Origin of the sequence: Paraburkholderia sp. UCT2 (assembly GCF_014397665.1) — a bacterium.
In the GTDB taxonomy this organism is placed as follows: Bacteria; Pseudomonadota; Gammaproteobacteria; order Burkholderiales; family Burkholderiaceae; genus Paraburkholderia; species Paraburkholderia tuberum.
The window spans coordinates 1-56,153 of the sequence record NZ_VZQO01000053.1 but is presented as its reverse complement, the minus strand read 5'-3'; the positions used below and the strand labels follow the sequence as shown (position 1 = coordinate 56,153).

Sequence of the window (56,153 nt, the reverse complement as noted above, 5' to 3'; positions counted from 1 at the left end):
CTACGCGCAGGCGTGCAATGACCACGTCCGGGCGACGGCCAAGCAGGCCGAGTCCAAGGTTGGCGGGCATGCCGGCAGGCTGGGTCAGATCGACGGCCGGCCGTGCGATGCGCAAGCCGCGGTCGGGCCCCGCGCCCATCAGCGCGGCGATCTGGTTGCGCTCCAGTGCAATCGATTCATCCAGCTCGAGCAGGTCGGCCTGCGCGCTTTGCTGCTTCGATTCAGCCTGCTTGACGCCGGACTGCGTTTCCAGCCCGTTTGCGAAACGCTCCCTGAACAGCTGTGCGGATTGCGTGCGCACCTGCAGTGCCGCCTGCGCACTGTCGCGCTCGGCGAACAGACGCGCGAGGTCGGCATACGCTGCGGCGATCGACGCGGAGAGAACCATGCGGGCCTGCGCCGCATCGGCGCGCGCCGCTTCGAGTTCCGACGTGGCGGCGGCTAGCGAAGCGCGATTCTTGCCCCAGAAGTCGATTTCGTAGCTGAAGTCGAGCTCGGCGCTGCCGTAGGGGCGCCATCCGTGGGGAACGAAATCCGAGGGAATACCGTTGTTGTAGCTCTGCTTCTTCTTTTCGACCGAGCCCTGCGCGCTGACTTCGGGCAGCAGCGCCGCGCCTGCCACCTGCGCCGACGCCTCGGCGTTATGCAGCCGCGCCTGGGCGGCCGCCAGCGTCGGCTCATCCTTGAGCGCCTCTGAAATCAGGCCGTTCAGTTGCGGGTCGCGATAGCCGAGCCACCACTGGTCGGTGGGCCAGGCGGACGCGGTGCCGGCCTGCTTGCCGGAGCCCGCACTGAGACTTTCTGCCGTCTCGTACCTGCTGATGTCCTTCGTTACCGGCTTTTGCGGCATGTCAGGTAGTTGCGCGCAGGCGCCCGCCACGATGGCGAATGCGAACGCGACGGCCAGCCTCACTGGTTTGTGCTGCATCCCAACCTCGGTGCTCTCTTGCATGATCCCCTGCTCCCTCGCTCCGTTTTACAATACTGCACAGTCTAGTTATCGAAATCGGAGATGTCAACAACAAATAAACTGTACGGTTCAGGTATGGTAAAATTGCAACGTTGCAGTCGAAGGCCGGCCACGGGCGTGCCGCCGGCCATGTCATTGATCGGTCGTGCAGACCGGAGGAGCGCATCAAAGATGAGGGTGAAGACAGAAGCAAAGCGGCAGGTGATCGTTGACGCCGCGTTTGAGGTGTTCAGTGAATTGGGGTTCGAGCTTGCGTCGATGTCGGAGATTGCGGCGCGGGCAGGCGTGTCAAAGGCCACGCTCTACAACTACTTCAAGTCGAAGGACGAGATGTTCACCGAGTTCATGGGCGTCGCCGCGCTACAGGGAACAGAAGCTGCACGCGCGCAACTGAAGACCACCGTGCCGGTTCGCGACGCACTGGTGAGCTTCGGCAAGCACTGTCTGATTGCGCTGCTGACACCGCAACTGCTCGCGGTGCGCCGTCTCGCGCATCTCGAAGGTGGCCGGTCGAACGTCGGCGCTATGTTCTATGAGCGCGGGCCGAAGCCCGGCTGGCAAACGGTGACTGACTTCCTGCAGCAATTGATTGACGCCGGGAAGCTGCGCCGCTGTAACGCAGCCATCGCCACAGCGCATCTGCGCGGGCTGTATGAAGCGGAGTTGCTGGAACTCTGCCTGCTGGGGGTGCCGGCGGATACCAGTTCCCGCAACATCGCCAAAGTCGTTCAAAGAGCGGTCGACGTGTTTCTGGCCGCATATGGGCCGACGGACGGGACTGATGCCGCATAGGCAGGTGCCTGAACGGTCGCGGACCGTGGGAGACAGCAGGCGAACCGCCACCGTGTCGCCAGGTGGACGGTTCACCCTGCCTAGCGTCGGCAAAATCCGCCGTTTGCAACGCGTGACATGGGTAATCAGCCCGTTGCGGAGCCAATCGTCACGATGAATGGGCCGTGGACGGCTAGTCCGGGATCATGCCCGGATGGCGGGGTACGCCGATCGCGGTCCATGCGATCGCCGAAACCCGCAGGCACCCGGCGAAGACGCAGCGCCTCATCGAATTGCTGAGGAATTGCTGAGGAAGGTTGAGAGCAGTCTATTGCCCAACCAGCCAGGATCTCGCGGCCAGCGATTTGCCGACGTCATGAACGAATCGCCGCAAACGCCGTCGTGCATCGCATGCGCCTACGGCGATGAACAGAATCCGGATAACCGCGACGATGGCCGGGCTCCCAGGTATGGCTGCGCGGGCTGTGCAGCCACAGGGGGGTCATTTCGGAAGCTGGGTCGGGACTTGCGCCGAGGCTTGTGTCGGAGGTTGCGGAAGCTGCGGCCCACCCGGTGAAAACTGCTTCGTGGAGGGTTGTCCTGCGGACGCTGGCTGCTGCGAGGGCAATCGCTGAGGCAGATTGCTTTGCGCAAGAACGGATGTGCTGGTAAGGAATGCGAATAGTACGAAAAAAACGTCCTTTTAATTTCAATTCTCTACAGTTGGTTGTGTTGATTTTGATGCGATTAGCAGCCGCAGGCCGTATCAACGCACGGCCAGGGTCGCCTTGTAACGCCAGGATGCTGTTGCGGTACTGAAGTCGATGGGGCTACCCGACGCGACGTTGTCTGACCGGAGGGGAGCGGACGAACTATTCGCTCCGCCGTAGTTGTTGAACGCCTGTCGTTGGACTTCCACGCGGGCTAACACCGCCTGAAAGTCCATTGCATGTTGTGTAGTGGCGCTCGTGCGGTCATGGTAGCCGACCGTTTGACGCTGAACCGGTTGCGCAGCCGCTTGCTCATACGCTTGCGGACCATTGTTGTTAGCGAATGCGACGGTCGAGAACGACAGGATCGACGCGACAACAGGGACGGGGATGAAGCTCTTCGACTTTGGCATGATCAGACTCCATATCGAGCGTCGGATGCAGAGACGCGGTGTTTGGGGAACAACGGTCTGGCGAGGCATGAGTGCTGTTTGCCAGTTCGTTGGTGCCAGTTTAGTCACTTACCGTCGGCTTACAAGCATCTCCGGGGAAACGGATAGTTGCCGTCGCTGTGAGGTTGTAGCCGATTGCCCTGGAGCGGTGCGCAGTTCTTTAGTGTGTCCGGAGGCAGGGGTCGTGCGGACCATCTGAATGACGACGTGGCACATTTGCTTCGACGGTATCCAGCCGGGGCGTTACGCTAGTGGAATCAGCCGTCGAGCGTAACGCTTCAATCGAAGTTCGTTGCCAGACGCTACGTGAATATCGCAATACCTTCCGCTTGTTGTTCTGATGCCAGCGAATCGCGGTTCACACAGACCCGTTTGTCGGAGATCTCGCAACTCATAGTTGCGAGCGTCAAATGAGGGGCGCGGTTTGCTTATACTGCATCTATCTGACACACACTTCGCCATTTACGAAGGAATACTTATGGCACATCAACTTACGTTCCACGCCGGATCATCGAACACAGACGTCATTCACGACATCGTTCAGCAGGCGTTGCGCAGCGCTGCTACGGCCTCCACCACGAATGGAGCTATCGATGTGTTGGGTCAGGCGCTACTCGAGGTCGAGCGCCTCGCCGCACATCCGAGCGTCCTGACGCACTGAGCCCTCTTGCGCAATGACGAAGGCCACTCGATCACTCGTCAACTGGGGCGCTTATGACGGTTCTGTTGGCGGGTAGAGATGCCGCCATTCCCCCTTGACGCGGATCAAGCAACCGACGCGGCCCATGCTGGGGTTCAACACTCGGTGTGCCGGACCCTTGACGGACATCGGGTTGGCAACTTTTTTGCACGATCCATTGCCGGTTTCGCCTTCGTGACCATTTGCCCGCGCTTCTATAACGGCACGCTTCGGAGATCGTGACGTTCGCTTTCGCAGGGGGCAGATTTGACCTGACGTTCTTACAGGCTGGCTGGACACGTAGCGCGCCGTCCACCCAAGCTCCGTTCGACACCCTCAAGCTACAAACTAAACGCTTCGAGTCGTTCGCGCAAGATTCGCAATCGTCCCTTGCATACCTGTTAAGCGACATTCGCACGCATCGGCGACGTCCGGGAAGTATCAACAGCGAAAAACGACCGCGAAAACTAACAAGTTGGATCGGTAAATGCGAGTTCGACTAACGTTGCGAGCATTATGGCAGCCGCGTTTGCGGGAGGCGGCTCGACCTTTGCGGGGCGGTAGATTACATCGCCTGCGGCGATGCCTTGTCCGCTCAAAGCGCATATACCCGATCGTTTCGCTGTAGCAAGGCGCCAAAGCTGTTCGCCGTACTTGCAATATCGAGGGTCGCTCCACGATACCGTGGCCGTTCGTGGACTGGGTCGATCGAGCAGCGCGATCGCAACGTCGCCATTCTTGACCGGCAAACGGCTCGATCCACCCGAATCGACTATATTCCTGACCCGAGCCGTCAATTGTTGCGCGCATCCCAAATCGAGTTGGCCGACTGTGCGCTGCCATGCAGTGTCGGCCGTCACGCATTGATCCATGGCAGTACTCCCGTCAAAAGCGAGGTGGCGCTCAGCTCAGCCGTATCTTCGGCTGCACGAAGACGTTAATCCGCTCGGCAGTCCACAGCATCATGGCCTTGCCGAAACCGTGCAAAGCCTGCTGATGTTGTCGATAGAGCATGGCGTGACTGAGCTGCGCGAATCGGCCCTTGATAAACCCGCCGCGGAAGAATCCGAACTGCCCGAGCGTCCCAAAAGCGCTGTAGTCGCTCAGCGACACGAGCGCGCCGAAGTCGTGAAATGCAAAGTCGGGCAATGATCCCCCGCCGAGCCAGTCCGGCAAGTGCTTCGCGAGGTGTTGTGCCTGTTGCGTGGCGACTTGCGCCGTGGGTGCGAGAGGGCGTTCATTGCCGGCGAGCGTCAACGTCGAGCAGTCGCCGAGGGCGAATAGTGTGTCGTCGTCCTGCGCCTGCAGGGTTGGCCTGACGGTGATCTGATTGGAACGATTGCTCTCGATCCCATCCAGTTTGCCTAGAAAATCAGAGGCCTTGACGCCCGCCGCCCATACCATCAAATCCGCCGGTTGCTTGCTGCCGTCGCCCAACCGGAGTCCATCGGATTCGGCGGCGGTCACTCGCGTGCCCGTTCGTACCGAGAAGCCGATATGCCGTAACTGTGCCTCGCTGGACTCCGACACCGCCGGCGGAAATGCCGCCAGTACGCGCGGTGCGCTTTCATAAAGGGTGAGCTGCAGACGTGAGCGGATGCCGGGGTCGCCGTAACTCGACGCCACTTCGAGCAAGCGACTCAACTCCGCAGCCAGTTCGACGCCGGTCGCTCCGGCGCCGACGATAGACACGCGCAACGGGCTATTCGTCACAACGCTCCGGAATATACGGATTCGCAATGCTTCGTTGAAGACTTCAGCCTGTGCCTGGCTGTCAATGAAATGGCAATGATCAAGTACGCCTGGTGTGCCGAAGTCGTTGGCGCGACTCCCTAACGCAAGAATCAGCACATCGTATTCGACCGCGCGCGGCCCGATTACGACCTCCCCCGACGGCGAACGCAGCGCAGCCAGCTTCACGACGCGCGCATTGCGGTCCAGACCTTCCATTTCGCCTGGCTGATAGTTGAAGCCGTGGTCGCGGGCGTGGGCGAGATAGATGACCTGCTGTTGCTGGACATCGCGAGTGCCTGCCGCGATGGTGTGCAGCATGGGCTTCCAGATATGCGTTGCACTTTTGTCGATTAACGTAACCTGACCGCGGCCGCTGCGGCCAAGCGTGTTGCCCAGCCTGGTCGCGAGCAGAAGTCCAGCGATGCCGCCGCCGACGATGACGATCCGGGTCATTTGGCGCATCGTCAAATGTCTCTCTTGCATGATCTCCTACTCCCTTTCGCGTTTTACAATACTGGACAGTATAGTTATCAAGATCACCGCCCACGTCAACGAAAAGAAACTGTACGGTTCAGGTATGATAAGATCACGACATTAAAAATCGTAGGCCAGTCACGGGGCGTCGCCGCGCTGGCCACGTTGCGCGTACACCGAGATATCGGGAAACTCGACTTCGATCGGATAGGCGTCCATGCTCGTGTCTGCGCTCATTCGAGATTGCCGTGGCAGAGGTATTTGATCGACAGGTAGTCGTCCAGGCCGTACTTCGAGCCTTCGCGTCCGTAGCCCGATTCCTTGACGCCGCCGAATGGTGCCGCCTCGCTCGAGACCGCGCCTTCGTTGATGCCGACGATCCCGGCTTCGAGCGCGCGCGACACGCGGTCGATGCGCTTGACGTTCTCGCTGTAGAAATACGCGGCGAGCCCAAACGGCGTGTCGTTCGCAGCGGCAACGGCTTCGGCTTCGTTGTCGAAACGGAACAGCGGCACGATCGGACCGAAGGTTTCCTCGCTGTTCAGCTGCATTTCGGCGGTGGCGTCGGCGAGCACGGTCGGCGCATAGTAGTGCGGGCCAAGTTCCTTGAGATGCTTGCCGCCGGTCAGCACGCGCGCGCCGTGCAAGATGGCGTCGTCCACGTGGCGGGCGATCTTGTCGAGCGCGCGGTTGTTGATCATCGGGCCGATCTGCGCGGCGGGGTCCGTGGCGGGCGCCACTTTCAATGCGCCGACCCGCTCGGCCAGCATGGCGCCGAAGCGCTCATACACGCCTGTCTGTACATAGACGCGATTCGGGCACACGCAGGTCTGGCCTCCGTTGCGGAATTTCGCGGCCAGCAAGCCGGTGACGGCGGCGTCGAGGTCGGCGTCGTCGAACACGAGGAAGGGCGCGTTGCCCCCCAGTTCCAGCGAGAGTTTCTTCAGTGTCTCAGCGGATTCCCGCGCGAGATACTTGCCGACCGGCGTCGAGCCGGTGAAGGTAATCTTGCGCACGCGCGCATCGTGCAGCCAGTCGGCGACGGTGGCGACCGCGTGATCACGCGAGGCCGTGATCAGGTTCAGCACGCCCGCTGGTACACCGGCTTCATGCGCGAGCAGCACGAGCGCCGAGGCGGTGAGCGGCGTGTCTTCAGCGGGTTTGGCGACCACCGTGCAGCCGGCAGCGAGCGCCGGCGCGATCTTGCGCGCGATCATAGCCAGCGGAAAATTCCACGGCGTGATCGCCGCGACGATGCCGATCGGTTCCTTCAACGCTGTCATGCGTTTGCCGCGCTGCTGCTGCGGAATCAGATCGCCGTAGATGCGCGTGGCTTCTTCCGCGAACCATGCGACATACGAAGCGCCGTACGCCACTTCGCCTTTGCCTTCCGCGAGTGGCTTGCCCTGTTCGAGCGAAATCAGCGTGCCGAGCGCGTCCTGATTCGCGACGATCAGCGCATGCCAGCGGTGCAGTACGGCGGCCCGTTCCTTTGGCAGTCGCGCCCGCCATGAGGGCAGGGTACGCGCGGCTGCATCGGTGGCGGCGCGGGCGTCGGCGGGACTGCTGTCGGCGACTTCGGCGATGACCTCGCCGGTGGCCGGGTCGGTCACGGCAAAGCGCGCGTCGTCTTGCGCGGGCGTCCAGTCGCCGTCGATGAAGTTGTCGGAGCGAATGAGTTCGCTCAGTTCGAATGTGCGTGCCATATGGCCTCCTGTTGCCTGAACGCAATTAAACGAGTGAAGCGAATCTCGCGGCGATCGACTGACCGACTTCGGTAGTGGTCGCTTTGCCACCGAGGTCGCCGGTATGCGGGCCCTCGACCAGCGTTGCTTCGATCGCGGCGAGAATCGCGTCGTGCGCCTCGCGTTCCGTGCCCTCGTGATTGCCGAGGAAGTCGAGCATCATCGCGGCCGACCAGATCATCGCGATCGGATTGGCGATGTTCTTGCCCGCGATGTCCGGTGCCGAGCCGTGCACCGGCTCGAACAGCGAAGGAAACTTGCGGTCTGGGTTCAGATTGCCCGACGGCGCGAGACCGATCGTGCCGGTGCAGGCGGGGCCGAGATCGGACAGGATGTCGCCGAACAGATTAGTGGCCACCACCACGTCGAAGCGATCCGGGTTCAGCACGAAGCGCGCGCAGAGAATGTCGATGTGCTGCTTGTCCCACGTCACGTCGGGATAATGCGCCGCGATGCCGGCCGCGCATTTGTCCCACCACGGCATGCTGATCGCGATGCCGTTGCTCTTCGTGGCCACGGTGATCTTCTTGCGCTCGCGCCGTTGCGCGAGGTCGAACGCGAACTTCAGCACGCGCTCGCTGCCCTGCCGCGTGAACACGGATTCCTGCAGCACGAATTCGCGCTCCGTGCCTTCGAACATCACGCCGCCCACCGACGAATATTCGCCCTCGGTGTTTTCTCGCACGATCCAGAAATCGATGTCGCCCGCCTTGCGTCCCGCGAGCGGCGACGGCACGCCGGCGAAAAGCCGGGCCGGGCGCAGGTTGATGTACTGATCGAATTCGCGCCGGAACTTCAGCAGCGAGCCCCACAGCGAGATATGGTCAGGCACTGTGTCCGGCCAGCCCACCGCGCCGAACAGAATCGCGTCCGCGGACTGCAATTGGGCTTTCCAGTCGTCCGGCATCATCTTGCCGTGCTTTGCGTAGTACTCGCAGCTCGCCCATTCAATGTGCTGATATTCCAGTTCGATGCCGAAGCGTTTCTTCACCGTGTCCAGCACGCGAATGGCTTCCGGCATCACCTCGATACCGATGCCGTCGCCGGGTATGACTGCAATGCGATATTTCTTCGACATGTTGTGCTCCTCCGTTGGGCTTCTGGACGATTCGATAACGGCTATTTTATTCCTGCTGTTTGAGACTAAAATGATCGCTTTAGTTAAGCCACTGTGCACGATTCGTGTACAGTCGTGTTGGCGACCAGGCGACCAATGAATATCAACCCGTCACCCGATCTCGGCGATTTGCGTGTGTTTTGCGAAGTGGCGCGCAAATCGAGCTTCAGCGCAGCGGCAGAGGCTTTGTCGGTGTCCGCGGCGTACGTCAGTAAACGGATCAACGTGCTCGAGACTACGCTCGGTACGCGCCTGTTGCACCGTTCCACTCGCCGCGTCGCGATTACGGAAGCGGGCGAGCGTGTCTACACGTGGGCCGAAAAGATTCTCGACAATGTCGATCAACTGGTGGAAGACGTCTCTACCACGCGCCGCATTCCCGGCGGCAAGCTGCGCATTTCCAGCAGCTTCGGCTTTGGCCGCCGTTTTGTCGCGCCCGCGCTGGCGCGCTTCTCCGAGCACTATCCGCAATTGAGCGTGCGGCTCGATCTGTTCGACCGTCTCGTCGATGTGGGCGGCGAGGGCTTCGACCTCGATATTCGCATCGGCGACGAGATCGCCCCGCATCTGATTGCGAAGCGGCTCGCGTCAAATCATCGTGTACTGTGCGCTTCGCCGGAATACCTCGCGCGGCACGGCGCGCCGCGGCAACTCGCCGATCTGTCCTCGCACGCATGTCTCGCAATCAAGGAGCGCGATCATCCATTCGGTCTATGGCGCTTGACGGTGCGCGGCGAAACGGCGTCGATCAAGGTCATGGGACCATTGTCGACCAATCACGGCGAGGTGGCGGTGCAATGGGCATTGGCCGGGCGTGGCATCGTGTTGCGTTCGATGTGGGACGTGCGGCCCTTGCTCGACAGCGGCCAGTTGCAGCAGGTTCTTCCCGAAGTCGCGCAACCCGCGAACCTGTGGGCGGTGTACCCGGCGCGGCTCGCTCAGTCGGCAAAAGTGCGGGTATGCGTCGACTTTCTAAGCGAGGAATTCGCGCAATGGAGACCTCCGGCTGACGATGCGGCCGGCGTGAACATGGCCGGAGCTGCCGCGCGTTAAGCGGCAAGCTCCAGGAGATCACGGGTAAAGCACCGCCTAGTGATGGTTCTGCGAGAACAGTGCTTCGAGCGGGTAGTGACTCTTCACGAATGGCGACTTGATAATCACGTAGCTGAAGTATTTGTCGATGCCGACATCGCGCTCCAGCAGACCTTCGACGATGCTTTGATAATGGCTCACGCTGCGCGTGACGAACTTCAGCAAATAGTCATAACCGCCGCTCGCCAGATGACACTCGACGATCTCGTCGACGTCTTTGATCGCGTTCACGAACTTGATGAAGTCTTCCCGCCGATGATCGGCGAGCGTGACCTCGGTAAACACAAGCTGCACGTCGCCGAGTTTTTCGAGCTGGATCTGCGCACCGTACCCGATGATGTAGCCGGCGTTCTCCAGACGCTTGACCCGGATCAGGCACGGACTGGGCGAAAGGCCGACCGCGTCGGCAAGCTCGACGTTGGTTATGCGGCCTTCCTTCTGCAACTGGGAAAGTATGCGCAGGTCAATCCGGTCCAGCTTGCAGTCGCTACTCATCGTAACGTTGTCGCTCCGGCGAAAGGTGAAAGGGACTCGAAGGGCCCTCTACTCTAGCACGCAGTGGCATGAGTTTTGACCTTCAGCGCGGCCCGTACATCGGCTTGTCCGAGAACGTCGTCGAGGGTTTTTTCGAGGCGCTCGAACATCAGATCGAACTCCGCTTCCGTGTACGACAGCGCCGGCGCAAAGCCGAGAATGTTGTCGCCGAACGCGCGGAAAATCAGGCGGTTTTCATACGCCGCGGCGGCGATCCGTTCTGACAGTTTCAGCGACGGGTCGAATCCGGCCTTGCTGTCTTTGTCCGACACCAGCTCGAGTGCACCGAGCAGGCCGCGATGGCGCGAGTCGCCCACCAGCGGATGCGCGAGCAACGCGTCGAGGCCGCGTGCGAAGCGCGGGCCGCGGGCGACGCCGTTCGCGAGCAGGCCGCCTTCGTGATAGAGGCGCATTACCTCGAGACCGATCGCCGCGCTCACCGGATGCGCCGAGTACGTATGGCCGTGGCCGACAACCGCTTCGGCGTCGCCGTCGGCAATGCCTTGATAGATTTCGTCTGACATCAGCACGGCGCCCATCGGCGCATAGCCGGCGGTCAAGCCTTTTGCCACGGTCATCAGATCCGGCTCGACGTTCTCACCCTGGCAGGCGAATAGCGGACCGGTACGGCCGAAACCGGTGATGACTTCATCGGCGACGAACAGAATACCGAGCTGACGGCAACTGTCGCGCATCGCTTTTAGCCAGCCGACCGGCGGCACGATCACGCCGCCCGAACCCTGGATCGGTTCGCAGAAGAAGGCCGCGACGTTGTCCACGCCCAGTTCGGCCACTTTCGCTTCGAGTGCAGCCACCGAAGCGGCGATCAACGCGGCGTCGTCGGCGAAATCGTTACGGTACGCATACGGCGACGGCAGATGATGCTGGTTCGGCAACGGCAGATCAAAGTTGCGGTGAAACGCGGGCAACGCGGTGAGCCCCGCGCCCATCGTCGACGAACCGTGGTAGCCACGTTGCAGCGCGATGATGTGTTTCTTCGCCGGCCGCCCGGTTGCGTTGAAGTAGTGCGTGATGAAACGGATGGCCGAATCGACTGCATCGGACCCGCCGAGTGTGAAATACACATGTTGCAGCGAAACGGGCGACACTTCCACCAGCTTTTGTGCGAGTTCGATTGCCGGGGCCGAGCCGAAATGGAAATAGCCGGTCGCGTAGGGCAGTTTCTTCATCTGCTCGGTGGCCACATCGACAATGCTTTGCTGGCCGTAACCCACGTTCACGCACCACAGACCTGAGAAGGCGTCGAGCAGCTCGTTGCCGGCCGCGTCGCGCAGGAACGCGCCGTGGGCGGACTCGAGGACGGTGACGCCGCGCGCCTCGTGCGCGCGGTAGCTGATAACCGGGTGAATCAGATGTTTGCGGTCGGCTTCAATGAGCGAATGAATCGGCATGATGGTTTCTCGTCGCGGAAAGGGGCTGTTGACCGCTCCATACTACTGACCTACGACGATCACGTGCTCACCTAAACAACCGTCCGAAAAGCGCGTCCGACGCGTTTTGATACCTGGTCTCGGCATTTTCTGCTGCGGACGCAGAAAAGCCGCGACGGGCGGGCGTTTCAGGCAGCGGCGCGTTCAATATCCCTGTGTCCGATCAATCTGACCGACCATCGGCCGGCCTTCGCGATGGCGGCGCAGATTCTCGAGCACCACGTTGACGGCGCTCTCCGGCCGTGTCGCACTGGCAATATGGGGTGTGATACGCACACGCGGATGCGTCCACAACGGATGGCCGGAGGGCAGCGGCTCGGGATCGGTGACGTCGAGAATGGCACTGTGCAACTGGCCGCTGTCCAGCGCCATCAGCAGATCGTCCTGATTCAGATGCGGACCGCGCCCGGTTTCAATCAGCGATGCGCCGCGCGGCAGCTTCGCGAACAGTTCGGCATCGAGCAGGCCGCGTGTCGCCGGTGTGAGCGGCAACAGGCAGATCAGGATGTCGGTGCGAGCGAGAAACTTATCAAGCGCGGCTTCGCCCGCACAGCATTCGACGCCTTCGATCTCGCGCGGCGATCGGCTCCAACCTGCGCAGGCGAAACCGAATAGCCGCAACTTGTCCAGCACCGCCGTGCCCAGCACGCCGAGCCCCAGCACGCCAACGCGGCGCTCGCCGGCCGGCTTGAGCGGCAGCTCACGCCAGATCTGTTGTTGCTGAAGACCGTAGTCGAACAGATCGCGATGAATCGTCAGCACCGCTTGTGTGACGTATTCGACCATTCCTTCGATAATCCCCGGCTCGATCATCCGCACCACCGGTATATGCGCCGGCACGCCCGACAGGTCGAACTGATCGATGCCCGCGCCGACCGAGAAAACGATTTCCAGGTTCGGGAAGGTGCGGGTGGGATCTTGCGGCGGTTGCCAGGCGGCGAGGTAGCGGATCGCGGCCGGGTCGCCGAGATCGGGCCAGACGTGAAACGGCAGGTCCGGTGCTTTCTGCGCGAAGAGTCTGGCCCATTGCGCGCCACGCGCCGGGTCGGCCTTATAAAGGAAGGTCATGGTGGATCAGCAGATCGCCTGGTTGATGATGCCGTATTGCAGATAGGGGCCGCTTTTGCCCGCACCTGCAAGATCAGCCGGCGTGGCGGGTCGAACCATTTTGACGACCGTATCAACGCGCGGAACTCCCAACTGTGTCAGCCATTCGGTCAGCCCGCTCTCGCCTGGCGTATCGATGCGTACGAACACGCCTTCGTTGAGCGCCAGCCAGTGGCTGATCAACGCCTTGGCGCGGCTCGAATCCTCCGACGCGGGCGCGACCACGGGCCCGATCGCAAAGCCTGTCCCGAAGCGGCGAAACAGCGCGAAGCCGACCAGTTCGCCGTCGCGATCGAGGGCGATGCCGTCGGCGGTATTCAGCAGCGCGGGCAGGACTTCGCCCCTGTCGAGGCCGCTTGCCTGCGATGCCAGTTCGACGATCCGCGCAGTATCGCTCGACCCGAGCGGACGCAGCCGCTCCCCGGGCGGCAAGGAAACGAGCGGCGGCTGGAATGCCGCGCCTTGATGCTGGTCGAGCATGCCGACCGCGCGAAAACCGAGCTTCTCGTACAAAGGTTGCCCCGCCGGTGTGGCATGCAGAAACGTGATCCGGCTGCCGAGTTCCTCCAGCACCAGATCCATCAGCTTGCTGCCGATGCCGCGCCCTTGCTGTTCCGAGGACACGATCACCATGCCGAGCGATGCCCGGTCGGCACCGTATTTCCAGCACAACGCCGTGCCGATCACGCCGCTCGCGTCTTCCGCGACGAAACCCGCACCCAGTTGCGCGACGAAACGCCAGTCGTCCGCGCGATGCGGCCATTTGAACTCAACACTCAGCGCATGCGCGGCGGCGATATCGTCGTGGGTGAAAGGTCGATAGGTAATCGAACCGGTATTCGAATCGGACACGCCGTACTCCCTGAATGGCTGAAAGCTTACGTCGTCACTCTGTCATCCGGTGCGCGGTGTGACTAGGACGATCGTTCTATCTTTGGCACTCGAAATGGCCGAATCTCGAATCAATACAAAACGCCGCGTTTGATGGCTCATTACAGGCGCGTTCTGCTGCGCGAGGATTTTTATCGGCGACATATGCCGCGCCTACGGCTCTATGATTTTGTCATAGCGGCGGCATCTAAAGACGCGCCGAGAGAGACCGACAGCCAGTCACACAGGAAACCTTCTCATGGACAGCTTCAATCCGGACGACGTCGCGATTCGCAGCGGACATTACATCGGCGGTGAGTATGTGGATGGTGACCTGCGCAGTGGCGGGCGCTGCATCGAGGTGGCGCGGCCCTCTGACGGCGCGATCTATGCCTGCGTGCCGCTTGCGGACGCCGGGGTGGTGGATCGCGCGGTGGAGAACGCGTGGCAGGCTTTCAGAACCAGCGGTTGGGCGCGCATGGCGCCGCGTGAGCGCGCAAAGATCTTGCGTCGTTTCGCTGAACTGATCGAAGCCGATGCGTCTTATTTAGGCCGTCTGGAGGCGCTCGGCTCGACCCGCCCGATTGTTCAAGCAATGGGCTGGGACGTGCCTTTCACCGCTGAAGGCATCCGCTTCTACGCCGAATTCGCCGACAAGCTAGGCGGCGACGTGGCGGCGACCGACCATGACCACCTCGGTATGACGATCGCCGAGCCGTACGGCGTGATCGGCGCGATTGCGCCATGGAATTTCCCACTGGTGATGGCTTCGTGGAAGATCGCGCCCGCTCTCGCCGCGGGGAACGCGGTGGTGCTGAAGCCTTCGGAGATGACACCGTTCTCGGCGTTGCGGCTTGCCGAACTGGCTGTGCAAGCGGGCGTGCCGGCGGGCATCCTGAACGTGGTGCAAGGCGACGGCCGCGTCACCGGCGACGAACTGGTGCGCCATCCGAAGATCAGCAAAGTCACCTTCACGGGCTCCACGCGCACCGGCGCCGCGATCATGGCGGCGTGCGCAAACAGCGGTACGAAGCCGGTCACGTTGGAGCTGGGCGGCAAGAGTCCGCAGATCGTGTTCGCCGACGCGTCGCGTCTCGACGACGTCGCACGGCGGATCGCAGGCGCCATCACTGGTAACGCCGGTCAGGTGTGTGTGGCGGGCTCGCGGCTGCTGGTCGAGCGAACCCTTGTCGAACCGCTGGCAGAGCGCATCGGCAAGGTCTTCGCCGAGTTGAAACCGGGCGCGACCTGGACCGCAAGCACCACGTTGTCGCCAATCATCTCCGCGCCCCAGGCAGCGCGCATTGAAGCGATCGTCGGCCGCACGCTGGATGCGGGCGCGACGCTGCGCTATGGCGGCGTCAGGACCGACGGTGGCGCTCACGGCGCGTTCTACACCCCCACCTTGCTCGCGGACGTCACGGCTGATTCCGAAGCAGTACGCGAAGAGGTTTTCGGCCCGGTTCTGACGCTGCAGCCCTTCGATACCGAAGAAGAAGCGCTCGCGCTTGCGCAGCATCCCGAGTACGGGCTCGCTGCTGGCGTGCACACCGCCGACCTTGGCCGGGCGCTGCGCTTCGTGCGCGGGCTCGAGGCGGGCACGGTCTGGGTCAACCGCTACGGCCGCACCTCCGACTTCATGATCCCGACAGGAGGCTTCAAGCGCTCCGGCATCGGCAAGGACCTCGGGCGCCAGGCCTATGAGGCGAATCTGCGTTTCAAGAGCGTGCTGATCGACCTACTGGCCTGAACACCTGCCATGCGGATGGCGTGCGGCCGCAAACCGAGCAGGGAAAAGGCTTTCAGCCCGAGCGCCGCATTGTGTGCTGTCAGTGACCTCAAAACGCATGGTTTGTATCACCGGCAGTGCGCGAATCAGGAACATCTATGTTTTTGCGCTGGTTAAATCTTTTACAGGAATGAGATTTCCCTGTCGCTGGCGTTTGCGCTTTGACGCGTTACTCCGGCCCCTTGAAGTTAGTTGCTGTTTTCGCCAATGAACTCCAATGCGGGTTCCCCATCACGATAGGACTGCACCATGATCGACTTCGAACCGAAATACATCACCTTCGACTGCTACGGCACGCTCACCAAATTCCGCATGGCCGACATGACGCGCGAAATGTTTGGCCATCTGCTGAACGCCGAAGACCTCGAAAAGCTCGTCGCGTTCTATTCGGGCTATCGCCGCGACGAAGTGCTCGGTGCATGGAAGCCATATCGCGATGTGGTGGTCAACGCATTGCGCCGTGCCTGCAAGCGCATGAACGTCGAGTTCAATGAAGTGGAAGCAGAAAAGATTTATACGGCCGTGCCGACCTGGGGTCCGCATCCGGACGTGCCGGAAGGTCTCTCGCGTCTGGCGAAGAAATACAAGCTGGTGATTCTGTCGAACGCGTCGAACAACCAGATCCAGAGCAACGTCGACAAACTCGGCGCGCCGTTCCACGCGGTCTTCACGGCCGAGCAGGCGCAGTCGTACAAGCCGCGTATGCAGGGCTTCGAATACATGTTCGACCAACTGAACTGCAATCCGGAAGACGTGCTGCACGTGTCGTCGAGCCTGCGCTACGACCTGATGACTGTGCATGACATGGGAGTCAAGCACAAGGCATTCGTCAATCGCGGGCACGAGCCTTCAACGCCGTACTACCAGTACTACGAAGTCAGCGACATTCCGCATCTGGCTTCGGAACTTGGTCTGTAGGCGCCGCTTGCATACGCTGAAAACAGCCAATCCCCTCGCTCATTGCTGCGCTCAAGGACAGACCCGATGAAGCTCGATTCCTACTGGCTCGACACGGCACCGCCCTTGCTCTCGGCGTGCGAGGGTCCGCTCGAAGGTCAGACCGATGTGGTGGTAATCGGCGGCGGCTTTACCGGGCTGTCGGCGGCGCAGGCGTTGGGCAAGCGCGGCGCGTCGGTGACGGTGGTCGACGCCGGCCGCATCGGCGGTGGCGCGTCCGGGCGCAACGGAGGACAGGTCAACACTGGTGTCGCGCAGGATTTCGTCGCACTGGTCGCGCAACTCGGTCTGGAGCGGGCGAGCGCCTGCTACCGCGCGTTTTCCGATGCGGTCGACACAGTCGAGCGTCTGATCCGCGAGGAAAACATCGACTGCAACTACATCGCGACCGGCAAGCTGAAACTGGCGTCCAAGCCGCACCACCTCGCACGTCTCGAGAAAACGGCAGAGGCGATCAGGCGTGAAGTCGATACGAACATCGAACTGATCGATCGCAGCGGTATCCGCAGTGAAATCCAGTCGGACAGTTTTCACGGTGGATTGCTGCACCGGCACGGCGGCCAGATGCATATGGGCAAGTTCGTCGTCGGTCTCGCGGAGGCCGCGGTGCGCCGCGGCGCCAGGCTGTATGAAAATGCGGCGGTCACCGCGATCGTGAGAGACGGTGGCGGCTTTCGCATCACCACGGCGCGCGGCGACGTGCGCGCGAAGCAGGTGCTGATCGCAACGGGTCCGTCGCGGCATGGACCGTTCGGCTGGTACCGGCGGCGTCTCGCGCCGGTCGGTTCATTCATCGTCGTGACGGAGCCCGTGTCACCGCAGTTGCTGGCACAAGTATTCCCGAACCAGCGCGCGTACACCACCACGCGGCTGATGCACAACTACTTTCGTGTGACACCCGATTCGCGTTTGCTGTTCGGCGGCCGGGCGCGTTTCACCGCGTCCGAACGGCCGTCCGATGCGAAGAGCGGACGCATCCTGCAGGAGGGTCTCGCCGGGATGTTCCCGGCGCTGGCCAACGCCCGCATCGACTATTGCTGGGGCGGTCTGGTGGACATGAGCGCTGACCGTCTGCCGCATGCCGGGCAGCACGATGGCATCTATTTTTCGATGGGATACAGCGGCCACGGCACGCAGATGTCGACGCATATGGGTCAGGTGATGGCCGACGTAATGGATGGTCACGACGACAGAAACCCGTGGGGCGACTCCGCATGGTCTGCTATTCCGGGCCACACCGGGAAGCCCTGGTTCCTTCCGCTCGTAGGGACGTATTACCGTATCAAAGACATTTTTTATTGATTCTTCGTTGTTCCTTTTGCCATTAAAAACCACGCAGCTAGCCCTATCACCCCCGCGGAGAAGCTCGATGAATAAGGAAACCTCGCAACATGGCGCTCTTGAACTCGGCACCGGGTTGGAGCGATTGACGGCCAAGGGCGCGTCGCGGCGCGACGTGCTGCGCGCGATGGCGGCGGCCGGGATGATGTCGGTGACGGGTGCAGGCCTCCTGAGCGCGAGCGGCGCGGCGTTCGCGCAGGCGAAGCCGAAGCAGGGCGGCAAGATCCGGGTGGCGACGCAGTCCGCTTCTGCCGCCGACACGCTCGACCCGGCCAAAGGCGCGCTTGCCACTGACTATGTCCGCGGCTTCATGTTCTACAACTGTCTGACCGAACTCGATTCGCATCTCGGCGCGAAGATGGCGCTCGCCACCTCGCTGGATACGAAAGACGCGACCGTGTGGGTCGTCAAGCTGCGTTCCGGCGTGCAGTTCCACGACGGCAAGGCGCTCGCGCCGGCCGACGTGGTGTATTCGATCATGCGTCACAAGGATCCGGCGACCGCATCGAAAGCGAAGACGCTAGCCGACCAGATCAAGGAAGTGAAGGCGACCGGTCCGAACGAAGTGACGATTACCCTGGACGGCCCGAATGCCGATCTGCCGGTGATTCTCGCCACCTCGCATTTCCAGATCATCAAGGACGGCACCAAAGATTTCAAAACCGCGGTCGGCACCGGCCCATTCAAGCTCAAGGAATTCTCGCCAGGCGTGCGTACGGTCGGCGTGAGGAACGAGAAGTACTGGAAGCCGGGCCTGCCGCATCTGGACGAAATCGAACTAGTCGGCATTGGCGACGAATCGGCGCGTGTGAACGCGCTGCTCTCGGGCGACGTGCAGCTGATCAACGCGGTGCATCCACGGTCGACCACGCAGATCAAGGGCGCCGGCGGTTTTTCCGTGCTGGAGACGAAGACCGGCCAGTACACCGACCTGATTGTTCGCGACGAAGCCGGCATCACCGGCAACGACGATTTCCGGCGTGGCATGATGTACCTGCAGGATCGCGAGCAGATGCGCCGGGCGATCTTCCAGGGCTACGGCGCGATCGGCAACGATCAGCCGATCGACCCGACGAATAAATACTATCTGGCGGGCCTGCCGCAGCGACCCTTCGATCCTGACAAGGCGAAGTTTTATTTCCAGAAGGCAAAGCTCGGCAGCGCGCCGCTGCAGATCTTCGCGTCGCCGGCCGCAGACGGGTCGGTAGAAATGGCGATGCTGCTTCAGCAGGTTGCGCCGCAGGCGGGCCTCAACCTGCAGGTAAGCCGCGTCCCGGCCGACGGCTACTGGTCGAATCACTGGATGAAGCATCCGTTGGGCTTCGGCAATGTCAACGCGCGTCCCAGCGCTGACGTGATCTTCACCCAGTTTTTCAAGTCCGACGCACCATGGAACGAAGCGAACTGGAAGAGTCCCAAGTTCGACCAGATGCTGCTTGCGGCGCGTGGTGAGCCGGACGACGCGAAGCGCAAGAAGATCTACGGCGATATGCAGGTGCTGGTGCATGAAACCGGCGGCATCGGCATTCCGATGTTCCAGAGTTCGCTCGACGCCCATACCGACAAGCTCAAGGGGCTCGGCTCGATTCCGCTGGCCGGCCTGATGGGCTTCATGTTCTCGGAAAATGTCTGGCTGGAAACGTAACCTGAAAAGCTTTCGAGCCCGACCGGCTGGAAAGCCAAACGGAGCGAATCGGTCAACATCCGCGATATCAGGTACGCCGCTTCGAAGCGGCGCCCGGGTTCATAATAGGAGGAGACATTTCGATGAAAACACCTGTGCAACGACTCGTCGTCGCCCGCCTCGGCCTCGCGCTGCTCACGCTGCTGCTGGTGTCGGCGGTCGTGTTCGGCATCACGGGGTTGCTTCCGGGCGACGCGGCCCAACAGGCGCTCGGCCAGGCGGCAACCCCCGAAGCCGTCGCCGCCCTGCGGCATCAGTTCGGTCTCGACCAGCCCGCGCTGCAACGCTACTTCGAGTGGCTCCTTCATGTGGTCAGCGGCAACTTCGGCACGTCGTTGTCGAACAATCTGCCCGTCAGCCAGCTGATCGCGACGCGTCTGCCGAACTCGCTGGTACTGGCGGGTCTGACGGCGCTGGTCTCGGTGCCGATAGCGCTGTTGATCGGTATTTCATCGGCGATGTTCCGCGGCTCTCTACTCGATCGCACGCTCAACGTGCTGACGCTCTCCACGGTCGCCGTGCCCGAGTTTCTGATCGCCACCATCGCCGTGCTGATCTTCGCCGTCAAGCTGCGCTGGCTGCCCGCGTTGTCGTATCTCTCGGAGGTCCATTCGTTCGGTGCGCTGCTGCGCATCTACGCAATGCCGGTGATGACGCTGTGCTGCGTGCTCGTCGCGCAGATGGCGCGCATGACGCGCGCCGCGGTGCTCGATCAGCTCAGTTCGTCGTACGTGGAAATGGCGGTGCTCAAGGGCGCCTCACCGGCGCGTGTGGTGCTACGGCATGTGTTGCCCAACACCATCGGACCGATTGCCAATGCGGTGGCATTGAGCCTGTCGTATCTGTTTGGCGGCGTGGTGATCGTCGAGTCGATTTTCAATTATCCCGGGCTCGCGAGCCTGATGGTGGACGCGGTGACCAACCGCGACATGCCGCTCGTGCAGGGGTGCGTGATGGTGTTCTGCGCGGCGTATCTCGCCCTCGTGCTGATCGCCGATCTCTGTCAAATCGTCTCCAACCCGAGGCTACGTCGATGATGAGCCAACCTACCAATCCCCCCCCCATTCCGCACGCGGACACGGAACTGTACGACGTGCAGCGCGACGAACTGGTCGTCGAGCCCGCACCCGTCGAAGCGGTCGCGTTGAAGCAGGGCATGTTCAAACGTCTGGTGCAGCGCTTCTCCGTACTCGGACTGATCGGTCTGACGGTGGTCGCATTCTGGCTGCTGGTCGCGTTTGTCGGACCGCTGGTCGCGCCGTATAAAGGCGGTGCGCTGACGTCCACGGAAATTTTCGGCCGCTACAGCGCAGCGTATCCGCTCGGCACTGACTATCTGGGTCGCGACATGCTGAGCCGGATCCTCTACGGCGCGCGCTACACGGTCGGCCTCGCGCTCGCCGCGGCGGTGCTCGCCAGCGTAATCGGCACGTTCTTCGGACTGCTCGCGGCGGTGTCGGGCCGCTGGGTCGACGAAATCCTGAGCCGTCTGTTCGACGCGCTCATTTCGATTCCGAGCAAGGTGCTCGCGCTCGTCGTGATCGCCGCGTTCGGTTCGTCGATTCCGATGCTCACGACCGTGGCTGCCCTGGCTTATATCCCCGGCGCGTTCCGCATTTCGCGCTCGCTCGCGGTGAACCTGATGGGCCTCGAATATGTGCAGGTCGCGAGAGCGCGCGGCGAACGCATCTTCTATATTGCGCGGGTCGAGGTGCTGCCCAACATGATTCATCCGATGCTCGCCGATTTCGGCCTGCGCTTCGTGTTCATCGTACTGCTGCTGAGCGGGCTGAGTTTTCTTGGTCTCGGCGTGCAGCCGCCGAATGCCGACTGGGGTTCGCTCGTGCGCGAGAACATTGGCGGCCTGTCGGAAGGCGCGCCTGCCGTGCTGATGCCGGCTGTCGCGATCGCGACGCTGACCATCGGCATGAATCTGCTGATCGACAACATGCGGCGGCGCCGCCATAGCCACGGAGGTGCATGATGGCTGATCGTGCTGAGCGGGACATGATTGAGGTGAAGGGACTGCGGGTTACCGCGGGTGTGGCACCGTGGCCGGTAAGCGAGATCGTCAAGGGCGTCGATTTTTCGGTGAAGAAGGGTGAGGTGCTGGCGCTGATCGGCGAATCGGGTTCGGGCAAGACGACCATCGCATTGTCGCTGCTCGGCTATGCGCGGGCGGGCTGTTCGATCAGCAGCGGCTCGGTGCGGATCGGCGAGGTCGACGTGTTGTCGCTCGATGCCAAAGGACGCCGCGCTTTGCGCGCGCGTACTGTCGCATATGTCGCGCAGAGCGCCGCGGCGGGTTTCAATCCGGCGCGCACGATCATGGATCAGGTGACGGAGCCGGCGCTGCTGCATCAATTGATGACGAAGGAGGCCGCGCGGAACAAAGCGGTTGGCCTCTTTCGCGCGCTTGCGCTGCCTGCACCCGATACGATTGGCGACCGTTATCCGCATCAGGTATCCGGCGGGCAGTTGCAGCGCCTGATGGCCGCAATGGCGTTGATCACCGATCCAGCTGTCGTCGTGTTCGACGAACCGACTACCGCGCTCGACGTGACCACGCAGATCGAAGTGCTCGCGGCCTTCAAGAAAGTGATCTGCGAACTCGGCACGACCGCCGTGTACGTGTCGCACGATCTGGCTGTGGTCGCGCAGATGGCGGACCGCATTGTGGTGCTGAACGGCGGTGCCGTCAAGGAGAACGGCGTGGTCGCGCAGGTGCTCGACGCACCTGTCGATGCCTACACACGTCAGTTGCTGGCCGCGAGGCGCCACCCGGAGTCGTCGTCAGAAATGCCACAGCAGGCCGGCAAGCCCGTTCCGCCGGTGCTCGAAATTCGGGGACTGGCCGCAGGCTATGGCCGCATCGACCGATCAGGCGTACCCGCCGTGTGTGTGCTCCACGACGTAGGCCTCTCCATTCCTCGCGGTAGCGCGCTCGGGGTGATCGGCGAATCGGGTTCTGGGAAGACCACGCTCGCGCGCGTAGTGGCGGGCCTCGTCGACCGTACACGCGGCGAAGTACTTTTCAACGGTGAGCCATTGCCCGCACAGATGTCGCGCCGCACGCCCGAGCAGTACCGGCAGATCCAGATCGTGTTCCAGAACGCGGACACGGCGCTAAACCCGAGCCATTCGATCGCCGACATCCTGGGTCGTCCACTCGCGTTCTATCATCATCTGCGCGGCGCTGCCGCGAATAAGCGCATGCTTGCGTTGCTCGATCTGGTGAAACTGCCCGCCTCGATCGCCACGCGCACACCTGCCGGTTTGTCCGGCGGCCAGAAGCAGCGCGTGAATCTCGCGCGCGCGCTCGCCGCCGATCCCTCGCTGATTCTCTGCGACGAGGTGACGTCCGCGCTCGATACGGTGGTCGGCGCGGCGATCCTCGACCTGCTCGCGGAATTGCGGCGCGAGCTGGCCGTGTCATACATGTTCATCAGCCACGACATTTCAACCGTACGCGCCATCTGCGACGAAGTAATCGTGCTGTACGCGGGACAGCGAGTGGAAGCGGGACAGCGCGACGTGCTCGCCGCGCCACCCTATCATCCGTACACGGGTTTGCTGGTCGATTCGGTGCCTGAGTTGAAACCGGGCTGGCTCGACGCGCGTCGCCATGTCGCTGCCTGCGCACTACCGGCGATGGGCGAAAGCGCCGCTGTCTCCGCGCTGTGCTCATTTCGCGCGCGCTGCCCGGTGCGCATCGACGGTATGTGCAATACGACGCCGCCGCCGGTCAGAAAGTTACCTTCCGGTGCTGAGATTCTTTGCCACCATTCGGCCGCCGAGCTCAGCCGTTTGCAGGCGCTGGAGACGATCCCGGCATGAACCAGCGATTTGTACGGCTCGCGGAAACGGACCGCAAGACCTTCCCTATCATCGTGGACGGCGTCGTGCGCGAGGCCGCCGAAGGCGACACGCTGATGGTCGCGTTGCTCACCAGCGCGAGCGCGTTGCGCGATTCCGAATTCGGCGATGGCCGCCGCGCCGGTTTCTGTCTGATGGGCGCCTGCCAGGATTGCTGGGTGTGGTCCGCGCAAGGCGAGCGCGTGCGTGCGTGCAGTACGCCCGCGACGCCCGGCATGTCGATTGTCACGAAGCTGGCTGAAGCCGGGGAGGGCGTATGGCCCCGCGTGTAGTCATCATCGGGGCCGGGCCGGCGGGCGTGCGCGCCGCGCAGGCGCTGGTCGAGGCGGGGCTGCGGCCCACCGTCATCGACGAAGGGCGCCGTGACGGCGGGCAGATTTATCGGCGTCAGCCGGAAGGGTTTTCTCGCAGCTACGCGACGCTCTATGGCACCGAGGCCGAGCGCGCCGCGTCGCTGCATCAGAGCTTCGATGCGTTGAAGAGCCGGATCGACTATCTGCCGGACACACTCGTCTGGAACATCTCGCCGAACACCGTGCATCTGGTGAGCGGCACGCGTTACCGGACGCTCGCGTTCGATTCGCTGATCGTCTGCAGCGGCGCGACGGACCGGCTGATGCCAGTCAAGGGCTGGCACCGGGCCGGCACTTACAGCCTTGGCGGCGCGCAGGTCGCGCTGAAGTCACAAGGCTGCGCGATCGGTTCGCGCGTCGTTATGATGGGCAGCGGTCCGCTTCTGTATCTGGTGGCCGCGCAGTACGTGAAAGCGGGCGCGCGGGTTGCCGCGGTGCTCGACACCTCGACGTTCATGCAGCGCGTGGCCGCGTTGCCGCGCCTGCTCGCGATTCCCGCCGCGCTCAGAAAAGGCATCGCGTTGACCCGCGTGCTGGCCGGCGCGCGCGTGCCGGTTCATCGTGGCGTGCAGCCGCTCGAAATCAAAGGCTCGCCGCAGGACGGCGTGAACGCGGTCGAGGTCGTGCTGTCCGGTGGCAAGTGCCTCGAATTGGCATGCGATGCCGTCGCGCTCGGTTATCACCTGCGGCCCGAGACGCAACTCGCGGACCTTGCCGGCTGTCGTTTTTCGTTCGACGGGAACACGCAACAGTGGCTGCCGCAAATCGACGCCGACGGTCGTAGCAGCATCAAGGGCATCTATCTGGCGGGCGACGGCGCGCGCGTGCGCGGCGCCGACGCGGCGGAACGCTCCGGCCGTCTGGCGGCGCTGGCCGCTTTGCAGGATCACGGCATGCCGGTCGACGGCGTGGAGCGCTTGCGTGCCGAACTCGTGCGCTTCACGCGTTTTGCCGCGGGCTTGCGTGAGGCATTTCCGTGGCCGTCGAAATTCGCAGCGTCGCTGCCGGACGAAACGATTGTCTGCCGTTGCGAAGCGATCACGGCGGGCGAACTGCGTCGCGTGGTGCGCGCGACCGGCGCGAAGGAAGCCAATCGCGCCAAGGCGTTTTCCCGCGTCGGCATGGGCCGCTGCCAGGGGCGCTATTGCGGGCATGCGGGTGCCGAAATCATTGCCGCAGCAGCTTCTGTGCCGCTGTCGTCCGTGGGACGGCTGCGCGGCCAGGCACCCGTCAAACCGCTGCCAGTCGCACTGACCGAGGAGGCTGGCGAATGAGCACGACAAGCAAAAACGAAGCCGATGTGATCGTGATCGGCGGCGGCATCGTGGGGACGACGACGACCTTCTTCCTGCGCCAGCGCAATCGCTCGGTCATCCTGCTCGAACGCGGCTTGACGGGCCAGCAGGCGAGCGGCGTGAACTACGGCGGCATTCGGCGGCAAGGCCGCGCATTGCCGCAACTGGCAATGGCGAACCGCGCGCTGCGTACGTGGCAACGCTCGGCGGAACTGCTCGGCGAGGACATCGAGTTTATGGCGTCGGGCCATACGCGCGTGTGCTATCACCAGAAGGACGTCGAGAATTTCGATCAGTACGCAATCGACGCGCGCGCCTGTGGTCTCGAGCTCGAAGTGCTGCACGGCGAAGCGACGTTCAGGCGTTTTCCGTTTCTCGGCCGCGAGGTGCTGGCGGCCTCGATCTCGCCGCTCGACGGCCATGCCAATCCACGCCTTGCCGCGCCCGCGTTCGGCCGCGCGGCAGCGCGGCTAGGCGCACATGTGATCGAGGACACGGAAATCGTGCGCGTGGAAAAAGATGGCGGGCGGTTTCGCGTGGAAAGTGCGCGCGGCGATGTTTACTGGGCGGCGCAGCTCGTGATCTGCGCTGGCGTGTGGGCAACGCGTCTTACCGAACAGTTTTGCGAAACGGCGCCCATCACCGCGCGGGGTCCTCAAATGTGCGTGACTGAGCCGGTGCCGTACGTATTCAGGTCGTCAATGGGTGTGTTCACGTCGATCAAGGAAGAGAGCATTTACTTCCGCCAGATTCCGCGCGGCAACATCATTGTCGGCGGCGGTCCTGCCGGTCCGGCCGATGCCGTGACGAGCCGCGCCTCCGTGTTGCCAATCAACACGGTGCGGCAACTGGCGCAGATGCGCCGGCTTGTGCCCGCGTTGGCACCGCTGAACGTGATTCGGGTGTGGAGTGGCGTGGAAGGCTACCTACCCGACGGAGAGCCGGTGATCGGTCCGAGCAGTCAGGTCGGCGGTCTGTTCTACGCGTTCGGCTTCAGTGGGGCCGGTTTTCAGATCGGTCCGGGCGTCGGCGAAACGCTGGCGGAACTCGTCGATACGGGCAGCACGGCCATTCCCCTCGACGCGTTTTCCATCCGGCGTTTCGAGAACCAACCGGCGGCCCGCTCGACCATCGTGACGTCATGAAACAGTCCATCAGCCTCACTGCCGCCCGCGCTTTCATCGAAGCCCATTTCGACGAACCGGTGACGCTCGCTCAACTCGCCGCGTTGTCCGCACTCAGCGTGTCACGCTTCGCCACGTTGTTCAGGCAGCAATACGGATCGTCGCCGTATCGCTATCTCTGCGGCCTGCGGATTCAGCGCGCGCAGACGCTCTTGCTCGAAGGCGTGCCGGGATCGATTGTCGCGACGGAGGTCGGCTTCTTCGATCAGAGCCATTTCGGCCGCCATTTCAAGCGATGCTGCGGCATGACGCCCAGCATGTTCGCTCGGCGCACCGCGACTCACGGCCGCCGCCTTGTCGGAAGGTGAGCTTAAGCAGATGGGCGCAAAGCCTGCCGCGGCCGAAGCCCGGCGATTCAACGAGGTCGCCTCTCACTGGGACCGGATATTTTTACGGGCATGGATCGTTGGAGATCGAGAACGAATGCTTTATCAGGAAGGCCAGGTTCGGCCATGCTCTACCCTGCCAGCACTGCAGGACGCTTTGGCTGAATGCGAAGAAACGTTCCGCGGCGGCACAGTGGCGTAAAGCGGCACCTTCGATGAGATCGGCGGCCGGCGTCAATGCCGCTATGCCTGCGCTTGTCATATGAGCCAACGTTGGAACCACACAGTGATGTTCGATCGCAGCATTACTGTCGCGCAATGCGGTGCACGCGCCGACCGAAAGGCTGGAGAGGGATGGGTTCATTCGCGGACATGCGAGCAAAAAGGGTACACCCGCCTGCCGATTCGAGTGCGTGCCACGAGCGGCATTTTCTTCTGTTCGGGATGCGATAAACAGTTACACAAGCTGACGAACAGCGACTACGATCTGGCGGCTGAATGCAGAGGCGTGCGCCAACAAAGCGTTAGAACTGAAAGCCGAATCACGTCACACCCAATTTCCGCCACAGTAGTTCCAGTTGCGGCCCAACACAACCTGCATCTGGCAAAAAGAATCTGAACGACTGGAACACAACATGTCCAAATTGCAGCAAGCAGTATCGGAGCATTGCAGCTCCCGATCGTTTGTCGATCTCCGGAAGTTCGCGTCGGATAAAAGCCAGGGGATTGAGGCGACTGGTTCGGCCGACGAGAGCCGCTTCCTTTCTAGTCGCCGCGTGCTAGATGGGCCGCCGGGCCCCGTGAGCGTGGGCGTGATAGCGCTCGACGCCGGACGCGGTAAGGTGCCGCCCCAGCCGGTAGATGAATTCATCATCGTTGCGGAAGGCGAGATCACGTTGACGCAGGCAGAGCATGCGCTAACGCTGGGGCCAGGCGACAGCGCGGTGTTGGGTCATGGCGCAGAGTTTTCCTGGTCGGCGCGAGGGCCCGTATCGATCATCTTCATGCGTTACCACGGCAGTCAGTATGCTGACGGGAAGATTGTCCCGATCGAGCACGCGCCGCAGCTGGAGCCGTCCGGAACGCCGCCTGCGGAATTGCTACTCACGCCCGCGCCGGTCTGCCGCAACTTCACGGACTACCGCTCTGCGGATGGAGAATTTGTCTGCGGCACCTGGGATTCAACACCCTATCACCGGAGTGCAATGTTTTATCGCCATTGCGAGCTGATGTATCTCCTGGAAGGCAGTGTCACATTCGTGGACGAATCCGGCAGGACGGGGACCTTCGAGCGCGGTGACATTTTCCTCGTCGAGCAAGGCGCGCAGTGCAGTTGGGATAGTCGTGAGCACGTCGCAAAGGTATACGCGATTTATCGTCCGGCATAACGACGCCAATCGTCCGCGGATCACGCCCCTGATGTAGCTTCGCCCGCAGGCAGTCCATGTCTGCGGGCTTTTTTTGACGCGCCAGCGTGGGTGCACTCGCGCAAATGCAAGTTCAGTCATAAGAGGAGCAGACCCTACGATGCTTTCCCTGCGGTGACGGCACGTGCACCACGTGCCTGCGGTCGCGCTCGCCGCGCAGCCACGCGCGCAGGCTGATCACCAGCCTGATTGCATCAAGCCGGTCAGTCTTGGCACGCCGCTTGTGGCGCTCGACCGGAATGCTCGCTGCATCGACCACATGACACTCGATACCGCGTGCCCGTAGCGCCCGATAGATCCAGAACGCGTCCTGGCCGGCTTCATAACTCACGACAAGGTGCACGCCCGCGGGCAGCGACCACTTCAGCTTCTGTTGTTCGATCACTTCCAGCACGGCCTGTAGGCGCGCGGGGGCTTGCGGTTGAGCTACGGTGTACACCGCCGGCTGCTCCCGCTGCCCGTCGTGCAACGCTACCTTCCACTTCGCCGCGGCGAGTTCGAGCGACACCGCCAGCGCCGGTTCCTCAGTACGCGTGTACCCCTGATCTGTACGCATCGATGCCATGGTAGAGCGATTTCGTCTTCTTCATCACGTCATCTTTGCTGACCAGCGCGCGAACGTGACAACGCCGTATCACTGATTGACGCGATCCTCGGTGGTCTGAAGCATCTCAAATGAACGACCCGGCATTCAGTATGTCGATGGCTAAGACGCATAACACCGCAATCGCAGTGATGGTAAGGCGCGCGCCAAGCCGATATGAGCGGATCTTCTCAGCCCGACAAGGATGGCCAGGCGGTTCGGATCTTCTGCGACGGAGCAACCATCGTGCAGAACGCTGCTTCGACATGCGAAGCAATTGAGCAGACATAAATGACCTTGCACGGGAAAATAGCTCAATGAGGCGACTCGATAAAGTCGACGTGAGGGAATCACCGACTTGTCCTGGGTATAAACGCCATTGCACGTGTCGCGAAGTTCGATGCGAGACGTCGATCGATGAGTGGCCCGCAGACAGGACAAGAGTACGGTCCGCCGGTCACGCCGCCACCCGGTAAGGACGCATTGACGGAGTAACCCCCATAGGAGGGAAGACGTTCCAGGAACCGTCATCGTGTCGAAAGAAAACGATAGTTAGCGATCCCTCCGGCCGTGCCACGCCGACGCGCACGAAGCGCCTTCGGTCGGAAGCAGTGCGACTGAACTCCACCACGCGTACAGGCGTTGCGATAGCAGGTCCGAACCACTTGCCGACGAGCAGACGCAACGACTTCTCACCGAAACTCATATGAATCTCCTATCAGCGGGCTACGTCGTTTTCATGCCATTCAAGGGTGCCTAGACGCTTCTGTTCAGGCGCTCAGCCATCCCTTCCATTATAGGTTAAGCAACCTATTGAGCGAAAGTGTTTACCCATTTTCAGGGTAAACACTGCGCTTCTTGGTCGTTCGGATGGCGCAGAATTACCAGTGTATTCAATAGATTACCTATCCAACGACGCATATGGGCCTATACTACGTCTGGGTTATTTAACCTAGACAGTCGTTGACCAGACACTGGCGCACGCTGAACTACCAGGCTATGAGGTATGGCCGCCTGAAGCGTTCGTTGTCTCGACTCGCGTCAATGGCCCCACGAGCGAAAAGTCGCGCCGGTAGCGAGGCGACGTGCAAGATGGAGTAGTGGTGAAGAAATTGACACTCAGTTCGGCAGTGATGCTTGAACGACGGGGTACTGACCCCATCAAGCGGCGGGGTAGCCGTCAGAGCCGAATTCCCGAAATCATCGATGTATCGATCAATGTGCTCGTCGCGGCGGGCTACGCTGGGTACACAATCAACCGCGTTGCCAATGACGCAGGCATTCGCTTGAGCACGTTACAACACTATTTTTCGACCCGAGAAACGCTGCTGCGCGCTACGATCGAAGAGATCGCCAGGCGGTATCTCCAGCGATTCCGACACTTTACGGACAACAAAAGCCACTCCCCGCAGGCACGGCTTGAGGCAATCGTCGACGATGCCTTTGTCCAGCTAACCAAACCGGGTCCCCCCGCGGCCATATTAGAGAGTTGGGGCTTGGCGTTGCATGAACCGTTCGCACGGGACGTCGTCCTGGAGATGCAAAAGCAGTTCACGCAGCTTTTCGCGGACCTCGTGGGGGAGATCAATCCTGGCTTATCAAGTGCCGAATGCGAGTTGCGCGGCGCACTGATCGTGTCAAGCTTGGAAGGTTTGGTCGTCTTCCTTCAGTGGAGCAAGGACACCGCTTTAAAACTGGAGGTTTACCGTAATGCTGTAAAAGTCGTATGGAGTGGACTGAGCAGGGCTGGTGACTGACGCATCAGCCAATCGCCCGGCCTGAGTTGTGTCTGTGCGCTTAAGTTTGATTCCATGTGTCCTGTTGGCTTTAGCGACGCCGACGTGGCGCTGTTCGAAGCCGTGCGATGCGAGTGCGTCCATCAACTGAAGACCGCCCATGCTCGCATTGGCGCTCGGCGGTGATCCGACCGCGTTGCCATCAGCGCTCGGACTTCACCGTTCAGCACACATGGGCGCATAATTGAGCGCCGCTCTGTCGGCGATAGCTCTACGCCGCAAACTGGCGGTGTCGGAGCGGCTAAAAGCCCGCCTTACGTGCGCCCACAGATGCGTCGCTATGATCGAGATACGATCCCTGTATGCGGGTCGCCGGCAGTCTTCACAAGGCAGTCGAAGCGTTTAGCGGCAAGAATTCGGCATAAAAGGCGGCAAATGCGGCGTGCAGGTGCGCGCGGCGTCCACCCCGGAACCCGTGTGCGTGGACGTCTCTCGGAAAAAAGCCTCATTTGCCTTTCTGCCGGCAATTATGAAGGGTCGGATAGTTTTGGGTATCCGACCTTCGTTCGCGGAAATCGGGGTGAAGGGTGACCGGCTGAACCGCGCGCCCGACAGCGCTGTCTCGCCTGCCTGCTGATCGATAGGGAAGTGACGGGCGTCCAGCCAATCCAAGCGGCGAGTGCCGAACCGCGACCGCGAGATAGGGACAATCTGCGATTGAACCAACGCCCCGGAGCCGGCCAGTATGACTGAGCGCATGCAATTTGACATCAAAGAAATGAGCAAAATTTTGACATGACATGCTTGGATAATTCGCAATCCTATTCGGTTAGACGTGCCCGGCTTCAGAGTTTCGGACGTGTGGTACCTATAGCTGGTCTGCTTGGATGTCAGTGCGAACGTCACTGACCTCGGTGGTCAAGCAATAGTTAATTGCCACTGCGTCGGCCTAAGGCACGGGTTCTTCTGTTGCACCAGCCCCAGAATGTTTCGTTTCCGCGTGCGCGAGTCATGCGTTGCTGACCTCACCGAAACGCGCCGATCGTTGTTGGCCTGCCTCCATCTCGGTAGCCCGGCCGAAGGCACTTCACGCCGGACTGCTGCGCTCGACGGTTTATTCAGGCGGCAGTAGGCGTAGGCGCGTTTCAAAAATTTGCTGGGCGAAGGCGTTTTCGAACGCGGGTATTCGTTTGAAGAATCCTGCCCTTATCTCGGAAAACCCGGCTCAGCGTTTTGATACGGGCGCGGGCTGCCTGCGCGGCCGTGCGCCGGACTCGGGGGCATATGGCTCCCGAGTGTTCCGATAAATCACAAGGATTTCAGCGGATTTCGCCCGAGTGGACCGAAGTGTTACCGTCCGCTCGAAGCGGCGTCCGTCATGAGAAGTCCCCTTGGGGAGGCAGCGCACTGTCTCTACTTCTCACTGGCGATGGCCAGCAAGCGGCTGCGCAGCAAAGCGGTCGTCCGTTCGACCTCTTTGGGCGTCAACCGTTCCATGTAAGCCGCCGTCAGAAGGGTTAGCGGATGGACGCCCAGCACGTCTGCAAGTTGCTCGATCTTCCCCAATGTTGGAGATTTCAGGCCGCGCTCGACCGTACTGATGTAAGTGCGGCTGGATACCAGTCCGAAATCTTCCTGTGTCACTTCGGCGATCTGCCTGAGTTGTTTCAGTGCTTTGCCGAAAGCGGCGTTGGAACGCATGCAAGTCCTCCTGATAAAGGACCTGATGAACTCATTGAGAGCGCTAAAGGGCTACAATCTATAGTGTTCATTTGCTATTATTCGGGCCACCCTGGCCGGGCAGGTCAGGGGTACCGCCTTGCGGTGCCTGACTCTGCGAGATATCTTTGGTCGATCTCTGTTTGAAGCGGTCGGCCAGATCCGGATCGGGGAGACCGAGGCCAACACACATGCAGGGCGAGGAATCTGCGTGCCGTTTGCACGGGCCGACAACGCATTGGAGGCAGATAGATGCACCGGAGGCGGCCTGCGCAGCGATGTCGGGCCGACATCCAAATGCAATCGTGGTTCGGCGGGTTTTGGAAGCAGCGAGATGTTCCCTGAGAATGTTGGATTGTCTTCAGGGTGCCGACATGGTCATCGAGCAGTTAGTTAAGACAGAAAGCGTTTGAGGTAGCGGCTGTATGTTTATGACAAGTGAAATTAACCGTGTGCCTGCGTTGAACGTGCCTTTCGGCGGGTTGCCCGGCAGGGGCGTATGGTCAGCGGTTCAGCAACTGTTACCGCGGGACGTCCTGATTCTCAGGGTGTCGCGGGCGCGCTCGCGGGCCGTCCCGACGATCGTGATGCTGGACCTGCCCGCAACCGCTGCGACGCTCGAGCAGTTCGTCGGAGGGGATGTCGTTCTGCGCGACGCGGCCGTACTGAGTACGAGGCTGGCACGGGAGGTCGGCCAGTGGACGCTCGAACCGCTTCGCGAGATCCGGGTGGGCGCAACCGAGTACGAACATCGCGGCCAGGGCAAGCAACTGCTCACGGTGACCCGGTTCACGACCGCTGCGGGGCGGACGTTGTCGGTGCCGTATGCGCTTGCGACACAGCCCGCGCGCGGCAGGCGGCTCTGGCGCGCGAAGGCGCCAGCCGCACCGGCTAGTGCCTAATCCTGGCTCGCGGTGGATGTGCATCCGGACGTGGGGCCGGGCATGGCCATTGGGGAGCCGGACAGGCTGCCGCGCGGGCGGGGAGGCGTCGTGCTGTATCCCGATTTCGATGGAGGGTGCTTCACCCGGAGGACGTGTGGCGCCGTCCGGGCACCGGGCGGTATGTCGCGAGCCCGCCGGGCCACGCGCTGTTTGAACACGCGGCGCTGCTGGCGAACTGCCTTGAGCCGCACCCCACGCTGAGCATCGTGCTGTCCACGAGCTGGGTGCGGGTGTTCCGCAGCGTGCGCAAGGTGGCCCGCCGTCCGCCGCCGGAGTTGCGTCGGCGCGTGGTCGGCGCGACCTTCCACAGCCGGATGGATCGGGTGTGGTTCCGGTCCGTGCCGCGGGGTGTGCAGGTCTGGGCGACGTGTGCCGGCGGCGCACAGACGCATGGCTCGCATTCGACGACGATGAGGCAGGCTGGCCAGCGGTGTGCCGGAGCCATCTGGTGCGTACCGATCCCGTGCTGGGCCCCAGCGCGCCGGCCGTGTTTAGGGAACTGCAGACGCGGCTTGGCGCGATGCACGGTGAGGACAAAGGCTGGTGATGATAATCCGCCTATTATCGCGGCCAGCGCATCACCGCCGCATCCGCTGCCGCTTCAAGAAGGGATTGACATGAGCAGACGCAAGCGGGCGATGGAGCTTCCCGACGAAACCTCCGAAGCGCTGCGCGCGCGGCTGCGGCGCTTCGTGCGTGCGACCCGCGACGAGGCGACTGGGGCGACCGCGGCCGTCCCGATCCCGTTTCCCACACACGTGACGGTGCTCGCCGGGCCGCTGCGGCGGATCCGCGGCGCGCGCGAACACCGGATGGTGTCGGTGCCGGAGGTGCGGGCTGGGTTAGACGCGCGCAGGGAAGACGGCGACAAACCCTGATCAGCCCCGGGCGGGTTCGCGCTGGGTGACACGGGACGAGCCGACGGCAACATGACGAAGTAACGGACATGACGGATACACACTTTCACGGCGCAATGCGGTGGCCACTGCCGGCTGAACCCGAGCCGCAGGCCGGCTGGAACAACCGGTATTTCCTCGACACGGAATTCACCGACTTCCGGCAGTGCCAGCTGCTCAGTCTCGCCCTCGTGGGCGAGAACGGGTACGAGTTCTACGGCGAGCGGACCGATTTCGATCCGGCGCTGTGCAGCGACTTTGTCCGCGCCGTGGTACTGCCGCAGCTCGGCCAGTCCGAGGGGCGCGCGATGCCGTTTGCAGCGCTTTGCGAGGCACTGCGCGCATGGCTCATGGCGGTGCCGGGCGACTCCGGGCCGGTGCTGTGCTACGACTACGAGACGGACCTGGCCCTGTTGCGGTTCCTGCTGGGCGGCCCGCTGCCGCGTGGCTGGCGGCTCGAGAACATCGCCGGCACGCGCAACCCGGAGCGACGCGCCGCCTACTACGCGCGCCATGGCGGCGAGCACCATGCGCTGCATGACGCGCGCGCCAATGCCTATGCGTGCACCGGTTGAAGCCGGGCGGCTGCCGGCCGGGCCGTCGTCCGGTTTCCGGACGTGCGGACGCATTTCTTCGCTCAAACAGAAACAGCCTCATGAAGGGGATCAGGATGGCCGGGATGCGTGTGTGGATTCCACGATCCGACGTACCGCGGATTGCACAGCGCCTGCGGGACCGACGCAAGGCGTCAGCGATGACACAGGACGATCTCGCGGTCAGGGCGGGGGTGGCGAAACCGGCCCTGGTGCACCGGGAGAAGGGAAGGTGGCCCCACACCGTCGCAGCCGCCACCGTGAACGCGCTGGAGGCGGCCCTGCAGGTGCCGCCGGGTTGGCTGCTCCGTCCTGAAACGCAACCGTTGCCGGACCCCGTGGTCAATGCAGCGGATGCCGTCGCCCGCGAAGGAGAGGGTGCTTGCGAGACGCGCATTCCCCCGTCCCGGTGCCGCGAGATCGGCCCTCACGCGCGGCGGCTGCGCAGTGAACTGGGCCTGTGCGTTGCGGAGGTGGCGCGCGCCTGCCATGTGTCCCGTCCCACGCTGTTGCAGTGGGAACAGGGGACGTTTCCGAAGGCGCTCACCGTGGCGCGCCTTCGCACCTGGGAGCGCGCCCTGCTGCTCGCGCCCGGGCAACTGCTGGCGCCGCCGGCGTCGCATCCCGGGGTAGGCGATGGCCGCTGGCGCGTGACGATCGACACTGAAACGCTCGAGGCCGCGATCCATCGCGTCGCGGCGTGCCTCGCCACCCGCGGACGCAACCTGCTCCAACCGGAGCAGCCGCTCGATGCAAAGGCCGCGCGCGATGCCGACCTGCTGGCCCACCGCTATGGGGTGGGCGCGCATCGCTGGCCACTGGTCGACGTGGCCGTCTCATACGGGATCGATCCGTCGCACGCACGCCAGACCGTGGCGCGCCTGGTTGCGCGCGCAGCCGGGTTCGCCTTCAGGATTCCGGTGCTGGATGCCATGCTGGCGGTGGGCGCGGCGGGCTTTTCGTTCACGACCGCCGTTTCTGATGGCCGCATGCGTGACCTGCTGGGGCCGTCGCTGTCCATGGAGCACGCTGCGGCATTCGCCGGCGAAATACTGTCCCGGCGGGTCACCGGTGCTGATCCTGGCGAGGCGGTGGCCGGCACCCGCAGGCCGGCGAAAGCGGCGAACGCTTCGCTGGCCGCGGACGTCGTCTGCGAAGGCACGCGACCTGCCTGCAACAGGTCGCAAGTGGCGCAAGGGGCGTAGCCAGCCTCGCGCCGGCCCGGCAGGGCGGGGTATGGGGAAGGAGAGCGCGAAAGCCATCGAAAGCGAGAACGCCTGCGTGGCGCAGCAGGGGCTTCCACTCGACGGGTACAGGAAGTTCTGACGGAGCGTTCTGCTGTCCGGGCGGAGCCACCGGGACGGAGGCATTCGCCGGGGGCGCAGGCGATCGCAGCGCAGGTTCGGGACCTCGACGCGATGCGCGTCCGCGCAACTGCGGTACCGGATGACAAGATCACAAGGAAAGGCGAATGCTTCGAATCACCATTGAATTGCTGCCCGGTGGACGGGAAGACGGAAAGCGGATCATCGCGACGGCGGACATTGCGCGCGTGAGGTCCGGGGCTCTTGCGGACTACAGGGTGGCCCTGGACGATGCGGTGCTCCGGCAGGTCGGCGAGCGGGCCACGGTGCGCGGCTATCCGAGATGGGCGGGCAGCGTATGGGATCTCGTTGCGCGCTGTGTTGCCGCTGCGCTGAATCAGGGCCGCGAAGCCCTGCCACCGCGACCCGCGCCACCGCAGGTGACGGTTCACGTGAATGACGCAGGCTACCGTTACGTGCGTCTGGATGAGATTCCCGAGCCGGCCAGAACGTACTTCGACAGGAAGCTGGCTGGTTCGGGCATTCCTGACCACGGCTGTGCTTTCGCGCACGACTGGTTCGACTTTCTCAACGGCCAGCGCTGATGCCATTGCGGTGCGCCGTGCTTTGTAGCAAGTTGCAGCCTCGCACAACATGTCGACCAGATCAACCAGCCGTCGCCGCACTCGACACCCCACAGGGAGAAAACCGTTGGGACGGTATCCAGATCATCAGCGACTGTCCGGTTGACGTCGAAGGTGAGCGGGTATTTTGCCCGCAGGATGCCTGACAGTTCTCACGCACCGTTCTCTCGCTCCCATTCCTGTACCGCCATTGCAGCAACGGGATCGATTGTCCCATAGCGAAAGGCTCTCCGGAACCCGAGTGCGGTGCACGGTCAGTGATGAGCGATGATGGCGTTCTGGAATGCGCTGTAAATTTTATAAGCGTCAGGCAGCACGGCCGCTCGGCCAACCTGCTTCTCGCCATACACCCTATACGCCGGGCATCGGAGATTGCGACAATGGCGCTCCCTGGAGCATATTGCGGTTATCGACTCGAGTCTGTCATGGCCGCATTCAGATCGGCTGCTCCATCGGGAAGAAGGAATAAGGCCGGCGCACCTCGCGAACCTTTCTGGCCAACCGGGATCGCATGATGAACAGTGAAATGAGAGGCGGCTGTCAGTGACGCCGCGGACCGCATCCAGTATCTGCGCGATTGGTCGCCGACAATCAGGGCATCGGCTAAACGCTCGCAATAGGGACAGGGATTCATGAGTACCAGGAACCACATCAGGTATCAGGCGAAAGAGGGTGATCAGCCCGGCTGGGATCTCTACACCGAGATTTTTGAGCCGGAGGACGTCGTGTATCTCGAGCTCAACGGAGTAGCCGCTGAAGTCACGATGCTCGGCAACATGGAGCGCGGCCCGGGCACGGTGCTGTTGCGCCTGCCGGTCGACACCGCGAAGCAGCTTGGTCTCGTGCCGCCGGAGTGGGAAAATTCGGACTGGGGAAAAGGATAGGTCATGCGCGAATACCGGGACAGGACGGTGCAGGAGGTCGCGGCATGCACATGCGACCGCTGCGGCCGGCGCATGACGCCGGTTGACGATCAGTGGGAGTGGTACGAAAAGATGTCGCTCGATTGGCGTGGCGGCTTTGGCTCGATTTTCGGCGACGGCGCCCATGTGAGCCTTGACCTTTGCCAGCAGTGTGTCCGCGATACGCTGGGGCGTTGGCTTCGCGTCGATCCGCCGTCCGGACCGGATGGCTCAATGCAAGCCCTGAAGGGCGTCGTGCCCCGACCCAATGTGCCGGTATCTGTCGACAGGATGAATCCCTGGGAATTTCACGAGCGCGACTAGAGGGCTTACCGCCCCATGCGGCTTCGCGCGTCGCTCAGACTGCCGATCATGGATTGCCGTTTCTCACGGGGCATCCCGAACTCACCGTCGCGACACTCAGGCGGCTCGTTACCTTCGGTTGAACAGGTTAGCCTTATCGCTGAACGAGTCTTGTCGACCGCATCGCCGCCGGTGCGACGTTGGGAGTTCAAGCGCAGATAACAAGGGACCGGTCGTTCATGACGGCGCCTCAGAGGTAGCAGCTCGGCCATACCCGACGTTCAGGTATCGCATTTGTCAGGCAGCAACGAGTCACTTTGCCGACATTCGCACTTCGGCGGCGGCGAACGTCAACTGCCACTGCAACCGAATGCGTACTTGCGACCCGGAGCCGACGTAGCGCGTCGAGCCGGCTGAACGTCGGTTTGCGGTCTGAATTGAGCCAATCAAACTGAGTCAGAAAGGGTTGACCTGGCAAAGGAAAGCGGCCACGATCTTCCGTGCGGGTGCTTTCATTTTAGTCACCGTCGCTATGATTGCATCGACGCAACACTTATGGTGAAAGCGCGCATGCGAAAGAACAAATCTGCCGGCCCGACTCTGCTTCGCGTTGATAGTCTGACTGATGAACCGCTTTGCCCGTGTTTGCTCTTGCTCGATACATCGGCATCAATGAGTGGCGTGGCTATTGCCGAGCTGAACGCGGGAGTGAGCGCCTTCAAGGACGAATTGACCGCCGGCACGGCGTCCACTAATAGGGTCGAGGTGTCGGTCGTCACATTTGGCCCGGTGCAGGTCAGAACCGCCTTTCAGTCGGTATCCGACTTCGTTCCCGCTCGTCTGCACGCATCCGGCGACGCCCCGATGGGCGCTGCAATTCGGCAGGGGCTTGAATTGCTGAGCCAACATAAGGAGGAATACCGTCAGCGCTGTCTTGCTTACGTTCGCCCGGCGGTGTTTCTTATTACAAAGGGATTTCCAACCGACAACTGGCATTCGGCTGCCACTCTTATACGTGAAGCAGATTACAAGGACCACGTCAGTTTCTACGCGGTCGCTGTGAGCGACGCAAATATGGAAGTTTTACGGCAGGTCTCAGGTCGCGAACCAGTTAAGCTAGACGGGATAAAATTTTTGGATTTTATTTCAGATTCCGGCTCAACAAGCGATGAACGATGAACCAGATATCCTTCGCAAGCTTCTTCGCGAGATAGACGGGCAGCGCAGTCATTTCAGTTTTTATAGGTCATTTGTTAATTATTCGGGCTCGGTATGATCCACGGGAGTGTCCAAATGCAACCCACAAATAACCCATGGAACTCTCTGGAGGTGGTCAAACTCATTGTCGGAATATTAACGCCGTTTTCAGTTGGTGCCTTTGGTTGGTTTATAAGTCGCCGTCTGAAACGACTCGAACTCTCGCAATGGGCAAATCAAAAATTGATAGAAAAAAGGCTGGCGATCTATGATTCCGCGGCGCCTTTACTCAATCAGCTCTTATGTTTCTATACATGGGTAGGTCACTGGAAGGACGTTTCGCCGGAAGATGTCATTAAGGCCAAACGCGAGCTCGATAAAATATTTAACATTTATCGTCATCTTTTTAATGACGACATCTACCAAGCATACCAGTCGTTCATTCACGCGCTTTTTGAAACATTCGCAGCCCCGGGCCGAGATGCCAAGATCCGCTCTCACATTCAAGGATTTGACGGCGATCGAACTAGCCATTGTTCATACACGTGGAACCCAGAGTGGTCTCAGAACTTTTCGAACGGGAATGTCGTAGAAAAAAAGGAGGTACGGGCGCAGTACTTTCGGCTTATGAACGCTTTAAGCGGTTCACTGGGCGCCGAGAAGTAGCTGCCCCGACGCGTATGTCGAATTTCAGCAATTTTGGAGCCTTTCCGCACGTTAGATGGCCGCTTTGAGCGGAGTCACCCCCTACCTCAGCGCGAGAAGTGTCCCTCACACGGCTGCGGCTCGCAATTCGGCAGTGAGTCGCGCTGTGCAGCCGGTCAGCGGGGTCAACGGTGCCGGCAGAAGCCTCGTTGAGACATATCGTACGGCCTGTTAGATAGCGAGCCTGCGATCAGATACCCGCCCGGATCACCAACAAATTGCGGACCGTTGCCGTTACTAGGCCATACCAAGCATCGGGGTTGAATCTGGAGTCGCATCTCATCGCGGCCACAGTTCAGGGGTTGAATCTGGAGTCGCATCTCATCGCGGCCACAGTTCAGGACTTGCAGCGGCCGAATTCCATCAGAAGCGGGCAACTGTAGGTCGGTTGATCGGCGGTCGCGAGCGTCAGGAACTGGCCGTGTGCTGCCTCATGCAATAGGCATGCGCAGCCCGAACGTCGCAAGGCTGTAATCGGCTGCACGCGACCCGAAGCCGTCCTTCGAAACATCGTCGCGGCGAGGGCGGCTTTCGATGTCAAGCGGTAAGCCGCCTCGACAAAAGCAAATTCGACGCCGCCGCGGTGAAAAATTACGAGCCCCCAAGAACGGTGTTGACGGCGGTGTAAAAGCGCGGCTAGACGTCGGCAAGGATAAAAAGATAAGCAATAAGCGACCGACGCCGCTGTCGGCCTACGGTGAAGGTTAAAACGGATCGTCTACGTCGCTCAGGTGAGGGTTCACGGGAGCAGCGCGTTGTTCGTGCTGCAGTTCATGGAGCACGAACTGGTAGTGCATACAGATTCGTTCGCGTAGATCGTCGAGGAGTTCGATGATGGCGAGCGCCTGATCGGCGGACCAGTCATCGGGGATCAGGAAGTCGAGCCCACAGGTGATTCCGGAAGGCAGGTGAAGGCGCGTCATGATGTCTTCCTCTCGGCCTTGGCCGCACTACGTTTCTTCGAGCGTTGCTCTGCGCGTTCACGTGCCTCCTTCACGCGATAGGACTCGCCCTCGATCACGACGACTTCCGCGCGATGCACCAGTCGGTCAACAAGGGAGACGACGCAAGCCGCGTTCGGAAACACCTCATGCCATTCTCCGAACGGTCGATTTGTCGTAACCACCGTTGATGCAACGCCGTATCTCCTGCTGACGAGTTCGAACAGCAGATCAGCGTGGCGGTTCGAGTACGAGAGGTAGCCAACCTCGTCGATTACGAGAACGTCGGGTGAGGCATAGCGGTTCAGTCGGCGGCGCAAGGCCGAATCGCTATCGAGCGCGGCCAGTTCACCGAGCATCTGGCCGGCGGTCGTGAACAAAGCAGTGTGGCCATGTACGATTGCCTGATAGGCGAGATTGAGCGCCAGTGTCGATTTGCCGACGCCGTTCGGGCCGATCAGCACGACGTTCGCGGTGTCCTTGACGAACTCAAGCGCCATCAGCTCTTCGACGGCGGCACGATCGCACCGCCTGGGCCAGGCCCAATCAAAGTCGCACAACGGTTTGAAGCTGCCTAGGTGCGCATCACGGATACGCCGCTCCAGAGAGCGGCGACCGCGCTCGTCCTCTTCCCACTGCAGCAGAGGCGTAACCCACTGCTCCGCCGCCACGTCGGGCCAATGCGCCAACAGTCCGTACAGGCGCAAGGCGTGCGCGCGAATTTGCAGCTCATCAGGCGTGTTCATCGCCGTCTCCCGCGATCTGGTCGTAAATGTCGAGTCGGTGGGGTGTTACGAGCGTGTCTTTCTTGCGTACGTGTTCGGGCAATGGAATTGCAACGGGCGGAGGTGCCTGGCGCGCTTCGCGCCGGCGCTCCAGCGCCAGACGTACCGGATTCGGGTGAGGTGCAGCACCACTGGCGAGAGTCTCCTCAATGGCCGCCTGCAGTTCGGAGGCGCCATAGCGGTCAAGCAGGCGAAGCAGATTGGCTGTGATGTTGCCCAGGTTGCCGCCCCGTTCAGCGGCGCGCATCATCAGCGTCTGGCTGGCCGGTGCCGCCTGGGCCAGATGGTCGAGGCCGCGATGGTGACGGGCCTCGCGTTTGCGTGCAACGAGAGCGTCGATATGTGTAGCAAGTTCGATCTGTGCGCCGCGATCGTAACTTCGCACATGGGTGGCGAGCAGATCGGCGCCGTCGAGAATGCGTACCTGGTGGGGATCGGCCCGTACCGTGAGCGTGCGGCGCACGTGAGTATGGGGAATCGAGTAATCGTTCTGATCAAAGCGAACGTACGGAGTCTTGCCAACCGAGACCGCCAGTTGCAGTTCGCACGGATAGGGATTGCCGGGCAAAGCCAGCAGACTTGGCCGTTCGCGCTCGAAGGCTTCACGCACGGTGATCGTGGGCTCCTCGCGACACGGCCGATTCGCGGCGGGGCCTGCGCACCAGAGCGCCGCCTGAGCATTCAGATCGTCGAGGTCGATGAACTTACGCGCAGCAAAGAAGTTCTCGCGGACGTATCGGATTGCACGTTCGACACGGCCCTTCTCGTTGCCTCGCGCAACGGCCACAGGACGGGGCTCATAGCGATGATGGGCGGCGAACGCGAGGAGTTGAGGATTGAACCGGATCGCGTCACCGTGCCGCTCAAGGACGGCGCTCTTGAGGTTGTCATAGAGTAGGACCCTGGGCAGACCGGACCATGTCTCGAAGGCGCCTGCATGGCCGGCCAGAAAGCTGTCCATGCGGGCATCAAGGAAGAAGCGCAGGTAAATCTGCCGCGACCACGACAGGACCATCACGAATGCCATCAACGGTCGGCGTGCGCGACCAATCTGCAGGTGATCGAAATGGGCCCAGTCGACCTGTCCTTGCTCACCGGGCAGTGTTCGAAGACGCAAATAGGCCTCAGTGATCGGCCTTGGACGGTGCACCGAGATCAAATGCCTGAAGTGGTGGTGATTGCCCCGGTAGCCGCGCTCGCACACCATCGCATAGAGACGGCTGGCCGTGAGTGACGGAAACTTCTTCAGCGTCTCGTGGATGAACGGCAGGTATGCGTCGATCTGTGAAGGTCGTTGCAGGCCACCGATCCTGGGAAGTCCAGCTTGCGCCAGCACCCGATGAACCGTTCCGTGGTGAACATGCAATTGGCGCGCGATGGTGCCGGCACGCCACTTCTCGACGTGGTAATAGCGCAGGATTTGCGCCTCGAGTTCTGCTCCGATGGTCATGGGTCGTGTCCTGTGAAGTCTGTAGCAGTACGAACATGTTGGAAGACCCGGGCACGCAGCGGCCCGAGGCGCACCAACGCCGAGCAAGCACGTTGACAGAAGTGACAGTGGGCGGGAAAACGCCTGGCGATACCGGGAGTCGTTGCTTTGGCCGATGTTGTCGGGGGCGCTTGCAGTAAAGCATCAGCGGCAGCCGCCGCGGAACCCTGATGTGTCACTTTATTTAAACGAGTGCGATAGCGGCGCATCCGTTCGGCGTGCGCGAGGCGTCCATTGCGGCTGCGTTGGTATCGGCGACCGGCCTCCCGAACGCTGCTCTGGCGAGCGGCCAACGAGCAGTCGCCGTCGCAGTAGATCTGGCCGCGATCGCACCGGCGGCAAACGATGACTTGCACCCGGCAACGCGCGCACACGTAAAAGCGACCTCTGGCCGGCATCGAAGAATCCCGTCAATGCCGAGGCGATATCGACAGAGCCAGAGAGGAGTGCAATACTCATTGCACACCCATGCTCCGTGCACGCGGTGGGGTCTGACATCGGTGTGAACTTGGCGGTTTGGGCCGGTGTCAGGCCGTTTCTTCGGCGGTGAACTGTTCTTCTACCCTATCCCGTATCCCTGCGTCACTCCCTGAGCAAACGCGAGACGGCGCATGGTGCGTCTGCACTCGCCCTTCGGGCTCCTTACGACGCACCGCAGCGCACTCCAATTCGCCTCACGAAGCGATTCCCACGCCGGCAGGAAATGAGTCTCAATCCAACATCGAAGGCGTCCGCCGCCATTTGAACGCGCTTCCTGACCGCCGCTCACAAACGGGCAGCCCGACTACGAGCACGTGTGCATTGTGCCATCCGATATCATGGGGTTACCACTTGCGCGGAGCCCGCACCATGAAACGAGCCACCGAGATAGCCGACCTCGCCCTGAAGGTGCTGTCGTGTCTCGCCATCATCGGCGCGGGGGGATGGGCGGCGTGGGTGTTCTGGCTCGGCGGCTCGACAGACTGGCAGGACAACATCACGCTTGAGACCGAGGTACTGCCCTACCATGACGACTTGCGTCTGCTGGTCATCCATGCCAAGTCAAAGAACCCCCGCAATGCGACCTTCGAACTCGACAGCACGCAGCATGACTCGTACCAGATGCGCGTGCGCAAGCTGGCTTCTGACGCCAAGGCCGGGACCGTGTTCCACGAGGACGACGGCGATGTGATCGCGAGTATCGATCTGCTGAAGCTGGCGGGCGATAACTACGAGTTCCTGCCGGGCGCGGAAATGGATGACATGCAGACCATCGTGCTGCCGCTCGGCACCACCGTGCAGGTGATAGCAGAGATGAAAATCCATACTGGCGCGCGTGACGCGCACGGCCAGCCCGATATGGATGAGAACGCCACCTCGACGGTTGTCCACATTGCGCCGTGACGCGCAACTTTGTGGATGAAATGGTTATGGGTTGTTTGCCTACGGTTGGTAAGGAGACTGCGTTGCCCAAAAAGTCCAAAACGCCAAGCCTCACCCTCCGTGACTTGAGCACAACTTCATTTTCCGCCGACGTGCTGACGAATGCATTCAATGTCGGCGAAGAACTCGGGGATGCCACGCCCTTCAGGATCGAAGCATCGTATTCGCGTGATCCGGACGAGCATGAGTTCTACTTGCTTCGTGTCGGGCATGCGCTCGCTCAAGTTCTCGCGCTCTGCGACCAGTTGGAGGACATTCCTGCTTACATTAAACATGCGCGGGTGACCAAGGCGTTGCGCAGCGCAGGCATTCATCGGCATGACCTGCTGGTGTATCACCTGGAAAATTACTTTGTCCGATGTCAGAGTCTTTACGACCGCACACTTACGCTTGTCGACGCGGTATTCCATCTTCAAAACGCACCGACGCAAATGAAAGACTTTGTCGTGCTCGGCAACCTAAAGGTAGATCGTACGGATGTCCCGAAGCGCGTCAAGGCACTTGGCAAACTGCTGCAACGTTACCGGACGGTACGAAACGAAGTTGCCCATCAACGAACGCTCCAGACCGACGAAATCCGTCGACTTGAAATGTATGGAATATTGATCGCTGCAAGGGAACAAAAATCGGACCCGCCGGATTCCCGCCACACAACATTGCAGGAAATTCGTCACGAGGAGGAGGCGTGGATCATTTGTTCCAAGGTCAAAGAGTTCGACGCGTTCAATCGCAATCTGAGCGATGCGATGCATGGGTTACTCGACGAAATTGCTCCGCACTACACGACCCAGGAGAGGCGACTGAGGCATGTCCTTGAAAAGCCGTGAAGCTGGGCGAAGCCGCCGTTGGGATGTCCAAGTCAATATTTGTGCCACTGTCCGAAGATGGCCGTTCAGCGACGTTTTGGAAGCCTTACGTCCCGCGCCGCCGGTTGTCTTGATTCGGCCCGAGACCAGATCATCGGCCACTCCACGCCGGGAGTCGGCGCAAGGTACGGGCACGGTTAAGCATCATTGCGCCACTTGATCTTCCACGGAGCATTCAAGATTTCCGGGCATTGACCGTTAAACATGGAGAAAACGTCCACAGCTAACAACAGCACCTTCCTCAGGCGGTATTAATGTATCTCTTTGTTGACACCGAAACGAGCGGGTTAAGCCGAGCGACCAGCAGATCAGTCCAAATCGCTTGGATTCTCTCGGATAAGCACGGACATGTCTTGACGGAAGAGAGCCATGTTATTCGGCCCGTGGGTTTTGAAATTGGGATCGGGGCGCAAAGGGTTCATGGAATTTCGAAGGCTAAAGCCATGCAAGTCGGCGTTGGCATTGTGGACGTTCTCAAGTCATTTAAGCGCTCGCTCGATCAGTCTGTCGTGCTTGTCGGGCACAATATTCAATACGATGTCGCCATTCTCCAAAATGATATACGTGCAGCGGGATTGGATTTGTCGCTAATCAACATTCCGAACATATGCACGATGAAGGCGTCCACGAATTGGTGCCGGTTGTCGAAGCTCAACGGTGCGAGTGGGTTTAAGTTCCCAACGCTGAATGAACTATATTTTCGGTGCTTTGGTGAGCAATTTGGTGGTGCCCATGATGCGCTGAACGACATTAGAGCAACAAAACGCTGCTTCTTTAAGCTGATAGATCATGACGTTATCGCGCCCTACAGCGTTGAAGACCAGTCAAGATCGGACGCGACGCCGCTATTCAAAACAGCCGCTGCCAAAACAAAAAACGATTTAACCAACGGAAAAACAAATTCGCGTTGCAGCAAGAAAGACGTTCAGATCGAATTCAATGTTTTTAAAAGCACCGTTGATCGATTCACGCGGACGATGGCTGTGAACGGCGCGTGCCAGAAATGTGGAACTCGTTTCTCTGTCACGCTAAGTCGCGGCGAATCATCTGCGCGCTGTCCAGAATGCTTTTCGTCAGTGATTTTTAGCGGCAGCTGGTATTGAATGACGCGATAATTTGAATTCGGTTGCACTCCGTAGTCGAAAAAAGTTCTCGGCATCGGAGAACAAGGGCAGTCTTAAGAGCCGCATCTAACGTCTGCAAAGGCCGAACGCCGCGTCGCGAACTTTCCGCGCTCTGGTGACTGCTTTCGGAGTGGAGCTGCCGTCTCAATGTCCGAGCCACCCTTCAAACGAAAGTCCCTTGATGGCCGAACCCGGTCCGATGAAGACCTGCTCAAGCAAAACCAGAGCGGTCTCACGTTGTCGCGTTGGCGTTACGATGTCTCAAGGGAGTCTAGAAGAAGTCGCGCGAAGGAGGGAAGGCAGAAGAGCGCCCGTCGCTGAGAAACGGCTGAAACGTTGACACCGCCGCGATCCGGCCAGGCGATAGTCGCCAGTCGAGATCATGTTGACCGGCCTTTTCTATATGCGCGACAGTTACTGGGACAGAACAAAGGTATCCTTGGGGCCGATCGAGGCATACGCCCGGCGCCATCTGCGCGTCGCCGGCATCACCGGCACGGCAATCACTTTGTCGCTGCTCGACGCCCGCGACGAACAGCGCGGGACTTCGCCGCTGCTCAATCTGAAAGAGGGTGTCGGTCTCGAGATCGCCCATCTCAGCGCCTTGCTGCCGTCGATCGCGACCGTTGTGTGGGACTTCTCGAGCGCACCGGCAAACGGCACCTCAGAACTGGTGTCATTGGCGATCTGAAAGTCGTCAAAAACTTACGGTGTGAAACTCACCGCGTGGAACCGAATTTTCTTGGCTCATTTTCTTTGGGGCCGGTTTGTCTAAAGCCTGGTTCTTCTTTATTTTTCTTCGCTCCGTTCTCCTGCTTCCTTGTAATTGCCGCATTCTCAGCGGATTAGCCACTGTGGTGAGTCGCGGCGCAGAACCAGCTTGACCCTTGATCCCGCCATCGTGCTATCGCTTCATCAATGTGAATTTGAAACCGTCCGTTTTCATCGAATTCCACGCCGCTGGTGACAACTGGCGACTGTTTCCGACGGCATCCGCGTGGTGCTCTCGATCAAAGACACACAGACACCCTCCGGCGCACAGGCGGAGGGGCAACTGCGCGGCATAGCCGCCCGACTTGTCGTCTTCGTTGGCCATGGCAGCTGAGCGCCGAACCTCTGTCGCGGGGAGCCGGAGGACGAGTAGATCTTCTGTCGTACGGATAGCTGGCCTATATCGACGCGAACCAAGCCGCGTCGTGCTAGATGACGGTGTAGATCGAGGCGACGGACATTCGTTCGGATCGATACGCAAAGAGGCGCCGCCCCAGGAATAGAATTACCCCGGTCACGGTCGCTTCCGACGGCGGAGCTAGGGTCAACGGCGATAGACTACAAGCGTGAATCGCTCCGGGTGAATGATGAAATGGATGCGTGCCGTAGTTGCTTTGGCAGCCCTCCCATTGGCGGCTCACGCGACCGCTGCGCCCGATGCCAGCAGTCTGCAGGCGCTTGACGCGCGCCTTGCTGACGCAAAGCAGGCGGCGACAGCGGCAGGCAACGCCGCCAACACCATCTGCGGGAATGCGGGCTACGCTATGGCTCAACGGGAGTCGGGGCTGCCCAACAACGCCGATACGCAGTTCACGCAATGCATGGACGCCATGCAAGCGAGCAACGACGCAACCGGCTTTGTTGGTTCCCTGTACGAGCAGCGCTCGCATTTGACTGGGCAACCGCTGCCCAAAGAGTATGCGTGCAAGGGCGAACCAAGTCTCGGCGCGCCACACCCGGACGTCGCAGGCCACTATACCCTGTGCCGCAAGGGTCACCGTTAGCCTCGAAGCTAAGACAGAACTCTCCTTTCTATGGAAAGCGCCAAATCCAAGCAGAGCCGCGCCAGAGGTTCGGAAGGCGAACTCGCAAAGTTCGCGCCCCGGTTTTTGCGTGGACGGCTCGACGGATTCCAGAAAGACATGCAAATATGCCTCACGGGAATTCCTGATCCGAGGCACCCGAGCAAGGAAACCCACGCATACTTTCCAGCGCTGATGGCGTGTTGCAGCATGTTGGAGTACATGGCGTGCTTCTATCGTGGACCGGGTAAAAACACGAAGAACACGTTTGTTGCCGGTTGGAAAGACATAGCCAGCTTCCTTGATACTTTCCTTCCGGGTGTCTACCAGCACGATGCAGTGCGGGTCTTACACGACTTCGTAAGGAACGCGGTAGCACATCGAAGCATCCTATCTGGTGTCTGGGTTGACGAAGATAAACGGAATGAAAGACGCCGGCTGGAAGATCTATGAGGACTTCGACGGCCCCGCCATTCAGATCAAGAAGGACACTGGCTCGATTAGGCGCGACTCGCCCTGGGAATGCCCTCACACACATCGAGTGCACGTTCGACTCGGCAAGTTCTCGGACGATATTTCTACATCTATCGAAAACTATATTGTTGAACTTGAACGATCCGCTGAGCTGCAAGAGAAATTCGAGAAATGCTTGAGGTATCTGTATCCAACCGATGCCTAGCTTCGGGCCTTCCAGAACACGGCCACGCTGGCCTATGCTACCGGCCTGGTTCGCGCGGGCAAGAGTGCTCGCACACGTGCCTTCGTTGCACCGCTAAATTCGCGCAGGAATCGTTCATGCTGATCTAGCGTGCCGAACCTCGGAGGATCACGCCATGTGCTATCAGGGGTGCCGTCAATAAAGGGATTTTTTCGTGCGCCAAGCGCTCAGGGCGTGCGTCCCGAGCGTCGCTGAACGACCCCTATGCTCAGGTCACAACTATGCGCAGATGGTTAGTCGCTGACGGCGCCGACCCAAGCATGGCACAGCTCTGGCAAGGCGGGCGAGCAAGGATCTGGACATAGTTCTCGTCTGTGGATGCAGTGATGGTCCCACTTCTGGAGATCACCATGGGCATCGTTCGCCGCCCCCACTGCACTGGCATAGACGGTTTCGCCGACCGGCCGTGGATAACTCTCGAAAGCCAGTTCATGGCGTGCACAGAACGGGTACCGCTCCATACGACTACGATGCACCTGTTGCAGGCGGGCGTTCTGCGTATTTCGGGGAAGGTGAACGCTCGTTTCGGTGAAGTCGAACAAGCGGGAGGACAGTGCTGCGTAGTGTATGGATTGTAGCGTGAGTGTTCGGGATCAGGTGACGTCAAGCAGCATGGTCGGTCACGATGGGGCCATATTTTCTCCTTTTTCATGCAACTGATCGTCGCCGTTACTGCGTAACGAAGTGTCGGCGAAGTACGTACGCCACTGCATCGAATCGAGTTCAATATCCGCGAGGATGCGCTCGTCTTCCCGATGACCAGCTGCTCGATCAACGCCCGTTGCGTTACTGCGTAACGACGCGCCAGTCTCGCAAGTGCCAGGGAGGCGCGGGTGTCGATCCAGACGCTCAGGCGTCGCTCGCCATTGCCATCATTGCCTGCATGAGGACGCCGCGCCCTGTACGTGGCTTGCCGTTGCGTAGTTGTTTTTGCCATTTCTTCTCCAATCTGATTTTGTTACCCGGTAACGGCTTCGCACGTGCGTTACTGCATAACGTTGCCGTCGGCGACATAGTTGTCTGGTTTGTGCTTTTTGCGCATCGAATCGCCCTTGAGCTGGATCTTGTGGGCCTGATGCACGAGACGATCGAGAATGGCGTCTGCAAGCGTTGGATCCTGCAGCCACGCGTGCCAGTGCTCCAGGGGAAGCTGTGATGTGATGATGGTCGAGCGGGTGCCGACGCGATCGTCGATCACTTCGAGCAGATCGTTGCGCGCGCCTTGGTCGAGGTCCTGCAGACCCCAGTCATCCAGCAGCAGGACGTCCGTCTTTGCGAGCTGTGCGAGCCGCCGGGAGAAGCTGCCGTCGCCGTGCGCGATCCTCAGTTCCTCGAACAGGCGGGCGACGCGTATGTAGAGGACCGAGAAGCCTTGCCGGCAGGCCTGCTGGGCGAACGCGCAAGCCACCCAGGTCTTGCCCGCGCCCGTTGGGCCGCTCAGGATAAGGTTCTGGGCATTGCGGATCCAGTCGCAGCCGGCGAGCGTGGCGACGACACGCTGGTCCAGTCCGCGACTCTGCCGGTATTCAATGTCCTCGATGCAGGCCTGCGGGTTCTTCAGTCTGGCCGCCTTCAGCAGGCGTTCAAGCCGCCGCGTGTCGCGCCACGCCAGTTCGCGATCGACGACCATGGCGAAGCGGTCCTCGAATGAGAGGCTCGAACTGGCGCTCAGCGCGACCTGTTCCTCGAAGGCGCGTGCCATGCCGTCGAGCTTGAGGGCTTTGAGCTGGGAGAGAGTTTGCTGCATCAACATCGTGACCTCCTGGGGTCAGTGGTAATAGTCGGGACCGCGCACGTTCTCGTGCTCGGGCGAGCGCCATTCGGTGAGCTGTAACGGGAGTGCCGGCTGCTGGTCCAGACCGGACTCGAGAATCGAGAGTACGGAACGGCGGGTGAGCGAACCGATGATGAGCGCCCGCTGGCAGGCCGCCTCAAGGCGTTCCTTGCCCATACTTGCGGGCGAGCCCCAGCAGGCCGAGGCAGGCCCGGTAACCCATCTCCGGATGCGGGCGGTTGGTCAGCAGGTGGTTGACGATCGCCTCGGCGCCGGGGCCGATCGAGGCGCCCCAGTTCAGAAGGCGACCCGGTGTCCATTCCATGTGCGCGCGGTGCGCCGCGGGCATGTGTTCGGGCAGTGTGGTGTATTTGCCCTTGAGCCGGCTGCGCGCGTGGGCCGCGACACGCTTGCCGCTGTGCAGGATCTCGACGCCATGACGGGTGACGCGCGCATCGACTTCCTGACGCACCAGGCTGTGGGGCACGCTGTAATAATGATGGTCGACCTCGACGTGGTAATCGATGTTCACACGGCACTTCTGGAACGTGGCGATCTCATACCGGCGCGCAGGCAGTGCGCGCAGCGCAGGCTGGTCGAGCCGCTCGAACCATTCACGGCGGTTACCATCGAGCTTCCTGAACGGGCGCTGGTTCAGCTCGGTGATGAGCAGGCCGATCGCCTTGTTCAGTTCGGCGAGGCTGAAGAAGCGATGATTGCGCAGCCGGGCGAGAATCCAGCGTTCGACGATCTGCACGCCGACTTCGACCTTGGCCTTGTCCTGAGGCTTGCGCGGACGCGCCGGCAGCATCGCGGTGGCGTAGTGGTTCACAAAGTCCTGCGCGGTACGGCCGAGTCCGGGCTCGTACCGGTCGGGTTTCGCAATCAGCGCACGCGGGTTATCTGGCACGATCAGCTCGGGTACGCCGCCACAGAACTCCATCGCGCCGATCAGCCCGCCGATCCAGTCCGGGGTTGCCTCCGAGGGTGTTGCGCAGGCATACGTGTAATTCGATGCGCCGAGCACGGCTACAAAGATGTGCGCCTTAAAGGCGACGTCGGCGTCGCGAGCGAGGATCGGCATGGTTTGCCCAGCGAAGTCGGCAAACAGCTTCTCGCCGGCGCGGTGCTGCTGACGCATCGAGCGCTTCAGTGTCTGCGCCCAGTCCTTGTAGCGCTGGCAGAACTGCGTATAGCGATAGGCCCGCTTGCCGGGATGGGCCTCGACGTACTCCTCCCAGAGCAGTTGCAACGTCACGCCCTTGCGCCGCAGTTCCCGGTGAATTACGTTGCAATCCGGCTCGATCCATCTGGCCGGCATGGGTGACGACGCCAGTGACAGGACGCGCCGCTCAAGCTCGTCTTCTTCCAGAGGTTCGACCGACGCCCAGTCCAGTCCTGCCGCCGTGGCAAGCTGAAGATACTGCGTGATCGTCCCCAGACCGACGCCGAGGGCGCCCTGCACCTGTCGGTGCGTGAGGTTGCATGCCCACTTCAGGCGGAGTACTTCCTTGATTTTGCGCATGGTTGTCCGGTGTGCCGGCATCGTCGGTCGCTCCAAAAAGGAGCCACCTTAACGCCAGCGGATTGGCCCATACGCAGCACCGCCATCACGAAACCGATGCTCCGTTCCGGTTTGCCGAACACCGATTCCGGGAACCCGAACAGGCGTTTCGGCATCTCGAACAACCGTTTCGGAACACCCGCGCATCTGTTCGACTTCAACCGAAACGCGTGTTCATCTTCCAGCGAAAACCCTGTTCGGCTTCAACCGAAATGTCTGTTCGGCTTCGCCGAAATACGCAGGCGTTCCATTCAACGTGATCGCCTTGTGGCTCGCTCACGAGAGCCCGATGACAAGCCATCGCTACATCGAAGCTGACCTCGCGATGAAGGAGAAAGCGCTCGGTCGGCTAGAGGCGCCCGATGCCAGGATTCGCCGGTATCAGGCGCCGGACTCGTTGCTTCGATTCCTGCAGACGCTGTAACTATGCGTAGGCTCCACCAGCCCCTACCGCACCCCTTAAGGGGCTGGCCGCGTTCGCTATAACCATCTGCGCACAGTTGTGACCTGAGCATAGTGGCCGCTGTACTAAACCGCTGACGCGGTAGTGGGAGGGAAGCGGAGGTCAGTGCCTGGCGTTCGGTCAGGACGGTTATGGCTACGCTGAAAAAGGTCAACGCCGTTGGGCGGTAAGACGTTAAATGCGGATGAAACAACAGACCCTTGCGATGGCGGCCGATCAAGGCGCCGGATTCGAACAGTATCGACGACCAACCAAACGTGATGTGTTCCTTGAGACGATGGAGCAGATCGTACCGTGGACGCAATTGTGCGAGGTTGTCGAGCCGCACTATCCGAAGGGGCAAGGCGGGCGCCCGCCAGTTGGCCTGGAGCGCATGCTGCGCATGCACTTTGTGCAGCACTGGTTCAACCTGGCGGATGAAGCCTGCGAGGAAGCGCTGCTGGACAGCACCGCATTGCGGCGATTCGTTGGGATTGACCTAGGGCGCGAGCGCGTTCCCGATGGCACGACGCTGTTGAAGTTTCGCCGGCTGCTGGAGCGCAACAAGCTCGGCGAGCAATTGTTCGCCAAGGTCGGCGAGGTACTGCAAGGGCACGGCCTGAAGGTTGGCACCGGCACCATCGTGGATGCCACCATCATCGGTGCGCCCAGTTCCACGAAGAACGCGGACAAGGCGCGAGACCCCGAAATGCATCAGACGAGGAAGGGCCAGCAGTGGTACTTCGGCATGAAGCTGCACGTCGGCGTGGATAGTCAGACGGGGCTGGCACACAGCGCGGTAGTGACGGCTGCGAACGTGCATGACAAGCATCCGCTGCCGGCGCTGCTGCATGGCGCCGAGCGGCGTGTGTATGGTGACAGCGCGTATGCGAGCCAGAAGGAACTCATCGCCAGCAAGGCACCGCAAGCGAAGGACTTTACCAACCAGCGTGTGCGCAGGCGAAGTGGTGAGGTCGATGACACCAGACGCTCGAAGAACCGCAACAAGTCGAAGATACGTGCGCGGGTCGAGCACGTCTTTGCGGTGGTCAAGCGGCTGTGGGGTTTCGTCAAGGTGCGCTATCGCGGTCTGGCGAAGAACGCCACGCGCGCCTTCACCGCACTGGCGTTGAGCAACATCTACATGAGCCGCGAGCGGCTCATGGCACAGGTGCGTCCATGATGGGCCAAAGTGGGTCGAGAGACCCGCTTGCAAGGCCCTTCAGGGCAAGAAAATCGAACCAATCGCGTCGCTGATCTCGCATTCCGACATTCAGCAGCAAACCGTCGCCGAAAACGGTGGCTTCTTCAGCGAATGAAAGGGACTTCCCCCGTCCCGAGGCTGCGGTGGAAGCCGCGAATTGGTATCACAGTGCCATGATGGAGTCTCGAACCTTCATCAACACCAACAAGAGGGGAAGTCCATGCCTGTTGTCACCGTGGGAATCGATCTGGCCAAGAACGTGTTTGCGATTCACGGAGTGGACGAGTCCGGCAAGGTTGTGCTGGTTAGGCCGCGCGTCATGCGGGACCAACTCATCTTGCTCATCGCCCAGCTGCCGCCTTGCCTCATCGGCATGGAAGCCTGTTCCGGCGCCCATCACTGGGCCCGCCTGTTCCAGCAATATGGCCACACCGTGAAGCTGATGGCGCCGAAGCTCGTGGCACCGTACCGTATGTCGGGCAAGCGCAGCAAGAACGACGCGGCGGACGCAGCGGCGATCTGTGAGGCGGTTACACGTCCGAGCATGCGCTTCGTGCCGCTGAAGGACGAACACCAGCAGGCGACACTCTGCCTGCATCGAACGCGGCAGGGCTTTGTCGACGAACGGACCGCAATCTACAACCGGATACGTGGCCTGCTTTCTGAATTCGGCGTGGTGCTGCCGCAAAGCCCGGAGCGTCTGCGAAGAGAGATCACAGTCCATCTCGATTCTTTACCCAGTTGGGCCAATCGCTGTATCAGCGATCTGCTTGAGCACGCAGGCAACATCGAGGCCCGGCTTGCCGAATACGACCGCGCGATTCGCCAAATTGCGCGCGATGACGAACGTAGCCGGCGGCTTATGCAGTTGCGCGGTATCGGCCCGACCACGGCGAGCGCACTGCTTGCGAGCCTCGGTGCCGGACATGACTTCAAAAATGGTCGCCAGGTAGGCGCGTGGCTCGGATTGACGCCGGGGCAGCATAGCAGCGGCGGCAAGCAGCGGCTTGGCAGCATCACGAAGGCGGGCGACGCCTACCTGCGCTGTCTGCTGGTGAACGGTGCGCGCGCCGTCATCGCGAATCTCGGCGAGAAGCAGGACCGCTTCAGCCGTTGGGTGAGAAGCCTCGTTGAGCGGCGCGGATATTGGCGCGCGGCCGTGGCGATCGCAGCCAAGAATGCGCGAATGGCGTGGGCGGTCCTCAAGTACGGCGACGACTTCAAGCACGAGCCAGCCGCCGCGTGAGCTCCACGGATGTGTTCATCAACCGCATACCGATAAGAAGCAACGGTACCATGAGCGAATAAACGATCACTTTGCACTGCCAGCGGTGATGTGAAGCGGGTTGGACCTGCGCGAGGCATACCTGATAAGGCTACAGGGATTTCATTCCCGGTCAGCGAACGAGGCCCTTGCGCGCGTCTTTCATCAGGGTCCGGGCCGTCAGCCCAACATGACCGGTTGTAGTACCGCAGTCCTTCACCTTCTCACACGACGTCGGCAAGGCAACATTGCGACAACAGAAAACCACATTTGTGCTTGCGCTCAATGGGGAAGCCCTTGTAGTAGCCTTATCGGATGCCGGGGCACGAGGAAGGGACGAGCAGGCGGCCAGGAGCAGCATGGAGGTGCCCGACCGGGCATGCCATCCCCTGTCTCCTGGAGGTTCGTCATGACACTGCTCCGCCAACGCATGCTGCACGACATGCAGATCCGCAACCTTGCTGTCACCACGCAGAAGACCTATCTCCTGCAGGTTGCCAGTTTCGCCGTGCACTTCCGCCGCTCACCCGAGGTGCTCGGTCCAGAAGAGATCCGTGCCTGGATTATCCACCTGACCAACGAACGCAAGCTCGCGCCAGCCAGTGTCCAACTCGCCGTAGGCTCGCTGCGCTTCCTGTACCGCATCACGCTCAGGCGGGACTGGAGTGACGAGGATTTCCCGTTGCCCAAACGGCCCGTGAAGCTGCCCGTCATCCTGAGCTTCGAGGAAGTCACGCGTTTCTTCGAGTCGATTCCCAGCCTGAAGCAGCGCGCCATCCTGATGACGGCCTATGCGGCGGGCCTGCGTGTCTCCGAAGTCGTGCATCTGAAGGTCACCGATATCGACAGCCAGCGGATGATGATCCGTGTCCGCCAGGGTAAAGGCCGTAAGGACCGCTACGTAATGCTCTCGCCGCGTCTGCTCGAGGTCCTGAGACTGTACTGGCAGGACGCCCACCCGAGGGAATGGCTCTTTCCAGGCAGCATTCCGGGGCGGCCCATCAGCCGCCATGCCGTGGGCGACGCATGCCAGCTTGCACGTGAGCGCAGCGGCATCACGAAACCCGTTACACCACATTCCTTGAGGCACGCGTTCGCCACTCATCTGCTGGAAACCGGTGCCGACGTACGCCGGATCCAGCTGCTCATGGGACATCGCAGCATGGCGACCACGGCACGGTATTACCGGCCGAAAGTTGTTATGTGCAGTGTTGAATCCCGCTCGCGATAGCAAAGGTTTCCCGTCGTCGGAACTCTACATAAAAGTTTGGGCAGGATGTGGAGGCCCGCATTCCAAAAAACG

The 56,153-nt window shown here is 61.3% G+C and carries 50 protein-coding genes and 3 pseudogenes; 36 read left to right on the top strand and 17 right to left on the bottom strand.

Going from position 1 to position 56,153, the window contains the following annotated elements; genetic code table 11:
- Positions 1–952 (bottom strand): efflux transporter outer membrane subunit (locus F6X39_RS30960; protein WP_262414877.1); only part of this gene is annotated, 952 nt, incomplete at its 3' end.
- Between the two features lie 189 nt (positions 953–1,141).
- Here F6X39_RS30960 and F6X39_RS30955 point away from each other — a divergent pair.
- Entirely contained in the window at positions 1,142–1,762 is a 621-nt protein-coding gene (locus F6X39_RS30955; RefSeq protein WP_187619394.1) for a TetR/AcrR family transcriptional regulator, read from the top strand.
- Between the two features lie 745 nt (positions 1,763–2,507).
- Here the strand turns inward: F6X39_RS30955 and F6X39_RS30950 are convergent.
- On the bottom strand, positions 2,508–2,864 hold the full coding sequence (locus tag F6X39_RS30950; RefSeq protein WP_187619389.1) for a hypothetical protein: 357 nt from the start codon (positions 2,862–2,864) through the stop codon (positions 2,508–2,510).
- Between the two features lie 517 nt (positions 2,865–3,381).
- On the opposite strand from F6X39_RS30950, the gene F6X39_RS30945 reads away from it, so the two are divergent.
- Positions 3,382–3,564, top strand: a complete 183-nt coding sequence (locus tag F6X39_RS30945; RefSeq protein WP_187619388.1) for a hypothetical protein — start codon at positions 3,382–3,384, stop codon at positions 3,562–3,564.
- Between the two features lie 485 nt (positions 3,565–4,049).
- Here F6X39_RS30945 and F6X39_RS30940 read toward each other — a convergent pair whose 3' ends face one another.
- The 4 genes from F6X39_RS30940 to F6X39_RS30925 form a co-directional block, all read right to left on the bottom strand.
- On the bottom strand, positions 4,050–4,454 hold the full coding sequence (locus F6X39_RS30940; RefSeq protein WP_222945365.1) for a DUF3331 domain-containing protein: 405 nt from the start codon (positions 4,452–4,454) through the stop codon (positions 4,050–4,052).
- A 31-nt stretch (positions 4,455–4,485) separates the two neighbouring features.
- Positions 4,486–5,778: an NAD(P)/FAD-dependent oxidoreductase gene (locus F6X39_RS30935; RefSeq protein WP_187619392.1), complete on the bottom strand. Its 1,293-nt coding sequence runs from the start codon at positions 5,776–5,778 to the stop codon at positions 4,486–4,488.
- 245 nt (positions 5,779–6,023) lie between these two features.
- Positions 6,024–7,496 carry an NAD-dependent succinate-semialdehyde dehydrogenase gene (locus tag F6X39_RS30930; RefSeq protein ID WP_187619387.1) on the bottom strand — a complete coding sequence of 491 codons (1,473 nt, stop codon included), beginning with the start codon at positions 7,494–7,496 and terminating at the stop codon, positions 6,024–6,026.
- Between the two features lie 25 nt (positions 7,497–7,521).
- A complete protein-coding gene (locus F6X39_RS30925; RefSeq protein ID WP_187619386.1) occupies positions 7,522–8,613 on the bottom strand; it encodes a tartrate dehydrogenase in 1,092 nt (363 codons plus the stop codon).
- A gap of 135 nt (positions 8,614–8,748) precedes the next feature.
- Between F6X39_RS30925 and F6X39_RS30920 the strand changes: the two genes are divergently transcribed.
- Positions 8,749–9,705 carry a LysR substrate-binding domain-containing protein gene (locus F6X39_RS30920; RefSeq protein WP_187619385.1) on the top strand — a complete coding sequence of 319 codons (957 nt, stop codon included), beginning with the start codon at positions 8,749–8,751 and terminating at the stop codon, positions 9,703–9,705.
- 36 nt (positions 9,706–9,741) lie between these two features.
- Here F6X39_RS30920 and F6X39_RS30915 read toward each other — a convergent pair whose 3' ends face one another.
- From F6X39_RS30915 to F6X39_RS30900, 4 genes are all read right to left on the bottom strand, one after another.
- Positions 9,742–10,239, bottom strand: coding sequence for an Lrp/AsnC family transcriptional regulator (locus F6X39_RS30915; protein WP_187619384.1), 498 nt, complete (start codon positions 10,237–10,239; stop codon positions 9,742–9,744).
- A 53-nt stretch (positions 10,240–10,292) separates the two neighbouring features.
- Positions 10,293–11,690: an aspartate aminotransferase family protein gene (locus tag F6X39_RS30910; RefSeq protein WP_187619383.1), complete on the bottom strand. Its 1,398-nt coding sequence runs from the start codon at positions 11,688–11,690 to the stop codon at positions 10,293–10,295.
- A gap of 183 nt (positions 11,691–11,873) precedes the next feature.
- Positions 11,874–12,797, bottom strand: coding sequence for a 2-hydroxyacid dehydrogenase (locus F6X39_RS30905; protein ID WP_187619382.1), 924 nt, complete (start codon positions 12,795–12,797; stop codon positions 11,874–11,876).
- Between the two features lie 6 nt (positions 12,798–12,803).
- Positions 12,804–13,688, bottom strand: coding sequence for a GNAT family N-acetyltransferase (locus F6X39_RS30900; protein WP_187619381.1), 885 nt, complete (start codon positions 13,686–13,688; stop codon positions 12,804–12,806).
- A gap of 277 nt (positions 13,689–13,965) precedes the next feature.
- Between F6X39_RS30900 and F6X39_RS30895 the strand changes: the two genes are divergently transcribed.
- The 13 genes from F6X39_RS30895 (at position 13,966) to F6X39_RS30835 (ending at position 27,899) form a co-directional block, all read left to right on the top strand.
- Complete coding sequence (locus F6X39_RS30895) at positions 13,966–15,456, top strand: aldehyde dehydrogenase family protein (RefSeq protein WP_187619380.1); 1,491 nt, start codon at positions 13,966–13,968, stop codon at positions 15,454–15,456.
- A 288-nt stretch (positions 15,457–15,744) separates the two neighbouring features.
- The gene (locus tag F6X39_RS30890; protein WP_187619379.1) at positions 15,745–16,413 is read left to right on the top strand and encodes a haloacid dehalogenase type II; all 669 of its coding nucleotides are present in this window, start codon (positions 15,745–15,747) and stop codon (positions 16,411–16,413) included.
- Between the two features lie 66 nt (positions 16,414–16,479).
- Positions 16,480–17,754 carry an NAD(P)/FAD-dependent oxidoreductase gene (locus F6X39_RS30885; RefSeq protein ID WP_187619378.1) on the top strand — a complete coding sequence of 425 codons (1,275 nt, stop codon included), beginning with the start codon at positions 16,480–16,482 and terminating at the stop codon, positions 17,752–17,754.
- Positions 17,755–17,821: 67 nt separating this feature from the next.
- Positions 17,822–19,438, top strand: coding sequence for an ABC transporter substrate-binding protein (locus tag F6X39_RS30880; RefSeq protein ID WP_187619377.1), 1,617 nt, complete (start codon positions 17,822–17,824; stop codon positions 19,436–19,438).
- Positions 19,439–19,560: 122 nt separating this feature from the next.
- Complete coding sequence (locus F6X39_RS30875; RefSeq protein ID WP_187619376.1) at positions 19,561–20,514, top strand: ABC transporter permease; 954 nt, start codon at positions 19,561–19,563, stop codon at positions 20,512–20,514.
- Positions 20,511–21,461: an ABC transporter permease gene (locus F6X39_RS30870; RefSeq protein WP_187619375.1), complete on the top strand. Its 951-nt coding sequence runs from the start codon at positions 20,511–20,513 to the stop codon at positions 21,459–21,461. Before F6X39_RS30875 ends, F6X39_RS30870 begins: the two co-directional genes overlap by 4 nt.
- Entirely contained in the window at positions 21,461–23,314 is a 1,854-nt protein-coding gene (locus F6X39_RS30865) for an ABC transporter ATP-binding protein (protein ID WP_410450567.1), read from the top strand. The genes F6X39_RS30870 and F6X39_RS30865 overlap by 1 nt, the downstream gene beginning before the upstream one ends.
- The gene (locus tag F6X39_RS30860; RefSeq protein WP_187619373.1) at positions 23,311–23,625 is read left to right on the top strand and encodes a (2Fe-2S)-binding protein; all 315 of its coding nucleotides are present in this window, start codon (positions 23,311–23,313) and stop codon (positions 23,623–23,625) included. Before F6X39_RS30865 ends, F6X39_RS30860 begins: the two co-directional genes overlap by 4 nt.
- On the top strand, positions 23,610–24,980 hold the full coding sequence (locus F6X39_RS30855; protein ID WP_187619372.1) for an NAD(P)/FAD-dependent oxidoreductase: 1,371 nt from the start codon (positions 23,610–23,612) through the stop codon (positions 24,978–24,980). The genes F6X39_RS30860 and F6X39_RS30855 overlap by 16 nt, the downstream gene beginning before the upstream one ends.
- Positions 24,977–26,146, top strand: coding sequence for an NAD(P)/FAD-dependent oxidoreductase (locus F6X39_RS30850; protein ID WP_187619371.1), 1,170 nt, complete (start codon positions 24,977–24,979; stop codon positions 26,144–26,146). Before F6X39_RS30855 ends, F6X39_RS30850 begins: the two co-directional genes overlap by 4 nt.
- A complete protein-coding gene (locus F6X39_RS30845) occupies positions 26,143–26,493 on the top strand; it encodes a helix-turn-helix domain-containing protein (protein ID WP_187619370.1) in 351 nt (116 codons plus the stop codon). Before F6X39_RS30850 ends, F6X39_RS30845 begins: the two co-directional genes overlap by 4 nt.
- Positions 26,494–26,503: 10 nt before the next feature.
- Entirely contained in the window at positions 26,504–26,713 is a 210-nt protein-coding gene (locus F6X39_RS37715; protein WP_410450572.1) for a DUF2848 family protein, read from the top strand.
- A gap of 433 nt (positions 26,714–27,146) precedes the next feature.
- Positions 27,147–27,899, top strand: coding sequence for a cupin domain-containing protein (locus F6X39_RS30835; RefSeq protein ID WP_187619368.1), 753 nt, complete (start codon positions 27,147–27,149; stop codon positions 27,897–27,899).
- Positions 27,900–28,032: 133 nt separating this feature from the next.
- On the opposite strand, the pseudogene F6X39_RS30830 reads toward F6X39_RS30835, so the two are convergent.
- Positions 28,033–28,494: pseudogene (locus tag F6X39_RS30830) on the bottom strand (IS110 family transposase); the annotation flags it as partial.
- Between the two features lie 1,130 nt (positions 28,495–29,624).
- On the opposite strand from F6X39_RS30830, the gene F6X39_RS30825 reads away from it, so the two are divergent.
- A complete protein-coding gene (locus F6X39_RS30825; RefSeq protein ID WP_187619367.1) occupies positions 29,625–30,278 on the top strand; it encodes a TetR/AcrR family transcriptional regulator in 654 nt (217 codons plus the stop codon).
- Between the two features lie 1,392 nt (positions 30,279–31,670).
- Here the strand turns inward: F6X39_RS30825 and F6X39_RS30820 are convergent.
- Entirely contained in the window at positions 31,671–31,958 is a 288-nt protein-coding gene (locus tag F6X39_RS30820; protein ID WP_184050748.1) for a helix-turn-helix domain-containing protein, read from the bottom strand.
- A 605-nt stretch (positions 31,959–32,563) separates the two neighbouring features.
- On the opposite strand from F6X39_RS30820, the gene F6X39_RS30815 reads away from it, so the two are divergent.
- The 10 genes and pseudogenes from F6X39_RS30815 to F6X39_RS30775 all read left to right on the top strand — a co-directional run bounded on the left by F6X39_RS30815 (position 32,564) and on the right by F6X39_RS30775 (position 39,425).
- Positions 32,564–32,878 carry a hypothetical protein gene (locus F6X39_RS30815; protein ID WP_262414874.1) on the top strand — a complete coding sequence of 105 codons (315 nt, stop codon included), beginning with the start codon at positions 32,564–32,566 and terminating at the stop codon, positions 32,876–32,878.
- 116 nt (positions 32,879–32,994) lie between these two features.
- Positions 32,995–33,225, top strand: a pseudogene (locus F6X39_RS37710) (HAD domain-containing protein); the annotation flags it as partial.
- Between the two features lie 312 nt (positions 33,226–33,537).
- Positions 33,538–33,798, top strand: a complete 261-nt coding sequence (locus F6X39_RS30810; protein ID WP_187619366.1) for a hypothetical protein — start codon at positions 33,538–33,540, stop codon at positions 33,796–33,798.
- Positions 33,799–33,893: 95 nt separating this feature from the next.
- Positions 33,894–34,391: a 3'-5' exoribonuclease gene (locus F6X39_RS30805; protein WP_316251741.1), complete on the top strand. Its 498-nt coding sequence runs from the start codon at positions 33,894–33,896 to the stop codon at positions 34,389–34,391.
- Between the two features lie 80 nt (positions 34,392–34,471).
- Entirely contained in the window at positions 34,472–35,614 is a 1,143-nt protein-coding gene (locus F6X39_RS30800) for a helix-turn-helix domain-containing protein (RefSeq protein WP_187619364.1), read from the top strand.
- A 266-nt stretch (positions 35,615–35,880) separates the two neighbouring features.
- Positions 35,881–36,318: a hypothetical protein gene (locus tag F6X39_RS30795; RefSeq protein ID WP_187619363.1), complete on the top strand. Its 438-nt coding sequence runs from the start codon at positions 35,881–35,883 to the stop codon at positions 36,316–36,318.
- Between the two features lie 671 nt (positions 36,319–36,989).
- A complete protein-coding gene (locus F6X39_RS30790) occupies positions 36,990–37,241 on the top strand; it encodes a hypothetical protein (RefSeq protein WP_187619362.1) in 252 nt (83 codons plus the stop codon).
- Positions 37,242–37,244: 3 nt separating this feature from the next.
- Complete coding sequence (locus tag F6X39_RS30785; protein WP_262414873.1) at positions 37,245–37,583, top strand: hypothetical protein; 339 nt, start codon at positions 37,245–37,247, stop codon at positions 37,581–37,583.
- Between the two features lie 549 nt (positions 37,584–38,132).
- On the top strand, positions 38,133–38,741 hold the full coding sequence (locus tag F6X39_RS30780; protein WP_187619361.1) for a vWA domain-containing protein: 609 nt from the start codon (positions 38,133–38,135) through the stop codon (positions 38,739–38,741).
- Between the two features lie 114 nt (positions 38,742–38,855).
- Positions 38,856–39,425 (top strand): hypothetical protein, encoded by a 570-nt coding sequence (locus F6X39_RS30775; protein WP_187619360.1) that lies wholly within the window; start codon positions 38,856–38,858, stop codon positions 39,423–39,425.
- Positions 39,426–40,168: 743 nt separating this feature from the next.
- On the opposite strand, the gene F6X39_RS30770 is transcribed toward F6X39_RS30775, so the two are convergent.
- From F6X39_RS30770 to istA (F6X39_RS30760), 3 genes are read right to left on the bottom strand one after another with little or no spacing between them, the layout of a single operon-like run.
- Complete coding sequence (locus F6X39_RS30770; RefSeq protein ID WP_187619359.1) at positions 40,169–40,387, bottom strand: hypothetical protein; 219 nt, start codon at positions 40,385–40,387, stop codon at positions 40,169–40,171.
- Entirely contained in the window at positions 40,384–41,151 is a 768-nt protein-coding gene (istB, locus tag F6X39_RS30765) for an IS21-like element helper ATPase IstB (protein WP_187619358.1), read from the bottom strand. Before istB (F6X39_RS30765) ends, F6X39_RS30770 begins: the two co-directional genes overlap by 4 nt.
- A complete protein-coding gene (gene istA / locus F6X39_RS30760) occupies positions 41,138–42,640 on the bottom strand; it encodes an IS21 family transposase (RefSeq protein WP_187619357.1) in 1,503 nt (500 codons plus the stop codon). Before istA (F6X39_RS30760) ends, istB (F6X39_RS30765) begins: the two co-directional genes overlap by 14 nt.
- Before the next feature lie 888 nt (positions 42,641–43,528).
- On the opposite strand from istA (F6X39_RS30760), the gene F6X39_RS30755 reads away from it, so the two are divergent.
- The 5 genes from F6X39_RS30755 (at position 43,529) to F6X39_RS30735 (ending at position 47,866) form a co-directional block, all read left to right on the top strand.
- Complete coding sequence (locus F6X39_RS30755) at positions 43,529–44,062, top strand: hypothetical protein (RefSeq protein ID WP_187619356.1); 534 nt, start codon at positions 43,529–43,531, stop codon at positions 44,060–44,062.
- Positions 44,063–44,124: 62 nt separating this feature from the next.
- Positions 44,125–44,928 carry a Cthe_2314 family HEPN domain-containing protein gene (locus F6X39_RS30750; protein WP_187619355.1) on the top strand — a complete coding sequence of 268 codons (804 nt, stop codon included), beginning with the start codon at positions 44,125–44,127 and terminating at the stop codon, positions 44,926–44,928.
- Positions 44,929–45,221: 293 nt separating this feature from the next.
- Positions 45,222–46,070 (top strand): 3'-5' exonuclease, encoded by an 849-nt coding sequence (locus tag F6X39_RS30745; protein ID WP_187619354.1) that lies wholly within the window; start codon positions 45,222–45,224, stop codon positions 46,068–46,070.
- Positions 46,071–46,473: 403 nt separating this feature from the next.
- The gene (locus tag F6X39_RS30740; protein ID WP_187619353.1) at positions 46,474–46,782 is read left to right on the top strand and encodes a hypothetical protein; all 309 of its coding nucleotides are present in this window, start codon (positions 46,474–46,476) and stop codon (positions 46,780–46,782) included.
- Positions 46,783–47,446: 664 nt separating this feature from the next.
- The gene (locus F6X39_RS30735; protein WP_187619352.1) at positions 47,447–47,866 is read left to right on the top strand and encodes a hypothetical protein; all 420 of its coding nucleotides are present in this window, start codon (positions 47,447–47,449) and stop codon (positions 47,864–47,866) included.
- 1,721 nt (positions 47,867–49,587) lie between these two features.
- Here the strand turns inward: F6X39_RS30735 and istB (F6X39_RS30730) are convergent.
- Positions 49,588–50,355: an IS21-like element helper ATPase IstB gene (istB, locus tag F6X39_RS30730; protein ID WP_187619351.1), complete on the bottom strand. Its 768-nt coding sequence runs from the start codon at positions 50,353–50,355 to the stop codon at positions 49,588–49,590.
- A gap of 15 nt (positions 50,356–50,370) precedes the next feature.
- Positions 50,371–51,922 (bottom strand): annotated as a pseudogene (istA, locus tag F6X39_RS30725) (IS21 family transposase).
- A 307-nt stretch (positions 51,923–52,229) separates the two neighbouring features.
- Between istA (F6X39_RS30725) and F6X39_RS37110 the strand changes: the two are divergent.
- From F6X39_RS37110 to F6X39_RS30705, 4 genes are all read left to right on the top strand, one after another.
- A complete protein-coding gene (locus F6X39_RS37110; protein WP_262414872.1) occupies positions 52,230–52,364 on the top strand; it encodes a hypothetical protein in 135 nt (44 codons plus the stop codon).
- Positions 52,365–52,587: 223 nt separating this feature from the next.
- A complete protein-coding gene (locus F6X39_RS30715; RefSeq protein ID WP_187619350.1) occupies positions 52,588–53,565 on the top strand; it encodes an IS5 family transposase in 978 nt (325 codons plus the stop codon).
- A gap of 241 nt (positions 53,566–53,806) precedes the next feature.
- The gene (locus tag F6X39_RS30710; RefSeq protein WP_187619349.1) at positions 53,807–54,832 is read left to right on the top strand and encodes an IS110 family transposase; all 1,026 of its coding nucleotides are present in this window, start codon (positions 53,807–53,809) and stop codon (positions 54,830–54,832) included.
- Positions 54,833–55,259: 427 nt separating this feature from the next.
- Positions 55,260–56,081 (top strand): tyrosine-type recombinase/integrase, encoded by an 822-nt coding sequence (locus tag F6X39_RS30705; protein WP_187619348.1) that lies wholly within the window; start codon positions 55,260–55,262, stop codon positions 56,079–56,081.
- The last annotated feature ends 72 nt before the right edge of the window (positions 56,082–56,153 follow it).

Excerpts from the sequence above, each read along its gene's own strand:
- F6X39_RS30915 (WP_187619384.1), bottom strand. The coding sequence starts at position 10,239 with ATGAGTAGCGACTGCAAGCTGGACCGGATTGACCTGCGCATACTTTCC.
- F6X39_RS30885 (WP_187619378.1), top strand. The coding sequence starts at position 16,480 with ATGAAGCTCGATTCCTACTGGCTCGACACGGCACCGCCCTTGCTCTCG.
- F6X39_RS30955 (WP_187619394.1), top strand. The coding sequence starts at position 1,142 with ATGAGGGTGAAGACAGAAGCAAAGCGGCAGGTGATCGTTGACGCCGCG.
- F6X39_RS30855 (WP_187619372.1), top strand. The coding sequence starts at position 23,610 with ATGGCCCCGCGTGTAGTCATCATCGGGGCCGGGCCGGCGGGCGTGCGC.
- F6X39_RS30705 (WP_187619348.1), top strand. The coding sequence starts at position 55,260 with ATGACACTGCTCCGCCAACGCATGCTGCACGACATGCAGATCCGCAAC.
- F6X39_RS30850 (WP_187619371.1), top strand. The coding sequence starts at position 24,977 with ATGAGCACGACAAGCAAAAACGAAGCCGATGTGATCGTGATCGGCGGC.
- F6X39_RS30890 (WP_187619379.1), top strand. The coding sequence starts at position 15,745 with ATGATCGACTTCGAACCGAAATACATCACCTTCGACTGCTACGGCACG.
- F6X39_RS30795 (WP_187619363.1), top strand. The coding sequence starts at position 35,881 with ATGCTTCGAATCACCATTGAATTGCTGCCCGGTGGACGGGAAGACGGA.
- istB (WP_187619351.1), bottom strand. The coding sequence starts at position 50,355 with ATGTTGATGCAGCAAACTCTCTCCCAGCTCAAAGCCCTCAAGCTCGAC.
- F6X39_RS30940 (WP_222945365.1), bottom strand. The coding sequence starts at position 4,454 with ATGGATCAATGCGTGACGGCCGACACTGCATGGCAGCGCACAGTCGGC.
- F6X39_RS30800 (WP_187619364.1), top strand. The coding sequence starts at position 34,472 with ATGAAGGGGATCAGGATGGCCGGGATGCGTGTGTGGATTCCACGATCC.
- F6X39_RS30745 (WP_187619354.1), top strand. The coding sequence starts at position 45,222 with ATGTATCTCTTTGTTGACACCGAAACGAGCGGGTTAAGCCGAGCGACC.
- F6X39_RS30715 (WP_187619350.1), top strand. The coding sequence starts at position 52,588 with ATGAAACAACAGACCCTTGCGATGGCGGCCGATCAAGGCGCCGGATTC.
- istA (WP_187619357.1), bottom strand. The coding sequence starts at position 42,640 with ATGACCATCGGAGCAGAACTCGAGGCGCAAATCCTGCGCTATTACCAC.
- F6X39_RS30870 (WP_187619375.1), top strand. The coding sequence starts at position 20,511 with ATGATGAGCCAACCTACCAATCCCCCCCCCATTCCGCACGCGGACACG.
- F6X39_RS30775 (WP_187619360.1), top strand. The coding sequence starts at position 38,856 with ATGCAACCCACAAATAACCCATGGAACTCTCTGGAGGTGGTCAAACTC.
- F6X39_RS30735 (WP_187619352.1), top strand. The coding sequence starts at position 47,447 with ATGATGAAATGGATGCGTGCCGTAGTTGCTTTGGCAGCCCTCCCATTG.
- F6X39_RS30935 (WP_187619392.1), bottom strand. The coding sequence starts at position 5,778 with ATGCGCCAAATGACCCGGATCGTCATCGTCGGCGGCGGCATCGCTGGA.
- F6X39_RS30910 (WP_187619383.1), bottom strand. The coding sequence starts at position 11,690 with ATGCCGATTCATTCGCTCATTGAAGCCGACCGCAAACATCTGATTCAC.
- F6X39_RS30905 (WP_187619382.1), bottom strand. The coding sequence starts at position 12,797 with ATGACCTTCCTTTATAAGGCCGACCCGGCGCGTGGCGCGCAATGGGCC.
- F6X39_RS30755 (WP_187619356.1), top strand. The coding sequence starts at position 43,529 with ATGAAACGAGCCACCGAGATAGCCGACCTCGCCCTGAAGGTGCTGTCG.
- F6X39_RS30815 (WP_262414874.1), top strand. The coding sequence starts at position 32,564 with ATGCTGGACCTGCCCGCAACCGCTGCGACGCTCGAGCAGTTCGTCGGA.
- F6X39_RS30950 (WP_187619389.1), bottom strand. The coding sequence starts at position 2,864 with ATGCCAAAGTCGAAGAGCTTCATCCCCGTCCCTGTTGTCGCGTCGATC.
- F6X39_RS30805 (WP_316251741.1), top strand. The coding sequence starts at position 33,894 with ATGCGGTGGCCACTGCCGGCTGAACCCGAGCCGCAGGCCGGCTGGAAC.
- F6X39_RS30930 (WP_187619387.1), bottom strand. The coding sequence starts at position 7,496 with ATGGCACGCACATTCGAACTGAGCGAACTCATTCGCTCCGACAACTTC.
- F6X39_RS30770 (WP_187619359.1), bottom strand. The coding sequence starts at position 40,387 with ATGACGCGCCTTCACCTGCCTTCCGGAATCACCTGTGGGCTCGACTTC.
- F6X39_RS30785 (WP_262414873.1), top strand. The coding sequence starts at position 37,245 with ATGCGCGAATACCGGGACAGGACGGTGCAGGAGGTCGCGGCATGCACA.
- F6X39_RS30920 (WP_187619385.1), top strand. The coding sequence starts at position 8,749 with ATGAATATCAACCCGTCACCCGATCTCGGCGATTTGCGTGTGTTTTGC.
- F6X39_RS30875 (WP_187619376.1), top strand. The coding sequence starts at position 19,561 with ATGAAAACACCTGTGCAACGACTCGTCGTCGCCCGCCTCGGCCTCGCG.
- F6X39_RS30835 (WP_187619368.1), top strand. The coding sequence starts at position 27,147 with ATGTCCAAATTGCAGCAAGCAGTATCGGAGCATTGCAGCTCCCGATCG.
- F6X39_RS30945 (WP_187619388.1), top strand. The coding sequence starts at position 3,382 with ATGGCACATCAACTTACGTTCCACGCCGGATCATCGAACACAGACGTC.
- F6X39_RS30790 (WP_187619362.1), top strand. The coding sequence starts at position 36,990 with ATGAGTACCAGGAACCACATCAGGTATCAGGCGAAAGAGGGTGATCAG.
- F6X39_RS30880 (WP_187619377.1), top strand. The coding sequence starts at position 17,822 with ATGAATAAGGAAACCTCGCAACATGGCGCTCTTGAACTCGGCACCGGG.
- F6X39_RS30710 (WP_187619349.1), top strand. The coding sequence starts at position 53,807 with ATGCCTGTTGTCACCGTGGGAATCGATCTGGCCAAGAACGTGTTTGCG.
- istB (WP_187619358.1), bottom strand. The coding sequence starts at position 41,151 with ATGAACACGCCTGATGAGCTGCAAATTCGCGCGCACGCCTTGCGCCTG.
- F6X39_RS37110 (WP_262414872.1), top strand. The coding sequence starts at position 52,230 with ATGACAAGCCATCGCTACATCGAAGCTGACCTCGCGATGAAGGAGAAA.
- F6X39_RS30845 (WP_187619370.1), top strand. The coding sequence starts at position 26,143 with ATGAAACAGTCCATCAGCCTCACTGCCGCCCGCGCTTTCATCGAAGCC.
- F6X39_RS30865 (WP_410450567.1), top strand. The coding sequence starts at position 21,461 with ATGGCTGATCGTGCTGAGCGGGACATGATTGAGGTGAAGGGACTGCGG.
- F6X39_RS30925 (WP_187619386.1), bottom strand. The coding sequence starts at position 8,613 with ATGTCGAAGAAATATCGCATTGCAGTCATACCCGGCGACGGCATCGGT.
- F6X39_RS30780 (WP_187619361.1), top strand. The coding sequence starts at position 38,133 with ATGCGAAAGAACAAATCTGCCGGCCCGACTCTGCTTCGCGTTGATAGT.
- F6X39_RS37715 (WP_410450572.1), top strand. The coding sequence starts at position 26,504 with ATGGGCGCAAAGCCTGCCGCGGCCGAAGCCCGGCGATTCAACGAGGTC.
- F6X39_RS30860 (WP_187619373.1), top strand. The coding sequence starts at position 23,311 with ATGAACCAGCGATTTGTACGGCTCGCGGAAACGGACCGCAAGACCTTC.
- F6X39_RS30820 (WP_184050748.1), bottom strand. The coding sequence starts at position 31,958 with ATGCGTTCCAACGCCGCTTTCGGCAAAGCACTGAAACAACTCAGGCAG.
- F6X39_RS30740 (WP_187619353.1), top strand. The coding sequence starts at position 46,474 with ATGTTGACCGGCCTTTTCTATATGCGCGACAGTTACTGGGACAGAACA.
- F6X39_RS30810 (WP_187619366.1), top strand. The coding sequence starts at position 33,538 with ATGAGCAGACGCAAGCGGGCGATGGAGCTTCCCGACGAAACCTCCGAA.
- F6X39_RS30895 (WP_187619380.1), top strand. The coding sequence starts at position 13,966 with ATGGACAGCTTCAATCCGGACGACGTCGCGATTCGCAGCGGACATTAC.